Here is a 57,671-nt window from a genome sequence, read left to right as displayed (position 1 = left end):
TCGATGCGAGGAACGGCACAGTGAACGAGATGACGGTGTTCACCGTGGCATCCGTGACCTTCGACCGCACCCACAGGTTCAGGTGCCCGATGGCGAAGCCGAGCACGCCGGCCACGGCCACCGAGTAGGCGAAGTTGCCGAGCACGCCCCAGAACGAGATGGTGGCCGCGGTCCCCGCGATCGCGCTGCGCAGCAGCACCAGGGCGGTCGCGTCGTTGAGCAGGCTCTCGCCTTCGAGCACCGACACGACGCGGCCCGAGATCCCGACGCGCTTCACGATCGACGTCGCCACCGCATCCGTCGGGCTGACGATCGCGCCGAGGGCGATCCCCCACCAGATGCCGAGGCCCGGGATGATCCAGGCGAAGAAGAGCCCGAGCACGACGGACGAGAGCACCACGAGCACGACCGAGAGCCCGCCGATGGCGTTGAACTCGCGGCGGAAGTTCATGGCCGGCATCGAGACCGACGCCGAGTAGAGCAGGGGCGGCAGGATGCCGGCGAGGATCCATTCGCCCTCGACGTGCACGTCCGGCACGAACGGCAGCAGGCTGATCCCGATCCCGACCACGACCAGGATGAGCGGCGCGGCCACCCGGAGCTTCGGAGCGAACGCGGTCGCGGCGGCCACCACCAGCAGCCCGGCGACGGCGATGATCAGGGCTTCCATCGATGCTCCCCTCATCCGATCTGGTCAAATCTACCGAGGATGGCCGCGCGAGCGCGCCCGTGCGAGTGCTCCCGTGCGGACGTTCGTGCGTTCGTTCGCGCGCCCGTTCGTTCTGTTCCTCCCGTGGCGGACACCGGCGCACCGCGCTCGCCGACGTCCTAGGCTGAGAGCATGCACGGTGAATACAAGGTCCCCGGCGGAAAACTGGTGGTCGTCGACCTCGATGTCGTCGACGGCAGACTGGCCAACTTCCGGCTCGCAGGCGACTTCTTCCTCGAACCAGACAGCGCACTCGAAGCGATCGACAAGGCCGTCAATGGTCTGCCCGCCACGGCGGACGCCGCCACCATCGCCGCTGCCGTCAAGGGCGCGCTGCCGGAGGGTGCCACCCTGCTGGGGTTCTCGCCGGAGGCCGTCGCCGTCGCGATCCGGCGCTCGCTGGCGAAGGCCACGAGCTGGAAGGACTACGACTGGCAGATCGTGCATTCCAAGGCCGTGCCGCCGGTGATGCAGATGGCCCTGGACGAGGTGCTCGCCACCGAGGTCGGCGAGGGACGCCGGCAGCCCACCCTCCGCATCTGGGAGTGGGATGAGCCCGCCGTGGTGATCGGCAGCTTCCAGTCGCTCAAGAACGAGGTCGACGCCGAGAACGCGAAGAAGTACGGCTTCGACGTCGTGCGCCGCATCTCGGGTGGCGGCGCGATGTTCATGGAGGCCGGCTCGGTCGTCACGTACTCGATCTACGCGCCGGCGGACCTGGTGCAGGGGATGAGCTTCGCAGACAGCTACGCGTTCCTCGACGAGTGGGCGATCATCGCGCTCAAGTCGCTCGGCATCGATGCGTACTACCAGCCGCTCAACGACATCACGAGCCCGAAGGGCAAGATCGGCGGCGCCGCGCAGAAGCGGCTCGGGTCGGGCGCTGTGCTGCATCACGTGACGATGAGCTACGACATGGACGGCCAGAAGATGGTCGAGGTGCTCCGCATCGGCCGCGAGAAGATCAGCGACAAAGGCATCACGAGTGCGGCCAAGCGTGTCGACCCGCTCCGCTCGCAGACCGGCCTCTCCCGCGCCGAGGTGATCGACCGGATGAAGCAGACGTTCACGCAGCTCTACGGTGCGACCGAGGGCGACATCACGCCCGAGGAGTACGCCGAGGCCACGAGGCTGGTCGAAGAGAAGTTCGGCACCGAGGAGTGGCTCAACCGCGTGCCGTGAGGCGCCAGATCCGACCGTCGACGCGTTCGAACGCCGGACCCCGGATCGGGTCGTCGCTGAACGCCGGCGTGATCGTCTCGGTGACCGCATCCATGTCGGCGAGATCCGCGACCCTGCTCGCCATAGCGAAACTGTACGCTGTGGAGCACTGGCGGAATGAGGTGTTCCGGCAGACGCCGTGACCAGTGCAGCGACCGGGCCGACCGGCACGCGCCGGAGGCGGAGGAGGAACGATGAGCGAGGAAACACCGCCAGGGCATTCGGGCTCGACCGCGTGGGCCCGCAGCATCGCGTCGCAGTTCGGGCGGTACCTCAAGACGGAGACGGCCAGTTCGGGCATCCTGTTGGCCGCGATCGTCGTCGCCGTGCTGTGGGCGAGCGTCGCCGGCAGCTCGTACGAGGACTTCTGGTCGACGCGGTTCGTGGTGCAGCTCGGCACGTGGGGCATCGACCTCGACCTGCGCGAATGGGTCAGCCAGGGCCTCATGACCTTCTTCTTCCTCGTCGTCGGGCTCGAGGCGCGACGCGAGATCGACCTCGGCGACCTGCGCGACCGGAGCAAGCTGCTCATCCCGTTCGTCGCGGGGCTGGCCGGGATGCTCCTGCCGGTGCTGCTGTTCCTGGCGATCAACGCCGGCGGCGACGGCGCGGTCGGATGGGGTGTCGCGATGTCGACGGACACCGCCCTCGCACTCGGACTGGTCGCCATCCTGGGCAGGGGCCTGCCGGAGCGTCTGCGCGGCTTCATGGTCACCCTGTTCATCGTGGACGATCTGGTCGCCCTGCTGGTCATCGCGCTCGTCTACAGCACGGACATCCAGGTGGTGCCGCTGCTGATCGCCGTGGGGGCGTGGGCGCTCTTCCCGCTGATGATGCGGTACACGAAGGCGCCGACTTCGTTCTACGTCGCGGCCGGGTTCCTGTGTTGGGGCGCTCTGCTGTTCAGCGGCGTCGACCCGGTGGTGGCCGGTCTGGCGATCGGGCTCGTCGCACCCGCCTATTCGCCCGGGCGCAACAACCTGGAGGAGGCGAGCGGCCTGTTCCGCAGCTTCCGCGAGCAGCCGACCCCGCAGCTCGCACGCACGGCGAGTGCCGGGCTCATCAACGCGATCTCCCCGAATGAGCGGCTGCAGTCGCGTTACCTGCCCTGGACCAGCTACGTGATCGTGCCCCTCTTCGCCCTGGCGAACGCCGGCATCGCGATCGACCCCGCGTTCCTCGCGACCGCATACACGGCCCCCATCACGATCGGCATCATCGTCGGCTACGTGGTGGGCAAGCCGGTCGCGATCTTCGGCGTCGCGCGGCTGATCACGGCCCTGACCCGGGGCAAGGTCAAGCCGCCGGTCGGCTGGGCGGCCGTCGCGGGGAGCGGCACGATCGCGGGCGTCGGCTTCACCGTCGCGGTGCTGATCGCCAACCTCGCGTTCACCGGGGAGCAGCTCGACCAGGCCAAGCTCGGCATCCTGACGGCCGCACTGCTGTCGGCCGTCATCACCTTCGTGCTGTTCCGGATCACGAACGCGCTGTCTGTCGCGCGTCGTTCCCGTGCTCTGTTCGGCGAGACGGAGCAGCTGGTCGATCTGGCGGATGCGGTCGACGCTCGTCGCGACCACATCCGGGGTCCGGATGACGCACCGGTCACGATCGTCGAGTACGGCGACTTCCAGTGCCCGTACTGCGGGCGCGCGGAGCCCGAGGTGCGCATGCTGCTCTCGGACACCGAGGTGCGGTTCGTCTGGCGGCACCTGCCGCTGGTCGACGTGCATCCGGCAGCCCGGATGGCCGCGGAGGCCGCCGAGGCAGCGGGTGCCCAGGGCTCGTTCTGGGAGATGCACGACATCCTGCTGGCCAACCAGGACTGCCTCGAGCCGGAAGACCTCAACCGGTACGCGGCCGAGCTCGGCCTCGACGTGGAGCGCTTCGAGTCCGACATCACGAGCGGGCGGCACCTGGCCCGCGTGATGGAGGACACCGGATCGGCCGACCTGAGCGGGGTGTCGGGCACGCCGACGTTCTTCATCAACGGCCGCCGGCACTACGGCGCCTACGACGTGGAGTCGCTGCGCGCCGCCGTGCGCGCCGAGCGCGACCTGGCGTTCAGCGCGCGCTGAGCTCGCGCTGCCGGGCGCTGCGCTCCCGCGCGGGCTCGGCACTCAGAATCGAGTCGGGGATTAATCCCGTCTGAGGGCGATTCCCCGTGACTATTCCCCGACTCGATTCACGCCGTGGCGGACGCGAGCGCGGGCGGCGTTCAGGCGGCTCGGGTACCCTGTCCCGGTGAACTGGTGGATCGTCGGGGGAATCGTCGTCGCTGTCGTGCTGCTGTGGCTCGCCACGCGGCTCGGCTGGATCGACCTCTCCAACAAGTCCCAGCGCGGGTCGGGCGGCTGGGGCGGACTCGCCGGGCCGATCGACGAGGTCTTCGCGCCGAGCCGTCATGAGGCGCAGCAGGAGCAGGACCGTCAGACGCTCCTCCCCGCGCCGGCCCCGCTGCCTGGTGACGGCGCGAAAGACGTGTGGGACGGCGGCAAGATCACGCTCGACCTCGGAGCCGACGGACGCGGTCAGCGCGTCGAGGGGCGCGCGCCGACCGAGGGTGGGCGAGCCACCGACACCGGTCGCAGCACCCCGGCGCGGCGGGCTTCCGGCGCGGGCCGCACTACCGCTTCAGGAGGTCGCCGTACTCCGGATGCTCGGTGAGCCAGTGCCGGATGTACGGGCAGGCCACGACCACTCTGCGAGCTGAGTTCGCGCGGACGTCGTCGAGGGCCTCGGTCACGAGCTGACTCGCGAGCCCCTTCTCGCGGAGGGACTCGTCGACCTCGGTGTGCGTGAACACGATCGCGTCGTCGCGGAGTTCGTATTCGGCCACACCGATGAGGTCGCCGTCCTGGCGGAGGGCGTAGCGGGAGGCATCCGGTTCGTTGACGACGGTGAGGGTCATCCCGCCAGGCTAACCCGCGCGGTGCCGCCGTGGAGGCGACCGCGGTCGACCTGCGCGTCGCGGGGCCGCGCCGCTGCGAGAATGGTGACATGCTCGACGACGCCACCGCGGATGCGGACGCCCCCGCGGATGCGGACGCTCCCGCCGTTGCGGAACCCGCGCTCTGGCATCCGGATGCTCGGAGCGCCGTCGTGCACGCCGACAATCTCGAGGTCGTCACCGCCCTGCCGGACGGCGCCTTCACGCTCATCTATCTGGACCCGCCGTTCAACACCGGTCGATCGCAGGCCCGCCGCACCAGCACATCCGTGCGCTCGGCGGGCGGCCCGGGAAGCGTGACCGGTTTCAAGGGGCGCAGCTACGAGCGGATCAAGGGCGACCTGCTCAGCTACGACGATCGTTTCGACGACTACTGGGAGTTCCTCGAGCCGCGGCTGATCGAGGCGTGGCGGGTGCTCGCCGACGACGGGACGCTCTACCTGCATCTCGACTACCGCGAAGCGCACTACGCGAAGGTGCTGCTCGACGCCCTCTTCGGGCGCGAGAGCTTTCTCAACGAGATCATCTGGGCGTACGACTACGGTGCGAAGTCCAAGAACCGCTGGCCGACCAAGCACGACACGATCCTGGTCTACGTGAAGAATCCGTCGACCTATTACTTCGACTCGTCGGCGGTCGATCGGGAGCCGTACATGGCGCCCGGGCTCGTCACGGCCGAGAAGGCCGAACTCGGAAAGCTGCCGACGGATGTCTGGTGGCACACGATCGTCTCGCCGACCGGCCGCGAGAAGACCGGATACCCGACCCAGAAGCCGGAGGGCATCCTGCGCCGAATCGTGCAGGCGTCCAGCCGCGAGGGCGACTGGGTGCTCGACTTCTTCGCCGGGAGCGGCACGACGGGCGCGGTGGCAGGCGCGCTGGGGCGGCGGTTCCTGCTGGTGGACCGCAATCCGGAGGCGATCGCCGTGATGCGGTCCCGGTTCGCGCAGGCGCCGGTCTCGTTCCTGAGCCTGTGAGTCTCTGAGGGCTGGGCGCCGTTCGCCACAGCCGCATCCCGCGAGCAACCCTGCACAGGCCCCGCCCGGGTGCGGTCATTCCCAGGAACCGTGTGGTTGGCTTGAGGAATGCGAGCCGGACCCGCGATGCGCGCCCTTCCCTTCCTCTGGGGCGCTCTCGGAACGGCCATCGCATTCGTCGTGGTGTACCTCGTATTCGTGCGCAGCTACATGGGCCAGCTCATCGACGAGAAGGCCTTCGCCGGCGCGGATGTCTGGAAGGGCGACCTCATCGATTTCGCCCACGCGTTCCTCAACGCGCTCCCCGCTCTGTCGGTGATCCTGGGTGCGGTCGTGGCCATCGTCGTGGTTCTCGTCCGCCGCAACTGGCGGGTGTTCTTCGTGGCGGTGGTGGCCGCCGCGCTCGCGAATGCCAGCACGCAGGTGCTCAAGTACGCCATCCTGAGCCGGCCCGAGAAGGGGATCGACGCGGGGCTGAGCAACTCACTTCCGTCGGGTCACACGACGGTCGCCGCATCCGCAGCTCTCGTGGTGTTACTGGTCGCGGGCCCTCGTTTCCGCCCGCTCGCAGCGGTGGTCGGCTCCACCTTCTCCATCGCGGCCGGAGCCTCGACGCTCGTCGAGCAGTGGCACCGCCCGAGTGACGTGATCGCGGGACTCCTCGTCGTGGCCTTCTGGGGGTGCCTCGCCGGCGCCGTGCTCAGCTGGATGCACGCGGTGACGAACACCCCGGTGCGCACCAAGCTGTGGCCGCTGGTCTGGATCCTGTCGGTCTGCGGTGTCGGCGCGGTGGTCGCGCTGCTCGTCACCTACTTCTCCGCCCAGTCGGGAGCGTCGCACCTCTTCGTCGCGTACGCCGGTGGTGTGGCGGCGATCGTCGCGGTCGGCTACCTCCTCGCGGTGATCGGCAACCGACTCTTCCGCGCGCTCGCGTAGCGCTGTGCCGCGTTCCTCGGGGCGCGTGCCGCGCGACAGGCCATTCACCGAATGGTCGCCCAGCGGTGAGTGGTCACCAATTGTCGGCTGTCGGCCTCTGCGGCCGCGTTCCGCGACAATTGGTGACCGTTCACGCCCGCCGGAGATCCACCGCCTGTGGATAACCGCGGCGACGCGAGCGCCGACGCCCGAGCCGCAGCGCCCTACGTGCTCTGCCGCACCACGAGCTCTGTCGGCAGCAGTGTCACGCGCTCGACGGGCTCGCCCGCGATCCGCTTCACCAGCACCTGCGCCATCGTCTCGCCGAGACCGACCGACGGCTGGTGCACCGTCGTCAGCGGCGGCGTCGCCGTGAGGCCGAAGTAGTCGTCGTCGTACCCGACCACCGCGATGTCGCCCGGGATGCTGCGGCCCGACTCGAGGATCGCCGAGTACGCCCCGGCCGCCATCTGGTCGTTGGTCGCGAAGAGGCCGTCGATCGGCACGCCGCGTTCCAGCAGTCGGCGCATGGCCTTCATGCCGGAGAGCGGGGAGAAGTCGCCGTACTCGATCAGCGACGTGTCGAGCCCGTGCGCTTCGAGGGCCTGGCGCCACCCGACGAGACGGTCGACGCCGGCGGGCATGTCCTGCGGTCCGGTGATCAGCGCGATGTTGCGGCGTCCGCGAGCGATCAGGTGCTCGGTCGCCCCGCGCGAGCCGGAGACGTTGTCGACGTCGACGAAGAACGAGTTGTGCTCCGCGTCGCTGAGGGGGCGTCCGCCGAAGACGATCGGGAGGGAGCTGCCGAGCTGCGCGTACGAGTGGTCGCCGGAGTGGTGCGAGACCACCAGCGCGCCGTCGACGTTGCCGCCCATCAGATAGCGGCGCGTCTTGTCGGGGTTCAGCTCCGACGAGATCACCATGTTGAGCGTGTACTCCGTGTCGGCCAGGTGCAGGGCGACCCCCTGCACGATCGAGGCGAAGAACGGGTCGGCGAACACCTTGGCCGTGGACTCGGGAACCACCAGCGCGACGACCTGGGTCTTACGGGATGCGAGAGAGCGTGCCGCGCGATTGGGTACGTAATTGAGGTCGGCGATCGCCTTGTTGACCGTCTCCGTCACCTCGGCGGTGACTTTGGGAGAGCCGTTGACGACGCGCGACACCGTCGCGCGGGACACACCGGCGAGGGCGGCGACGGCTTCGAGCGTCGGCGCGTGCGCATCCGTGTGCTCCGACGTCATCGGCGACACCTCCTTATTGTGGTCCCATGCTAGACGCGCCGGAGCCGACCTCAGCACCGACTCCCGCGTCCACGAGCGCACCGTCACGAGCATCCACCGCCGCGCTGCGTGGCGCAGGCGCCCGCACGCCGGCCCGAGCATCCGCGATCACGCGGGCGAACGCGCGACCCGAGTCCTTCACGATGCGTTCCTGCGTCTCGTAGTCGACGCGGACGATCCCGAAGCGCTTCTCGTAGCCCCATGCCCACTCGAAGTTGTCGAGGAACGACCACACGAAGTATCCGCGCACGTCCGCGCCCTCGGCGATCGCACCGCGCACCGCATCCACATGCGACAGGATGTACGCCTCGCGCTCGGTGTCGCGCACGCGGCCGTCCGCATCCACCAGGTCGTCGTAGGCGGCGCCGTTCTCGGTGATGTACAGCGGCGGCAGCGACGGGTATTCGCGCCCGAGACGGACCAGCAGGGAACGGAGCCCTGCCGGGTTCACCTCCCAGCCCATCGCCGTGACCGGAAGGCGGCGCGACGGGAACGTGACGTACTCGCTGCCGACGAACGGGGATGCCTTGGGCCGGTCGGTCGGGACGAGTCCCGGTGCGGCGTCGGCCGGCAGCGGATGCCCGCTCACGTTGTCGTCGTGGTAGTGGTTGACGCCCAGGAAGTCGATCGGCTGCGCGATGGTCTGCAGGTCGCCGTCGTGCACGAGCGACTCGAAGTCGTACTCGCGCACGTCGTCGAGCACGTCGGCCGGGTAACTGCCGAGCAGGAGCGGTTCGACGAACATCCGGTTCCAGAGGCCGTCGATGCGTCGTGCGGCCTCGAGGTCGGCGGGATCCGACGGGTCGTTCGGCACGGCGTTGGTGAGGTTGAGGGTGATGCCGAGCTTCAGCGCCCCGGCCTCCTCCGACCGCGACCGCAGCGTCTGCACCGCGAGCCCGTGCGCCAGGTGCTGGTGGTGCAGCGCGGCCAGCGCGGCGCGCGGCTCACGGCGTCCCGGTGCGTGCTCGCCGGCGGCGTACGCGATCAGCGAGGAGCAGAGCGGCTCGTTGAACGTCGTCCAGTGGGTCACGCGATCGCCGAGCGCGTCGAACACGGTCGAGGCGTAGTCGCGGAACCGGTACGCCGTGTCGCGGTTCGCCCAGCCGCCGGCCTCCTCGAGCGCCTGCGGCAGGTCCCAGTGGTACAAGGTGAGCCAGGGCAGGATGCCCGCGCCGAGCAGCTCGTCGACCAGCCGGCTGTAGAAGTCCAGACCGGCGTGGTTGACGAAACGGTCACCGGGCTTGATGCGCGACCAGGAGGTGGAGAAGCGGTACGACTGGAGGCCGAGCTCCTTCATCAGGGCGACGTCGGCGGGCATCCGGTGGTAGTGGTCGACCGCGACCTCGGGGGTGTCGCCACCCGCGACCGCGCCGGGGACGCGCGCGAAGTGATCCCAGATGGAGTCCTCCTTGCCGTCCTCGTGGGCGGCGCCCTCGATCTGGGCCGCAGCGGTGGCCGACCCCCAGAGGAAGCCGTCGGGCCAGGGGGTGGGGGCGTCGGACATTCTCAACCTTTCACCGCGCCGGCCATGATTCCGGAGACCAGCTGCTTGCCGGCGAGCACGAAGAGGATGAGCAGGGGGATGGTCGCGAGCACGGCGCCGGCGAGCACGATGGAGTAGTCGACGTACTTGGCCGACTGCAGTTGGCTCAACGCGACCTGTAGCGTGGGGTTCTGCGGCACCACGAGCAGCGGCCACAGGTAGTCCGTCCACGCGGTCATGAAGGTGAACAGCCCCAGGATCGCCATCGCGGGACGCGCGGCCGGGACGCCGACATGCCAGAATGTGCGGATCATGTTGGCGCCGTCGACGCGGGCGGCCTCGATCAGCTCGTCCGGGATGACGTCCACCAGGTACTGGCGCATGAAGAACACGCCGAACGCCGTGACCAGGGTCGGGATGATGACCGCGCCGAGCGTCCCGGTCCAGCCGAACTGCTTCATCGCCATGAACAGCGGGATGATGCCGAGCTGAGTCGGGACGGCCAGTGTCGCGATGACGAAGACCATCAGGCCGCCGCGGCCGCGGAACCGCAGCTTGGCGAAGGCGTAGCCGGCGAGCGTCGAGAACGCGACGACGGACAGGGTGATCACGCTGGCGACGATGATCGAGTTGCCGAGGGCGAGCCAGAACGGCACCGTGTCGAGCACCTGGCTGACGTTCGTCCAGAACTGCCCACCGGGGAGCAGAGGCGGCCAGGTGGAGGTGAGCACCGTGCTCGGGCTGGAACCGGCGACGAACGACCACCACAGTGGATACGCGCCGCCGACGAACACGACGATCAACAGGCCGTAGGTGAGGAATCCGGGACGGCGGTCGATGCCGAGCGGGCGGCGCTTCCCGGTGCGCTGCTTGGGCGCCTTGGGTGCGGCGGAGGTCGCCGCGCGGGGTGCGGTGGCGGTCATGATCGCTTCTCCTCGGATGCTGCGGCGAGGGCCAGCCCGCCTTCTGTCTGCGGGTCGGTGCCGTTGGTGCCGATTCCGTCGCTGTCGTCGCTCTCGTCTCCGGAGTCGCCGGAGCCGGCCTTGTGGTTCGCGAGCGTTCGCGCGGTGCGCTTCTTGCGCATCCGGGTCTCGGTCGAGGCGATGCGCCGCGAGATCAAGAAGTTGAGCACGCCGAAGATCACGATGATCAGGAACAGCAGCCACGCGATCGCCGACGCCTTGCCGAAGTTCTGACGGTTGAACGCCATGTCCCACAGGTAGAGCACGGTGGTCTGGTATTGCCGTTGGGGACCCCCGGGGATCGCGCTCGACGGGTTGAACAGCTTCGGTTCGGTGAAGATCTGCAGCCCGCCGATGGTCGCGGTGATGATCACGAAGATCATCGTGGGCCGGATGCTCGGCAGCGTGATCGAGAAGAATCGGCGGAACGCGCCCGCGCCGTCGAGGGCGGCCGACTCGTGGATGTCGCGGGGGACGGCCTGCATGGCGGCCAGCAGGATGAGCGCGTTGTAGCCCGTCCAGCGCCAGTTCACCATCGACGCGATCGCGACGTGCGACGGGAAGGTCTCGGTCTTCCAGTTGATGGGGGAGAGGTGGAAGGTCTGAAGCAGGTTGTTGATGAGGCCGTACTTCTCGTCGAACGCGCTCGAGAAGATGAGGGTCACGGCGACCGGGGTGACGACGTAGGGGAGCAGAACGCTCATGCGCCAGAAGGTCTTGCCGCGGATGTTCTGGTCGAGGATCGCCGCGATGAACACGGCGCCGATCAGCTGCGGGATGGCCGACAGCAGGAAGATGCTGACCGTGTTGAAGAGCGAGTTCCAGAAGAACGGGTCGCTGAGTTCGGCGATGTAGTTGCCGAAGCCGATCCATTCACCGGGTCCGGTCAGGAGGTTCCACTTGTTCAGCGACACGACGAACGTGTACACGAGCGGGAACAGGCCGACGAGCCCGAACAGGATGAAGAACGGGGCGATGTAGATGTACGGCGAGGCCTTGACGTCTGCACGGCTGAGGCGCTGGCGGAACGTGAGGGTGCGGCTGGCTTCGCGGTCCTGACGGCGGCGTTGCTCGCGGTCGGGTCCCGGAGCGCGCTTCGGCGCGGCGTCCGCGCCGGCGGGTGGCGTTGTGACGGTGGTCATGATCTCCCCAAGGGTGAGGCTCCGGAGCCTGAACTCCAGGCTCCGGAGCCTCTGATGGATCTGATTGCTAGGTGGTTACTTGTTGACGACGAGCTGGTTGAGGAGCTTCATCGCGTCGGCCCAGGCCTCGTCGCCGTTCTTCTTCTTGGAGTCGAGCTCCTGAACGGACGGACCGAACACCTGGGACTGGATGACCGAGTCATCCGGGCCCTTGTACTGAGCGACGACGCCCTTAGCGCGGTTGGCGAGGATCTCACCGATGGGAGCACCGTTGAAGAACTTCGTCAGGTCGCTCTGGCCGGTGACGCCGGGGTCGCTCTGCGCGGCCGTGACCGACGGGAACGTGCCGGCTGCCTGGAACGTGGCGACCTGCGACTCGGCGGTGGTCAGCCAGGCAGCGAGGTCAGCCGCCTCCTTCGGGTGCTTCGACTGCTTGGGCACCGTCAGGAACGATCCACCCCAGTTGGCTGCGCCGCCGGGGAAGACGTCGGCGAAGTCCCAGCCGGTGGAAGCGTCGCCGCCGCCGGCCTTGACCTGACCCTGAACGACACCGAGCATCCAGCCCGGGCAGACGAAGGTCGCGAACGAGCCGTCGGTGAACGCCTTGCCCTTGCCCCAGTCCCACTGGGTCTGGTTCGAGGAGAGACCGGCAGCCGCGCCACCGGCGAGCTGGCTCCACAGCGCCTTCAGGTCGGCGTTGTCCTCGATGTTGAGCTTGCCGTCCTTGGTGTAGTAGCCCTCGGGCTGCTGGTTCACCATGGCGTTCCAGAGGAAGCCGGACTGGTCGTAGAACGCCTTGCCGGTCTTGGCCTTGTACTGCTCGCCGACCTTGAAGTAGTCCGCCCAGGTCGCGCTGTCGCCGCCGAACAGCTTGGCGACGCCGTCACGGTCGCTCGGCAGGCCCGCCGCGGCGAAGAGCTTGCTGTTGTAGCACAGGCCCTCCGGTCCGATGTCGGTGCCGTAGCCGATGACGCGACCGTCTTTGTCGGTGGCCTGCTTGAGCTTCCAGTCGACCCAGCGGCTGTCGATCTTCGACGCGCCGTAGTCCTTCAGGTCGTTGAACTGGTCGGAGACCTGCATGACCTTGCTGAGCCAGCCTTCTTCGACGGCCTGCACGTCGGGGAGACCGCTGCCGGCCGCCTGCTTCGTCTGCCAGTCGGTCAGGGCGTTGTCACCGGTGTCGATGTTGGTGGCCTTGATCTTGATGTTGGGGTGCTCTTTCTCGTACTGCGAGTAGAGCTTGTCGAATCCCATCGTTCCGAACGTCGTGACGGTCAGTGTGATCGGGTTCGAGCTGCTGCCGCCGTCTCCGCCGCTGGATGAACATCCGGCTGCGAGGAGGGCGAAGGATGCTGCGCCTGCTACGGCCGCAACGACCTTGGTGCGTCGTGAAAGCTTCACGGTCACTCCCTTGTGTGCGTGGTCTGGTGAGGAGGGCGTGAGAGCGCTCTCATTCAGAATCGTGAGAGCGCTCTCACGCGTTGGAACAGACCATAGGCATTCCGGATGCGCCGTGTCAAGTCAATCGCGTGCAACCGCTCTCATCGGCACCAGGACGCGGAAGTGCGAAGCGGAGGCCCGAATGTCCGCGAGCCCAGTGATGGCGCGGAAGACGCCGGGCGGAACGCCCGTTTCACCCGCCGCCTGACTTGTGCGTTTTCGTGACCCATTCGTGACCTACCGACGAGCTGCGCTCCGACCCGTTCGAAGTGGGCGAGGGGTGCGAAATGTCGCTCGTGCCACCTCGAGAACCGACATTCGGCACCTCTCGCCGCTCGGAGAACGAGGGCGAACGACAGCGGCCGCCGACCCGGAGAGGGTCGGCGGCCGCCGGGGTGGCATGCTCGCTAGTCGGTCGCGGGCTTCGGGCGCTGGGCCTGAACGGAGGCGGTGTTCGCCCCCGGCTCGATCAGCGCGCCGAAATCGTCGGCCGCCCGGTGGGCGAAGATGCCCGTGTCCAGCTCCGCGTCGTCGTCCTCGGCTGCCGAGCCGAGTACTGCCGCTACGCGGTCGCCAGCGGTGCGATCGGCCTCGGCCTTGTCGTCGGCCGCCTCCTGCAGCGCCGACTTCGCGCGCAGCGGCGGCGTCTTGAAGAACAGCGTGAGGACGAAAGCGATCAGCACCACGAACAGCGCGACCCAGTACACCGTCACCGCCGAGGCGTTGAAGGCGACGAGGAACGGCTTCGACAGGCGCGGGTCGGCGCCGTTCAGGAACGACGTGTCATTGAGGCCTGCGCCGCCTGCCGACGAACCGGCACCCTGGTCGAGCTGCTTCTGCAGTGCGGGCACCGCGCGGTCGACGACCGCCTTGCGCTGCTCGCTGTTGGAGAAGTCCACACCCTGGGCCTGTGCGGTCACGCCGGCGACGATCTTGTTGTAGACCGTATCCATGATCTGCTTGTTCTCGGGTGCGCTGGCGACCGACGGCGTGAGCGCGGCATCCAGCGCGCTGGTCAGCGTCGCCTTCTCGGTGAGCGAGTTCGTCAGGTTGGTCGGGAACACGGTGAAGAGCAGCGAGAGCAGCACGGCCGTGCCGAGCGTTCCACCGATCTGCCGGAAGAACGTCGAGGCGCTGGTGGCGACACCCATGTCCTGCAGGCCGACCGAGTTCTGGCTGGCGATTGTCAGCGTCTGCATCAGCTGGCCGAGGCCGAGGCCGATCAGCAGCATCGCGCCCGCGATGAACCAGTAGGAGCCGTCGAACTTGAGGAACGTCAGGTAGAAGAAGCCGCCGGCCAGGAACGCGGTTCCGATGATCGGGAACTGCCGGTACCGCCCGGTGCGGGCGATGATCTGGCCGCTGGCGATCGAGGAGATCATCAGTCCGAGGATCATCGGGAGCATCTGCAGGCCCGACTCCGTCGGGGTCGCGCCGAGCACCAGCTGCAGGTACAGCGGCAGGGTCAGCATGGCTCCGAACATCCCGAAGCCGACGAACACGCCGATGATGGTCGCCATCGAGAAGGTCGAGGAGCGGAACAGCTTGAGCGGGATCAGCGCGTCGTCCTTCATGGCCATCTCGATGAAGATGAAGGCCAGGATGCCGATGGCGCCGATCACATAGCAGGCGATGGCGCCGGCGCTGCCCCAGCCCCAGTCGCGGCCCTCTTCTGCCACGAGCAGCAGCGGGACGAGCGCGACGACGACCGCGGTCGCGCCCCACCAGTCGATGCGCACCGAGGCGGGTGTTCTCTTCGGGAGGTGCAGGAAACGCAGCACGACGAGCAGTGCGAGGACGCCGATCGGCACGTTGATGAGGAACACCCAGCGCCATCCGGCGATCCACAGGATCTGGTTCGCACCGGCAAACAGGCCGCCGACCAGCGGGCCGATGAGGCTCGAGATACCGAAGACGGCCAGGAAGTAGCCCTGGTATTTGGCGCGCTCGCGGGGTGCGAGCATGTCGCCCATGATCGCCAGCGGCATCGACATCAGACCACCGGCACCGAGGCCCTGGATGGCGCGGAACACGGCGAGCTCGATCATCGAGGTCGAGAAGGTCGCCAGGATGGAGCCGATGACGAAGATGACGATCGCGAAGATGAAGAGCGGTCGCCGCCCGAAGATATCGGAGAGCTTGCCGTAGATCGGCGTGGAGATCGTCGAGACGATCAGGTACGCGGTGGTCACCCACGCCTGCTGGCTCAGACCGTGGAGGTCGTCGCCGATCGTTCGGATGGCGGTTCCGACGACGGTCTGGTCGAGGGCGGACAGGAACATGCCGGCCATGAGGCCGAAGATGACGAACAGGATCTGCCGGTGCGACATGATCGGGTTCGACGGGGCGGCCGAGGCCGGCATTGCTTGGCTTGACATGAGTCTCCGAGTCGAGAGTCTGGTGGGGACGCCCGAGCCACGGGCGACACACCGGTGTGGGCACAAAGAAAATTGCGGAGGCTGCAAAGTTACACCCTCTGTGACCATTTCAGCAATGTGAACTATCTCCACGGACGAGCCGTTCGCCGAGGGCGAACCGATCCGCACGCCACACGTACATGCGTGTGTATAGACCCGCATGCTGGCACGTTGACCCTCGCACAGGTCACGCAAAGGTGTCGGGGGTACCGTGAGGCAAGACCCGATCTCTGCCCCCGCACTCTTCATGAAGGTCTCATGCGCCACTCTTCACAGTCATCCGCCCCTCGTCGACTCATCGCCGGGATCGGCATCGCAGCAGCGACCGCCCTGGTCCTCGTCGGATGCGCGGGTGAACCCTCTCCAGTGACCAAAGCCATCACCAAGGCAACCCCCGACACCAGCACGACCATCTCTGCGGTGACGCCGGCGGCCGGGAGCGTCTCCGGGGCGAACACCGTGACCATCACAGGCAATAACCTGAGCGACGTCACAACGGTCAAGATCGGCGATCAGCAGGCGACCGTGCAGAAGGCCACGGACTCGAAGGTCGTCGCCGTCGTGCCCGCCGCCCCGGACTTCAAGGCGGGAGCGGTCGACGTCTCCGTCACTGCTGAGAACGGCAAGCAGGCCGCGACGAGCGACGACGCGTTCTCGTACACCGTCGCGACACCGGTCGACCGCCAGCTCAGCTACGCGCTCACGTACTGGAAGAACTACAACAGCGCCGAGTGGGGCGACCTCAACTCGGTCGGCGGCGACTGCGCGAACTTCGTCAGCCAGACGCTCATCGCCCGCGGCTGGACGCAGAACGCCGACTGGTACAACAAGGGCGCCGCCGCAGACTGGGCGCCCGCCTGGGGCTACGTCCCCTCGATGGACGCGTACTTCCGGGCGCACCCGGAACTCGGGCTCACCGAGTACCCGCTCGACCAGCGCGACAAGATCAAGGTCGGCGACATCGTGATGTTCGACTGGAACGACAACGACTCGCTCGACCACGTCCAGATCGTCTCCGCGGTCGAGAAGGTGGGCGGACAGATCAAGATCAAGATGGTCGGCCACAACGAAGACAGCGACTACCGCGATCTCGACGAGACGATCACCACGGATCACCCGGGCGCCATCGGCCACTTCTGGAGCTTCTCCAAGTAGTCGGTAGCGGCTGAACACAGACGCTCGCGCGGCTCAGCCTTCCCTCGCCGGGCGGCGGTTATGCTCGACCCGTGATACACGGGGATGGCCGCGACCTGCGGCGGCGGAGGCCTGCGGATCGGCGTCCTCTGGCGCGCCGCTGGGGTGTTCGTCGTTCCCTGCTCGTCAGCGGTGCCGTTGTCGTCGCCATCGCGCTGGGGGCGTGCACGTCCGCCAGCGCCTGGACTCCGAACGCGGGCCGTCGACCGCAGCACTCGTCGCCCCGCCCGTCCACCCCGTCTCCGACACCCACGGGGAATGCGGCCCAGACCCCCGTGACGTCGCCGCCGACCCGCGGCGCGTCGTCGCCGGCCACACCTCCGTCGACACCCTCGACCTCCCCGACGCCCCCGCCGTTCAACAAGGCGGCCGCGTCGATCGACGATCCGGCCAGCCCGTGGGTCGTCGTGAACAAGTCCCGCGCGCTCCAGCCGCCGGCCTTCGTGCCGACGAGCCTGCGGTTCGCGAACGTGCCGTACGTGAACCGGCAGCCGTCGGTGCCCGCGGTCGCCACCGCCCTCGAGCAGATGTTCGCCGCCGGCAAGGCGGAGGCCGGACTCGATTTCTCGGTGCAGAGCGCCTACCGCTCATACGACTCGCAGGTGCGCGTCTACAACGACGACGTGGCGCAGAACGGGGTCGCGTACGCCGACACGGACACCGCTCGCCCGGGTCACAGCGAGCACCAGACCGGGCTGGCCGTCGACATCAGCGCCGTGCCGGCGCGCTGCTCACTCGACGCCTGCTTCGCGCAGACGCCTCAGGGCGTCTGGCTCGCCGCCAATGCCTACCGCTTCGGCTTCCTGCTGCGGTATCCCGCCGACAAGGTCGCCGTCACCGGCTTCACGTTCGAGCCGTGGCACTTCCGGTACATCGGCACGGCGCTCGCCGTCGAGCTGCGCGCCAAGCGGATCACGACGCTCGAGGAGTTCTTCGGCGTCCCCGGCGGCACTCAGTATCGCTGAGCGCCGCCCGGGAGCAACCGTGGCTGATCAGCCCTACGCCCCCGAGAGCGCGTCGCCCACGATGCGCTTCGCCTCTTCCTGCACCTCGCGCAGGTTGTCGGCGCCGGCGAACGACTCGGCGTAGATCTTGTAGACGTTTTCGGTGCCGCTGGGACGAGCCGCGAACCAGGCCGTCGCCGTCTCGACCTTGACGCCGCCGAGGGCCGCGTCGTTTCCGGGAGCGCGGCTCAGCTTGGCGGTGATGGGCTCCCCAGCCAGCTCGGTCGCTGAGATCGCGTCGCCGTCGAGCTTGGCCAGGGCCGACTTCTCGGCCGGGCTGGCCGGAGCGTCGACGCGCTCGTAGACTGGGTCTCCGAACTTCTCGGTGAGCTCGGCGTACAGCTGCGACGGGGTCTTGCCCGTGACGGCGAGGATCTCGCTCGCCAGCAGCGCGAGGAGGATGCCGTCTTTGTCGGTCGTCCACACCGAGCCGTCGAAGCGCAGGAAGCTCGCGCCGGCGCTCTCCTCGCCGCCGAATCCGACGGAACCGTCGATGAGACCGGGCACGAACCACTTGAAGCCGACCGGCACCTCCCAGAGGCGGCGGCCGAGCGACTCCGCGACCCGGTCGATGATCGACGACGACACCAGGGTCTTGCCGACGGCGGCGTCGCTGCGCCATCCGGTGCGGGTGCGGTAGAGGTAGTCGATCGCGACCGCCAGGTAGTGGTTGGGGTTCATCAGACCGCCGTCGGGCGTCACGATGCCGTGCCGGTCGGCGTCGGCGTCATTGCCCGTGAGGATGTCGTACTCGTCTTTGTGCGCCAGGACGGACGCCATCGCCGAGGGGCTCGACGGATCCATGCGGATCTTGCCGTCCCAGTCGAGCGTCATGAACCCCCAGGCTGGGTCGACCTCCGGGTTCACCACGGTGAGGTCGAGCTCGTAGCGTTCGGCGATCGCGGCCCAGTAGTGCACGCTCGCGCCGCCCAGCGGGTCGGCGCCGATGCGGATGCCGCTCTGCTTGATGGCCTTGACGTCGATGATGTTCTCGAGGTCGTCGACGTAGCGGCCGCGGAAGTCGTACGTCTCGACCGCGCTCGGCTCGCTCATGCGAACTCCGGTCATCCCCTCGGCGATGAGCTCGTTGGCCCGATTGGCGATCCAGCTCGTGGCGTCGGTGTCGGCCGGCCCGCCGTGCGGCGGGTTGTACTTGAAGCCGCCGTCGGACGGCGGATTGTGGCTCGGGGTGACGACGATGCCGTCGGCCTGGTCGGAGTGATCAGCACGGTTGTAGGCGATGATCGCGTGCGACACCGCAGGCGTCGGCACCCAGTCGTCGAACTCGTCGACGAGCACGCGCACCTCGTTGCCCACCAGCACGGCCAGCGCGGTCGTCATGGCGAACTCGCTGAGGGCGTGCGTGTCGGCGCCGATGAAGAGGGGGCCGTCGATGCCCTGGGAGGCGCGGTACTCCACGATCGCCTGCGTCGTGGCGGCGATGTGGTTCTCGTTGAAGGCGGTGTTGAGCGAGCTGCCGCGGTGGCCCGAGGTGCCGAAGACCACCCTCTGCTCCGGGATGCTCACATCGGGCTTGAGGTCGTAGTACGCGCGCCGCAGGGCGTCGACGTCGACCAGATCGGAGGCCTGTGCGGGGGTTCCAGCTCGTTCGTCCATGGCACCATCCTTCCACTCGACTCCACGCAGGCCAGGGGGCACCTTCAGGTTGTGGATAACTTTTTCAGCCGTGCATCCGCTTGGCTATGCTGACGCCATGCCTGAAAGCTCCGAGCCAACCGCCGACCTCCCGTCCTCCGTCGACGAGGTCTACAGCTTCCTCGGTCCGTCGGGGACGTTCACGGAGGCGGCCCTCCGTCAGGTTCCGGAGGCAGCAGGCAAGAACTGGCGCTCGGTCAACAACGTGGGTGAGGCGCTCGCCGACGTGGTCGCCGGTCGCAGCGTCGCCGCGATGATCGCCATCGAGAACTCCATCGAGGGCGGCGTCTCCGTCGCCCAGGATGCGCTCGCGACGGTTCCCGGGCTGCGCATCATCGGAGAATACCTGGTGCCCGTCAACTTCGTGCTGGTCGCGCGGCCGGGCACGACGCTCGCCGACGTGAAGACCGTCAACGCGCATCCGGTGGCGTACGGCCAGTGCCACCTGTGGCTCGACGCCCACCTGCCCGCGCACGGTCACCTGCCAGCCTCGAGCAATGTGGCCGCAGCCGCGTCGCTGTTCGAGGGCAGCACAGCGGATGCGGCGATCGCGCCTCCCGGCATCGTCGACCACCACGACGTGGTCGTGCTCGCCACTGAGATCGGCGACAATCCGAATGCCGTCACGCGGTTCGTGCTGGTCAGCCGCGACCGCGGCGTGCCGGAGCCGACCGGCGCCGACAAGACGAGCCTCATCGCCGAACTGCCGGATGATCGCCCGGGAAGCCTGCTCGACCTGCTCGAGCAGTTCTCCACCAGGGGGGTCAACCTGAGCCTGATCGAGTCGCGGCCGATCGGCGACGCCCTCGGCCGCTACCGGTTCGTGATCGACGCCGACGGACACATCCACGACGAGCGCGTCGCGGATGCGCTGCTCGGCCTGCGCCGGTTCAGCCCGGCCGTCATCTTCCTCGGCTCGTATCCCCGTGCCGACAAGCAGAAGGTCGAGTTCGACCCCCGGTACCGCGACGCCGTCTTCACCGAAGCGCGCGACTGGCTCGCGTCGCTCACCGCACCCGAGGGCGCTGTTCCGGCGACCCCGGCCGCCGCGGCGGCACAGGGGTAGGCTGCGAGCCAGGAGCAAGGAGGCGCCATGATCCTGGACGACACAGGTCGCGACGCGGGCGAATCCGCGCCCGGCGGCCCTCCGCCCGAAGCATCCGGCGCCGACGGCGAGCAGGCGGAGACCGAATTCGACCCGCGCTTCGATCCGGCGTTCCAGCGCGGCTACCAGCCCGCCCCGGGTGAACGCACGCGCACACGGGTGCGCTCGCAGGCCGATGCGGACGCGCCCTTCCGTCGTCCATCGCCCGGAACCGCTCCCGCGGCGCCTCGCGTTGCGGATGCCTCCCGCGCTGACGCCTCCCGCGCCGACGCCTCCCGCGATTCGCGCTTCGCCGACGACCTGCGCACGCTCGACCAGCGTCTCGCGCCCGATCCGGTGAACGCGGCCTACGGCACCGGCGTCACCCCCGGTGCCGAGGTCGACGCCGACGTTCCCGGTCCCGACGCTCCGGCGGTAATCGTCGAGCCGGTCGTCGTCCGCGGCTCCTTCCTCGACGGCCTCGACGTCTCCCCGCGACGCAACCCCTACTTCCTCGCACTCTGGATCATCGGCGGCGGCTTCGTGATCCTGGGCGTCGTGCTCTACATCGTGTCGGTGTTCACGTCGTACACGTCGAGCCCCACGTCGTCGCAAGACGTGACGACACTCGTGTTCAGCCAGGTCGGCTGGATGCTCGCCGGTCCTCTGATCGAGGTCGGGCTCGCGACCATCGTCGCGCTCGTCATCCTGTCCGCCCTGACGGCACGGCGCGCAGGGTCGTCAGGGCAGCCCGACGACGAATCCAGCCGGGCGGACTGAATGCGCGGGGCATACCGCACGCTGGTGATCCTCGCGATCGTCTTCGGAGCGGTCGCCGTGCTCTGCATGGTCGCGCCGACGATCGCCCCCACGACGTACGGGCAGGCGGACCTGATGCGCCCGGAGATCCTGACCGCAGGGCTGGCCCAATTGGTGCGCGCACCGGCGACGGTGTTCGCCCTGATCTTCGCGACCGCCGCGGTCTTCGTGCGCGCCGTCGCCTGGCGGCCACGGCCGGGAACGCGCGGCTTCAGCGCCCGGCGGGAACCTTGACCATCAGCGCCCGCTGATCGACGCTGAGGTCGACGGCGCGGATCTTGCCGAACTCGTCGCCGTCGAGCTCGAACGGCTCGGCATCCTCGACCGTCAGCCGCACCGTCGCGCCACGCAGGTAGGTGAGCTCGGTGCGCGACGGCCGCTCCGTCATCCGGATGATCCGTTGCCCGAGCGCGCTCTTGCGCAGCACCCGGTTCTCCCAGGTGACGCGGCGCCAGATCATGAGCCAGCCGAAGATCGTCTTGGGCTGCAGCACGGCGATGTCGAGCAGCCCGTCGTCGATGAGGGCGTCGGGGATGAGCTCGATGTTGCCGGGGAGGTTGCCGCAGTTGGCGACCAGGATGGTGCTCACGTGCGCCGTGTTGCCCTCGCCGCCGTCGAGGGCGTAGCCGACGCGCACCTTCTTGGCGCGGGGGAGCGCCCGGAAGCCGGCATCCACATAGGCGAGCCAGCCGAGCCGGCGCTTCAGCACCGGTCGGGTGTTCGCGATCATCGCCGCGTCGATGCCCAGCCCGGCCATCACCAGGAAGGCATGCTCGCGAAGGTCGCCGTCGGCGGCTGTGACGCGGGCGAGCCCGATGTCGATCGCGCGGGTGTCCCCGCTGAAGGCGATGCTGCACGCCTCGTCGAGGCTCGTGTGCGTGACGCCGAGGTTGCGGGCCAGCAGGTTGCCGGTGCCCGACGGGATGAGCGCGAGTTCCGCATCCTGACCGCGCAGGGCCTCGGCGACCGCGCGCACCGTGCCGTCGCCGCCCGCGGCGATCACGAGCGTCGCACCGGCTTCGAGCGCGTGCCGCGTCTGGCCCTGGCCCTCGTCGTCGACGCGGGTCTCGAGCCAGAGCAGCTCGATGTCGCCTGCGCGAGCGGCGGCATCCTGAACCGCGATCCTGACCCGGTCGATGTCGACCTTGATGGGGTTGTAGACGATGGCGGCCAGAGCCGGGGTGGTGCTCGCCCGATCGATCACCTGCTCAGGCTAGCCGCTGGGTTGCCGGCGGATGACCAGCCGGTTGCCGCCTGACGGCCGTGCGCGGCCGCTGCGCACTGCTGGGGCCGCTCGTCGCTGGTGCTCGATAAGCTGAGCGGGTGATCGATCCAGTCCTCCTCCGCGAAAACCCCGACCTCATCAAGCGATCGCAAGAGGCCAGGGGTGACTCCGCCGAACTCGTCGACGAGGCGCTGCAGGCCGACCGTGAGCGGCGGGCGGCGATCACCGCCTTCGAAGAGCTGCGCGCTGAGCAGAACGCCTTCGGCAAGAAGGTCGCCGCCGCTCCCAAAGACGAGAAGAAGGAGTTGGTGGCGCAGGCGCAGAGCCTGGCGGGCCGCGTGAAGGAGGCGCAGCACGCCGCCAACGCGGCCGAGGCCCGCTTCACCGAGGTGCTCCGCAGCATCGGCAACCCGATCATCGACGGGGTTCCTGCCGGAGGCGAAGACGACTTCATCACGCTCAAGACCGTCGGCGAGAAGCCCACGTTCGATTTCGAGCCGCGCGATCACCTCGAGATCGGCGAACTGCTCGGCGCCATCGACATGGCCCGCGGCGCCAAGGTCTCCGGAGCGCGCTTCTACTACCTGCGCGGCATCGGTGCACGCCTCGAGCTCGCCCTCATGAACATGGCGCTCGACCGCGCACTGGCGGCCGGATTCGTGCCGCTCATCACTCCCACGCTGGTGAAGCCCGAGATCATGCAGGGAACCGGATTCCTCGGCGCGCACGCCGACGAGATCTACTACCTGCCCGCCGACGACCTCTACCTCACCGGCACGAGCGAGGTCGCGCTCGCCGGATATCACGCCGACGAGATCATCGACGTGAACAAGCCCCTCCGCTACGCCGGGTGGTCGACCTGCTATCGCCGCGAGGCGGGCTCGGGCGGCAAGGACACCCGCGGCATCATCCGGGTGCATCAGTTCAACAAGCTCGAGATGTTCGTCTATACGCTTCCCGAGGAGGCCGAGGCGGAGCACGCGCGTTTGCTGTCGTATCAGGAGGACATGCTGCAGGCCCTCGGGCTCAGCTACCGCGTGATCGACACCGCGGCCGGCGACCTCGGTTCGAGCGCCGCCCGCAAGTACGACGTCGAAGCGTGGGTCCCCACCCAGGATGCGTACCGCGAGCTCACCTCGACGTCGAACTGCACGACGTTCCAGGCCCGGCGCCTCGACATCCGGTATCGCACCGAGAGCGGCAAGACCAGCCCGGTCGCGACGCTGAACGGAACTCTGGCCACCACCCGCTGGCTGGTCGCCATCCTCGAAACCCACCAGCAGGCCGACGGATCGGTGATCGTTCCCGAGCCGCTTCGCCCTTATCTCGGTGGCCTCGAGGTGCTGGAGCCGATCGCGAAGTGACCGCTGACGACCGCCTGCTGATCGCGCTCGACGTCGACGGCACGCTCATCCACGAGGACGAGACCGTCGGACCCGCCGTCCTCCAGGCGGTCGGCCGGATGCGCGATGCGGGTCACGAGGTCATGCTCGCCACCGGCCGCAGCTGGGAGACGGCTCGGCCCATCCACGAGCGCTTCGGCCTGACCAGCGAGTTCGTCGTGTGCGCCAACGGCGCCCTCACGATGCAGCGCGATGAAACCGTCGAGGGTGGTTACCGGCGCGAGTTCGTGGAGGTGTTCGATCCGACCGAGGTGCTGGAGACCATCCGGCCGTTCCTGCCGCGCGGCAGCTTCATGGTCGAGGACGCGACCGGTTTCCGCCGGTACACCGAGGGAATGACCGACTGGGAGCTCGTCAACGCGACGCAGGTGTCGTTCGAGGAGCTCGCCGCTCAGCCGGCGACGCGCGTCGTGGTGGTCTCTCCGCAGCACGACGAGGAGCAGTTCCTCTCGATCGTGGAGCAGATGGGGCTGCACAAGGTCAGCTACGCGATCGGCTGGACGGCGTGGCTCGACATCGCGCCCGACGGCGTGAACAAGGCGACGGCGATGGAGCGCGTCCGGCAGCAGCTGGGCATCCCGTTCGATCGCCTGGTCGCGGTCGGCGACGGACGCAACGACATCGATCTGCTGCAGTGGGCGGGCGCCGAGGGGCGTGCCGTCGCGATGGGGCAGGCCCCGGATGAAGTCAAGGCGGCGGCGACGGTCGTCACCCTTCCCGTGGACGAAGACGGTCTGGCGGCGTTCCTCGACACCCTGTGATCAGCACTTCTTGCGCCTCCGTCCAGAGGTTTGCCAGGGTGTTCTGGGAGCCTGGAAGCCCGTGTACATCCACGTGCGCAGTACTCTGACCCCCGATCCATCGCCTCCGGCGACGGGAGTGCGCCGCGAAAGGGAGTGAATGAACGAGTTGCCCACGCGCGCCTCTGCGCGCGCACAAGAGAAGTCTGCCGGCCCCAGCATCGCCCGGCACGGACGCCTCAAGCGGCACCATCCCGTTCAGTTCCTCCTCAAGCTCATCGCTGCGATCGTCGGCGTGGCCCTGGTCAGTGGCGTGTCCGTCGCCGCCTATGCGGTCTGGAACGTGGCCTCGGAGGTCAAGTCCACCGTCAAGCTGGTCGACGCGAAGGGCAACCCGATCCCGCAGGTCGGTGCGATCAGTGGCGGCTTCAACGTGCTGCTCGCCGGTAGCGACAGCGGTGGCGGCAACAAGGCCTACGGCTCGCGCGGCGAGGTCCTGAACGACGTGACGATGCTCTTGCACGTTTCGGCGGACCACAAGAACGCGACCGTCGTCAGCTTCCCCCGGGACATGTTCGTCTCGATCCCGTCATGCCCGACCGAAGACGGTAAGGGCAGCTTCGACGCGATGAGCCGGCAGAAGATCAACACGACGCTGAGCTACGGCGGCCTCGCCTGCACCGTTCTGACGGTCGAGCAGCTGACCGGATTGACCATCCCGTACGCCGGCGTGATCGAGTTCGACGGTGTCATCGAGATGTCGAACGCGGTGGGCGGCGTTCCCGTCTGCGTCGCCGGCAACATCACCGACCCGTATACGGGACTCGATGTGAAGGCCGGCCAGAACACCCTTGAGGGTTCGCAGGCGCTGGCGTTCCTCCGCACGCGGCACGGTGTCGGCGACGGTTCCGACCTCGGCCGCATCAGCAACCAGCAGGTCTTCCTCTCGTCGCTCGTGCGCACCATCAAGAGCGCGGACACGCTGTCTAACCCGGTGAAGGTCTACGGGATCGCGCGCGCGGCGGTGAAGAACATCAAGCTCTCCGAAAGCCTCAGCAACATGACGACGATCGCCTCGATGGCGGCCGCGCTCAAGAACATCGATCTGAACAAGGTCGTCTTCGTGCAGTATCCGAACCACTACACGTCGGATGGCGGCGTCGAGCCGACCGAGGATGCGGCGGACACGCTGATGACGGCGCTCAAGTCGGACAAGTCGATCACGCTCACGGGCGACACCGGCGTGGGCTCCGAGGCCGCGGCGGGCGGGACGTCGACGACGGCTCCGTCGACCGAGGCTCCGGCGACGCAGGCGCCCGCGACGCAGGCCCCGCCGTCGTCGACGCCCTCGAACAGTGCGACTTCGACGCCGGCTCCCAGCACGGGTGCCGACAGCTCGGTTGACCTGCCGTCGGATGTGCACGGGCAGACGGCCGGTCAGGTCACCTGTTCGAAGCCGTTCAGCGAGTAGGCCCTTCGCGCCGTCCGTTAGAATCGGTCGACGCCGGTTCGCCGGCGCCAGGAGGGCTGTCCGAGCGGCCGATGGAGCCAGTCTTGAAAACTGGTGGGCAGAAATGTCTCGTGGGTTCGAATCCCACGCCCTCCGCACCTTCACATGGCCCGACAGGCCGGTTATTTACTGGGTGTCGGGCCATCGCCGTTCCTTGGGAATCGCGTTTTGCGCGCGAACTCAGCGAGAAACCGCCGAGTACGCGGATTGTCCGCGTACTCGGCGGTTTGCTTTCGGTACTACGAAGGCGAGGCCGGCGACAAAGGCGACCGCGCCGACGGCGGCGACCCACCAGGGGGTCTCGGCCGGGATCCCGAGATAGACGCTGATGCCGAGGATGCGGGACAGGCCCCAGGGCAGCAGCGCCAACTGGTCGTTCCACAAGGTCAGCGCCTGTTCCAGCCCGATCGCCCCCACGAGCGTCGCGAGGAGTGCGACCGCCGCGCCGGATGCCGCCATGACCATCCCGACCGCCCGCCGACGGCCCCATGAAGGCACGAGCGACCACGCCGCAGCGACGATCACCCACGCGAACAGGGCGAACGCCGCGATCGTGTACAGCGACCGGGACACCGGGTCGGTCCAGAACCCGAACCAGTAGCCTCCGGGCCCGGTCGGCAGGAGGATCGCCGAGAGCAGTACGACCCGCAGCAGGCCGGCTCCGCCGACCGCGGCGAGCACGGGCAGTGCGCGGCCGCCGAGCAGGCGGGTCGCTGCGATGAGAGCGGCGGCGAACACGGCCCACGCGCCGAGCGTCACGACCAGGTGCGCGGGCGCTGCGAACCAGGTGAGGATGGCGCGGCTGAGCACCAGGGCGACAGCGGGCGTCGCCAGGAGCAGCACACGGTCAGCGACGCCCAGACCGGCCACGGCCTCCGCCGCGCGCCAGGGACGGGTGCCCGCGATCACGAGTGCACGGGCGGCACGGGCGCCGGGCCAGCGGGAGACCCGCGACGCGAACCTCCCTTGCACCGACCCGACGCCTCCCGCGACGGCGCCGTAGGCCAGCCAAAGCACCACCAGTGCCAGCAGAATGCCGGACGCCCACGCCATCGGGAGGTCGCGGTCCGCGCGGTCGAGGCCGAGGTGCGCCGCGGTGAGGTTGTACGCCGGGTAGTACGGGTCGCCGCCGTATTGCGACTCGTGGGCTGACGAGCTGGCGAGGAATGCCGTGCGCGCCGTCTGCCACTCGGCGTAGGCGGTGGGATCGCCGGTGTCGTTCCACTCCGCCTTGCGGAGGACCATCGCACGATAGTCCCCGAGCATCCGCAGAGTGCTCGCCTCGTACGCGAGTGTCTTCGTGAACATGCTCCGGAGCGACGGATCCTTCCAGGTCGACGGGTCCGTCGCGCCGACGAGAGCCTGCATTCGGGCGACGGCCGCGTTCGCGACCGCGCCGCCGTCGATGGCCTCATCGAGGTGGTCGCGGGAGATCGCGTAGATGACGTCGAGTGCCGCGCTGTCGCCTGTCACGATGTCCCACTCGAAGATCCACATCATGGGCGGCGGTTCGAGCCCGATCGCGAACACCCTCTTGTCGGCGTATGGACCGATGTACAGGCCCTGCGTGATGGCCTCCCGAGAGCTCGCCATGGCCTCTGTGATGGCATGGAGGGTGCCGGGGTCGTCCGAGAACCAGCGCCGAGCCCAGCCGGCCGTCACCTCGGCGGGATCGGTGGACGGGTCCCGGGCGAGTCGCACGGCGAGGACGGTGTCGAGTTCGGCGAGCTGCCAGAACCCGGTCTTGAGCTCGAGCGAGAGCGGGCCCGCCCGCCATGGACCGCCGTCCTGCGTCCAGGTCCAGATGCCCTCGATGTGCGGGTTCGCGGCGAGCAGCTCCTGGAACGCGGTGGCGTAGAGCGGGCCGAGGTCGTTCGGGAAGCTGCCGAAGTTCTCGAACTCGCGTCGGCTCTGGTACTCGATGATGCGTCGCTGGTCGCCGGTCTCGAGTGTCGTGTTGAGAGGGAGATGGCTGTAGAAGTCGCCGAGGGTGTACTTGGTCGAGACGATCAGGTGCGGGGAGTCGATCCCGTCGAGCACCGCGTGATACGAAGCGGGGTTCGTGTGCATGTCGCCGACCGCTCCGACCCCGACGCTCCAGCTGCGGAAGATCACCTCCCGGTCGACGTGCTCGGCCTGGGCGAGCAGCGTCGTCAGCATCGTGCGCACGGAAGCGACGGTCGTCACCGCGAGCTCCGACGTGTAATCCCAGCCCGGCAGGTCGTACACCGACCCGGCCTCTCCGATCCGGATCAGCACGCCCTCCACGTAGGGCATCGTGCGGTAGAGCTCGTCCAGCCCTTTCGCGTACACCGACCAGAGGTCGGGGTTCTCGGTGTCGAGGCCGCCGAAGTGCTCGGTCAGGTACGCACGCAACGGCGGGGTGAGGGTGAGCATGTCGGTGCGGAAGTAGACCTTCAGCCCGGCGTCGTGCGCCGACTCCCACATCGCCCCGAACTCCTGGCGCATCGCCAGCGCCCGGGCGACATGCTCGTCACCCTCGTGGTAGACCTGCCGGCCGTCGCCGACGTCGGAGAACGTCAGGTACTCCAGCAGCCCCGGGATGGCGATGGCCGTGTAGCCCTCGGCGAGCAGGTGCCGTACGTACGTGTCGAACTCGGTGCGTGCCGCGGCCAGCGCCACCGTGTCGACGTACGGCGCGTGCGGCAGGATGGCGTTCTCGAACGCTTTGGAGTTGTGCGAGTAGTCGTCGCCCTTCGACCATTCCTCTTCGTCGGGAACCACCCCGACGGCTCCGAGGTCGGCCATGCGGAACGGGAGTCGCGACGTGACGGTCTGCCCGAGCCGGGCGGACACCGACGTGCCGTCGCGCACCGCCGAGGCCAGGTCGTAGACGCCGCGCGCCGCTCCCGCCTCCGTGGCGGCGGAGACGCGGAGGGCGGAGGCCGTGCCGCTCAAGGTGTAGGTGTCGTCGTCCGCAGCGACGCCGGGAGCTGCGGCTCCGGTCACGTCGACCGAGAGGGTCGCAGTTCCGGAGGTCGTCGCCGCTGAGCCGACGGCGTCGTCGAGCTCGGCGAGGGCGGTGGCGACTCTGGTGCTGCCGGTCGCCGCCGGGTGCAGGACCCGGGGAGGCGCGAGCGTTGCGGTGGCAGGTGCGACTGAGGGGGTCTCGGCGGGCACGTCGGACGCTTCGGACCGGATGCCGAGCGCGTCGGTGAGGACGAAGGCGATCCCCGCCCCGAGGGCCAGCAGGATCGCGAAGGCGACCACGGCGAGGAGGGGACGCCGTGCCGGGTGGGGGTCGCCGGCTGTCCGACGTCGTCGTCGGGGGTGCATCATCACGCGCCGGAGTGTAGCAAGAAATGGGACGGTCGTCCCAGTTCGGCGCGAAGCGCTATTCGGTGTCCCGCCGCCTGCTGATCTCCGACTCCCCGGGCACCCTCCTGGCCGAATATCCACAGCCCGCGCCCGGCACCAAATGCGTCGGCAGCGGCACCCCAGAGGACCAGTTCGAATCCCACGCCCTCCGCTTGGCGGAACAAACTCCGGGATGGCCGAGCCTATGAGCAAATGCAGCGACTCCGTCTAGAGGCCGATACTGGCCCCCTCTGAAGTCGGTCGAAGTCCGTTCGGTGAGGGTTCGGACGAGGGCGGCGACGCTGCAGTCGTCGCCCTCGCCTGGGCTCAGTGCCTGGTTGTGTTGTCGATCGAGAACGAGTCGAACTGGTTGATCGCCGACTGTGCGACATCGTGCGAGGTCGAGAAGATTCCCGCATCCTGCGTCGCGGCAGCGGACGCCAGCGTCACCGGCGTCCCGACGGACACGAAGTTCGCGCCATCGTACGAGTACGCAGCCGAGAACGACGTGCCTGCGCGGGTCAACTGCACCCAGATCGGCCGATAGATGTCGATGTTCGCCTGGACTTGGGCATCGATGTAGCCATCACCGTTCGAATCCCATGCGAACACCACACCGTTCCTGGCGGTGACGGCGACCACGGCGTATCCGGCAGACGCCCCCGCCTTCGTCATGTCGTTGCGCACCATGACCCCGGACTTCGCCCAGGCATTGGCATCGTTGACCGATACCACGCGTGTAGTGACGGTCGAGCCGTCAGCGAAGGAGCCCGCACGGTAGATCGCACCGAACTGGTCGTCGTGCTGGCCGCCGGCTCCCCAGATGTCCGCGCCCCGTGCGGCAACCCCGAAGGCGCCGCCGTGCTGGCCGAACACTGAGGAAGCCGCCGACGCGCCCGCGGTGCTCAGCCCGGAGTCAACCGGAGCGGTCGCCGGGCAGCCGGTGAAGCCGAACAGGTTCGCGTTGAGCGACGTGCGGTACTGGGCAGCGACTCCAGCGCCACAGATCACCGCCTGCGCGTCCGCCGGCCAGTTGGCGCCCGTCACCTTCACGTTGTTGGTCAGCGTGTTGTTGTGGGCGGCTGCGTTCGGAGCGGAAGCACCGCCGCTGTTGTACCAGTTGTTCCGGATGACGTTGTTGCTGGTGTTGTTGCGAAGGCTGTATGCGTTGGTGAATACGAATGATCCGCCTTGCACAACATTGTTCTCGTAGGTCAGCGAGTTGGATCCTTCGTCGAGATACAGACCGACGCCTGAGATGTTGAACAGGTAGTTCTTGTCGACGACCGAGCCCGGACTCGCAGACAGGTTGTACACGGATCCGCCGTCAGCGAAGCGCGCCTTGGTATTGTGCACGAGGTTGCCTTCGACCCGGTTGTTCTTCAGAGTGGTCGGCGTCGTGTAGAGCGGGTTCCACTTGTAGTAGCCGCGGTCCACATAGTCGTTCGAGCCTCCGGCGTCGTTGATTCCCCAGCCGAAGCCGGTGTCGATGCCGTCGTACGGCACGTTCGAGACCTCGTTGTGGAGGATCTGCGCGTTGGTGACGTAGGTGCTGAGGATGCCGCTGTTGTCCTTGTAATCGACGGACACGTGATCGATCGTGTTGTCCTGGATCAGGATGTCCTTGTTCGTCATCCGGACGTCGCTCGGGTGGTGCGCATCGGGGAGGACGCCGCCGACGGAGACGCCGTGACCGCCGTCCTCGGTGAACCGGTTGCCCACCACGTCGATGTTGCTGGCGCCGAGGCCCACTCCGGAGAGCGTTGCGTTGGCGTCGTTGCCGATGCCGAGCGCTGACTGGCCGAGGTTGGTGAACGTGTTGCCGGTGAACGAGACCCGGTTGGCGGCGGACACCTGAACAGCGGCCGGCTCCTGGTACCAGTTCGTCCGGGCTCGTTCGAACATCTCGCAGCCACGCGAGCAGCTCGTGAATGCGTCGGTGGGGCGGTAGTCGTAGGTGCCCTTGATGTACGTTCCGTTCTGCTGGTCGGCGTACCCGTCGGTCGACGGGCCGAGCCAGGAAGTGCCCGAGAACTGGATGCCGGCGAAGGCGAGACCCGTGACCGGCTTGTCATATGTGCCGCTCACGCTGATGAGGGACTGCAGGTGCGGAAGCTCCACGTCCAGCGTGTTGGGGTCGACCCCCGGGGCCGGCTTGTAGTACAGCTTTCCCGCTGCCGGGTCGATGTACCACTGCCCGGTGGAGGTGAGGAATCGCAGCGAGTTGTCCAGGTACCAGCTCGGTCCGGCGAGGAACGAGTTCTGGACGGTGTCCCAGCCCCACGTGTTGTTGTCCCAGGCCGGTTGCTTCATCGTGATCTGGGTGGGGCTGATGCTCTGCACAGGAGAGTAGCGGTTGGTGAAGTCGCCCAGCGACTCGAACTCGATGCGCCCCTGGCCGGGGAGAGTGGCGAGGTAGCTGAGCGCCGGGTTCTTGATGGTGAGACCGGTCGCGGTCGGCGTGACATCGGAATTGGCGAGCTTGATTGCGGCGCGTGGAGCGGTCACACCGTTCACATAGAGCTGGCGGGTGTCGAGTCCCGCGGGGGTGTCGGTTTCCCAGATGCCGGTGCCCGCGTCGGACTTGGACCATCCGGTTACCTGGGATGCGCCGGTGATCACCGGGTGCGCGCCGGGTGCCGCGGTCCAGGTGACGGTGTTGTCCCCGCCGCCGTCACCAGCGTCGAAGGTCAGGGGCTGCGAGAGCCGGTAGGTGCCGTCGGCCAGCTGTACGGTCACGTCGCCGTGCTTCACGGCCGGGCGCAGCACGTGCTGGGCGCGTTCGAGAGAGCAGGGCATGGATGCGCTGCAATGCCCAGCGTTCTTGCCATCGGGTGCCGCGTAGTAGATGGACGACGGTGCCGCCTGCGCTTCAAGCGGTATCAACGCAGATGCGATGACGACGCCGGCCCCGAGGAGCGCGAGCATGGCCGACCTGCGTCCCCTTTGCCGTTTCGTCGATCGGTGCGTGTCTGACATCAATGTCATGTTCGATCGCTTCCTGTGATGGAGGGCGTCGGTGCCCCCGCAACAGGGTTATCATACGTATGATGTTTCTCGCAAGGGACGTGTGATGTTTGCGAAGTCAGAGTCTCGCGGTGAGGCGAGCCGGATCGGGAGCAAGTCCCGTCGCGTCGAGTTCCTCCCAGAGCGACTCGGGAATGGCCAGGTTGTATCGCGCAACCGTGCTGCGCACATGCTCGTCGGTGCGCATGCCCGTGACGACCGAGACCACGGCGGGGTGGCGCAGCGGGTACTGGATCGCGGCCGCCGGAAGCGTGGCGCCGTGCCGGGCGCAGACCTCCATGATCCGAGCGGCGCGCTCGATGACATCCTCCGGGGCTCGACCATAGTCGTAATGGGCTGCGCGGTCGACGGTCTCGCTGCTGAGCAGTCCCGAGTTGTACACGGCCGCGGCCACGACGCCGACGCCGCGCTCGTGGGCCATCGGGAGCAGATCGTCTGATGCCGATTGGTCGAGCAGGGTGAAGCGGCCGGCGACCATGACGATGTCCACATCGGTGCGCCGCACGAACTCGGTCAGCATCGGCGACTGGTTCATGCCGGCCCCGATGGCGCCGACGACGCCCTGGTCGCGCAGCTCGATCAGGGCGTCGATACCCGAGGACGACGCGCTCGCCCACTTGTCGTCGGGATCGTGCAGGTAGGCGATGTCGAGTCGGTCGGTCCCCAGCCGTGTGAGGGACTCCTCCACCGAGCGGAGGATCCCGTCATGGCTGAAATCCCAGACGCGGCGCGTGGTGGCGGGAACGACGAAGCCGTCGTCATCGAGACGGCCGGCGGTCTCCGGGCTGTCGACGAGAAGGCGGCCGACCTTCGAGGAGATCACGACGTCGTCCCTAGGCGTGTCGTGCAGTGCGCGGCCGAGCCTGCGTTCGGAGAGGCCGAGGCCGTAGTGCGGCGCGGTGTCGAAATAGTTCATACCCGCGACCCGGGCGGCGGTGACGGCTCGCTGCGCGCTCTCGTCGGTGGTCTCCACGAAGAGATTGCCGAGCTGGGCCGCGCCGAACCCGAGTTCGGTGAGCTGGTGTCCGGTGCGGATGCTCCTGGTGGGCAGTGTGTGTGTCATCGCCTGATACGCCTTCGTTCGAGTGGAGTTGCCATCGAGAGTCTAATCTCGGAGAGCATACGTATTATGTTTGCGGTGTCGGTTGGATAGGCTGACGCCCGCCGTCGGCCGTTCGGCCTCGGCGCATGCGAGAGAGGAGCGTCCGGCGATGCTGGCGGCGAACTATAGAGGTGACCGGACCATCACGGTCGACGAACGCGAGCCGGACGGACTGCGTCCGGGGGAGGTGCGCATCGGCGTGGCCTTTGTCGGCATCTGCGGAACCGATCTCCATGTATTCCACGGCGACATGGATACCCGGGTGACGCGGCCTGCGACCATCGGGCACGAGATGTCGGGCACGATCCTCGAGGTCGCACCGGACGTCGACGGCTGGTCCATCGGCGATGCCGTGACCGTCATGCCGCTCGCCTGGGACGGAACCTGTCCGGCCTGCCTCGCCGGCAACGAGCACATCTGCCAGAACCTCGACTTCATCGGCATCGACAGCCCTGGAGCCCTGCAAGAGCAGTGGAACGTTCCGGCCTCGACCCTGGTGCGGCTTCCGGCGGAACTGTCGTTGCGCGACGCGGCCCTCGTCGAGCCGGTGGCCGTGGCGGTGCACGATGTCCGTCGCTCCGAGCTCGGCCCCGGCGACAAGGCCGTCGTCATCGGTGCCGGGCCCATCGGGGTGCTGATCGCCACCGTCGCTGCTGCGTTCGGGGCGGATGTCGTGATCTCGGAGCTCGACCCGAATCGGCGGGCCGCCGCCGCGGAGATGGGACTTCAGACGCTGGACCCCTCATCGGTCGACCAGGTCGCCTGGGTGGAGCGGTGGACGGGCGGAGCCGGCGCCGACGTCGTGTTCGAGGTCTCGGGCTCGGCGGCCGCTGTCCTCAGTGCGACGAGCCTCGCCAAGGTGCGGGGCACTCTCGTGGTCGTCGCCATTCACTCGCAGCCGCGGCCCATCGATCTGCACCGCGTCTTCTGGCGGGAGCTGCGCATCCTGGGAGCGAGGGTCTATCAGCGCCGCGACTTCGAACGAGCGGTCGAACTGGTCGCACAGGGCGCGATCCCTGCCGACAAGCTGATCACGCGGGTCGTCCCCCTGACCGGGGTGGCCTCTGCTTTCGAGGCGCTGGAGGCCGGTCAGGCCATGAAGCTGCTCGTCGAGGTGCCGCAGTGACTCCCTTCGATCTGACCGGCAGGCTCGCCGTCGTGACCGGAGCCAAACGCGGGATCGGGTTCGCGATCGCGGACGCTCTTGCCGCCGCCGGCGCCGACATCATCGGCGTATCCGCCACACTTGACCCCCACTCCTCACGCATCGGCGACCGGGTCCGCGAACTGGGCCGGCATTTCGAGGGACACCGTGTCGACTTCGCCGACCGCGGGCAGGTTGTGGAATTCGGCGCGCGTCTCGCCTCGCAGGAGCGTGCGGTGGACATCCTGGTGAACAACGCCGGGACCATCCGCCGGGCTCCCGCTGCGGATCATCCGCTGGAATGGTTCGACGAGGTTCTCGAGGTCGACCTGACCAGCGGCTTCGTGCTAAGTCAGGCACTCGGGCGGCGGATGCTCGACGTCGGTCGCGGCCGCATCATCTTCACTGCGTCGCTGCTGTCGTTCCAGGGGGGTATCAGCGTGCCCGGATACGCGGCGGCCAAGTCCGGGGTGGCCGGCCTGGTACGCGCCCTGTCGAACGAGTGGGCCGGCGGGGGCGTGACCGTGAACGGTATTGCGCCCGGCTACATCGCCACTGACAACACGCAGGCGTTGCAGGACGACCCGGACCGATCCCGTTCGATCCTCGAGCGCATTCCGGCTGGCCGGTGGGGCGACGCGGAGGACCTTGGAGGTGCCGCGGTGTTTCTCGCGTCGGATGCCGCGCGCTATGTCTCGGGGGCGATCCTCCCCGTCGATGGCGGCTGGCTTGGGCGGTGACCGCCTGCCGTCAGGCGACGGAAGTAACGATCCGGTCTCGCGTGAGAAAACTGTAGTAAACATCATACGTATGTTCTATAGTCAATCACACGCCTCCTCGGAGTCGTCAACGAAGTCGACAAGACAAGGACATCTCATGGTCGGAATCCACACTGTGGTGCATTCACGTCGTCGCTCGGCGCTGACTGTAGCCGCACTTGGCGCCGCGACGGCGCTCCTGGCTCTCACCGGTTGCAGTACCGGTGGGAGCTCGGCGAACGGGTCGTACGGCTTTCCCGAAGCCAAGCAGGACACCTCCTCGACGATTACCGTCTGGGTGGATGCGGACCGTCAGGCCGCAGCGAAGGCTTTCGAGAAAGCGAACCCGGACACAAAAATCAAGGTCGTGACCTACGACGGTTCGGCCAACGGCTCGAACTCGTTCCGTACGAAGATGCAGCTCTTCGACCGCGCGGGCAGCGGCTGGCCCGATGTGGTCTTCTCCTCGCAGAACACGGATGCCTCGTGGGCGAGCCAGAAAAGCAACGGAAAACAAGCCTTCGCCGCGGTTCTCGACAAGGGACTGGTGAGCAAAGACACCCTCGACGGGTTCGCCGAGGGGGCGCTGAACCCGTGCACGGTGGAGGGGCACGTCTACTGCCTCCGCAACGACCTGGCCCAGGCGGTTCTCTGGTACAACAAGTCGCTCATGGATCAGTTCGGTTACAGCGTTCCGAAGACCTGGGAAGAGTTCCAGGAACTGGGAACGAAGGTCGCCAGCGAGCACCCCGGCTACATCGTCGGAACCGCCGGAGACGCCTGGACCCCCGAGGTGTACATGTGGGCCAGCAAATGCGAGGCCAACAATGTGACCGGGCCGAAAGCCGTCACGGTGAAGACCGACACGACTGAGTGCAAGCGCGCTGCCGCGCTGCTCGACACGCTGCGTAAGAACGGAACGGTTCCCGCCGTTAGCGTGTTCACGCCGGAGTTCGTGAAGAACTACAGCGGCAAAGTGCTGATGATGCCTGGTCCCGCATGGTACGCAGGTGCCATCTTCAACAACCCGCAGTCGCTGAACGTCCCGGCTGGACAGCTCGGCGTCGCAGCCCCGCTGCCCTGGAAGGGTGAGGACAAAGCGGTCACCGGCAATGTCGGCGGCGGAACCTGGTTCATCTCGAGCCACTCGAAGAACCTCAAGGCCGCCGAGAAGTTCACGCAGTTCGTCACGACGTCGCCCGATTATCAGGTGGATGTCGCCCCCGGCTATCCGGCGTATGCGGATGCCGCGACGAAGTGGATCGCCAAGCAGGAGTCCAGCAAGTACTTCGCCACCTCGCTGGAGCCGATCACCACCGCCGGATCGCAGATCTGGGATGGATGGGGCTACGGCCTCTTCAGCCAGGAAGCCATCTGGGCGAAGACGATCACTCCGGCCGTTGCCGGCGGCAAAACGATCGAGGAACTGCTGCCCACCTGGCAGCAGGCGATCGAGAACCAGGCAAAAGTCGACGGATACAAGGTGAACTGATATGACCCTCGCTCCACCGAGCGATCAGCTGACCGCCGACGCGAAATCGCGTCGGCGGTCAGCCCGGCCCGAAGGCCGAGCTCCCGGGCGCACCCCGATCGGGTACGTCTTCGTCTCGCTCTACACGCTCCTCGCACTCGCATTCGGGATCCTCCCGGCTCTGTACGCCGTGCTCCTGGCGTTTACGAACACCGACGGCGGCTTCGCCGGCATTGACAACTTCGTCAAGGTCGTCACCGACTTCCGGTTCTGGCCCGCTGTACTCCACGTCACGCTCTACCTGGTGATCTGGCTGATCATGCTCGTGATCTTCGTGGTTGCACTGGCTTTGATCGTCCACGCGGTGAGGCTGCGCTGGGCCGGCACCACACTGCGCTTCATCTACTATCTTCCCGGCGCTCTCGCCGGCGCCTCGAGTGTGCTCCTCTGGCTGTTCGTGCTGGACCCGACGGCCAGTCCGGTCAGCGGTCTGCTGCATCTCATGGGCATGAACAGCTTCGTGCAGGTGATCCAGCCGGGAAACCTCCCCCTCATCTTCGCGATCATCGCATTCTGGACCGGGGCCGGCGGTTGGATCGTCATCATGTACGGCGCACTGAACAACATCAGTACCGACGTGCTCGAAGCGGCCCGCATCGACGGTGCCAACGCTGTGCAGATCGCGATCCGGATCCAGCTCCCGATGCTCCGCAAGTGGATCGCCTACATGGGAGTCATGTCTCTCGCGGCGGGCACGCAGTTGTTCGTCGAGCCTCAGCTGCTCAGTCAGGCGAGCAACGCGGTGGTTCCCAACGACTATTCGCTCAACCAGCTCGCCTACCAGTACGCGTTCCAGCAGAACGACTTCAACGGCGCGGCAGCGATCTCGCTCATCCTGCTGGTCGTGGCACTACTGCTGTCGTGGGTCTTCGTGACGCGCGGTGGCCTCTTTGAGAAGGAATGACGATGACCGCACTTTCCGCCGAACGGCAGCACAGCAGACGGCTTGGAACCTGGAGCGGGCGCTCGGTCGCCGGCCTCGTCCTCGTTCTTTTCGTGCTGTTCTTCATCATCCCGATCGTCTGGCTGCTCTTCGCCGTCACGAAGTCGTCGCACGCGCTGACCGTGGCGAACCCCTTCTCCATCGGATCCTGGGCGGATTTCGTAGCCAACTGGAATCAGCTGTTCGGCTTCCAGGATGGCGCGGTCACCGTATGGATCGGCAACTCGGCCCTGTACACGATCGGCGCGCTCGTGATCACGCTCGTGGTGAGTGTGCCCGCCGGGTATGCGCTGGCGCTCACCGAGTTCAGGTTGCGCAAGGCGCTTCTTGTCCTCACTCTCGTGGTGATGCTCATCCCGAGCACCGCTCTCGTGCTGCCCATCTTCCTGGAACTGAATACCGTGGGACTGATCGGAACACCGCTCTCCGTCATCCTGCCGATGTCGTTCTTCCCGTTCGGGGTGTACCTCACCTACATCTACTTCTCGACGAGCATCCCGCGTGATCTCCTAGCCGCGGCCCGAATCGACGGATGCAGTGAGACACAGGTGTTCACCCGCATCGCGCTGCCGCTCGCTGCCCCGATCGTGGCGCTCGTCGCGTTCTTCAGCTTCGTTCAGAATTGGAACAACTTCTTCCTGCCGTTCGTCATGCTGCCGTCGAGCGACGGCTATCCGGTGCAGGTGGGGTTGACGTCGCTGCTCGCGGCGACTCCCGCCTTCAATCCGAGCTCGGCGGGATCAGACTCCGTTCAGTTGCCGACCCTGGCCCTGGCGACAATCGTCTCGATTCTGCCGGTGCTCGTCGTGTTCCTGTTCTCGCAGAGATTCCTCGTTTCCGGCATGACGGCGGGAGGGACGAAGGAATGATCATCCCCGCCCATCAGGAGAGCGCACTATGAAGATCACCGGCTATCGCAGTCTGAGCACCGTACACGATTGGGGCCGAATCACCGGTGACGTGAACGGTGTGATGAACGGAAACACCACGACCGTGCCCGTCCTCATCATCGAAACTGACGAAGGACTCGAAGGCGTCGGTCTCGGGGCGCACGTCGACATCGCACGCGTCTTTCCGGCTATCGAGGGCGAAGACCCGCGGTCGGTGGTGGCACTGTACGACCGGATGCTCGATTGGGTGTTCAAAGCCGGTCACTCCGGCGCGACCTTCGGCACGATCGGCGCCGTGGACATGGCCCTCTGGGACCTCAAGGCGAAGGCCGCGGGGGAGCCGCTGTGGCGCATGCTGGGTGCGAGGGAGCGGTTCGTGCCCGGGTACGCATCGGGGCTCGAGTTCGGCCTCGCGGACGACGAGCTGGCTGGACTCTACGAGCGATTCGCCGATCGCGGGTTCAAGGCAGGCAAGCTCAAAGGCGGCCGGGACCTCGACAGGGACCTGCCTCGACTGGAAATCATGAGAGACGTCTTCAGCCGAAATTCGAAGCGCCCTGCCATCATGTTCGACGTCAACGAGTCGTGGAACCACGCGCAGGCGACCCGCTTCGTCTCCGCGATCGAGGAGCACATGGACCTCACCTGGGTCGAGGAGCCGCTGCGCCGTTGGGACGCCGCCGGCATGGCCGCGATGCGCGGAAAGGTCCGGGCGGCGATCGCCAGCGGGGAGAACCTGACGGGGCTCGAGCAATACCGTCCGCTTCTCGACGCTCGCGCACTGGATATCGTCCAGGTCGGCAATGTGTGGGGTGTCACCCACTTCCTCCGGGTCGCCGCCGTCGCCCACTCGCACGACCTGCCCGTGAGTCCGGTCGCGTACAACTGCAATCCTGTCGCCCATGCAGCCGCAGCGGTCCCCAACCTTCTCACGCACGAAGTGCAGGACTTGAACTTCCCGGTCGGACTGGACGTCGACCAGCAGTTCGAAGACGGAGGCATCGTGTTGGGCGATCGACCGGGCCTCGGCATCGTTGTCGACGAGTCGAAGATGGTCCCGTTCGACACAGCGCCCATCAACCTTCCCGCCACCGGCCCCCACATCAGACCAGAACGGGCAGCGTTGCGTCTTGTCGCGGAGCCCGACGTCATCGACGACTCCCTGGCTGCGATGCTGAGGCCGGCACTGTGACGGAGAAGGCGCCGGAGCGGCACGCACTCGTGGTCGGGGTGCGCCCGGAGAAGCGAGAAGAATACCTTCGGCTTCATAGTGCCGTCTGGCCGGGAGTCGAGGCCACGCTGAGCGAATGCAACATCCGCAACTACAGCATCCACATCTTCGGTGATGTGCTGTTCGCCTACTACGAATACGTGGGCGACGACCACGACGCCGACATGGCGCGCATCGCGGCCGACCCGGTGTCGCAGGAGTGGTGGACGCACACGGACCCGTGCCAGGTGAGGATCGCCGACGAGCGGGATCCGGGTTCGCTCTGGCAGCCCATCGACGAAGTGTGGCATCTGGCATGACGGTGCGCGTCGACTCGCATGTGCACCTCTGGAACCGTGCCACCGACCCGCAGGACTGGGTAGACCCGCAAAGCATGGCGCCGATCGATCGCGATTTCGGGCAAGCTGACCTGCGTTCGATGCTGGACGAAACGCACGTCGACCGCGCGGTCGTCGTGCACGCGTCGAACAGTGTGGAAGAGAGTGTGCGGCTTTCGCGTCTCGATCCGGAGGTCGTAGCGGGTCTGGTGGCGTGGGTCGATCTGACGGGGGATGTCGTCGCGCAACTCGATCTCATCCGCGCTACGGCAACGGTGCCTGTTGTCGGAACGCGGCATCTTGTCCAGATCGACCCCGATCCCGAGTGGCTCCTGCGCGAGGATGTCGGTCGTGGACTTTCCGCACTGGCGGACGAGGGGATGCGTTTCGACCTCGTCGTGCGTGACTGGCAGTTGCCGCAGGCCCGCACGGTCGCGTCGCGGCACAGCGACCTCATCTTCGTGCTCGATCATTTGGGCGGCCCTCCAGCTCCTGGTGAAGACCTCAGCGAGTGGGAAATCGGCCTCCGGAACCTGGCGAGTCGCCCGAACGTAGTAGCGAAGCTCTCCGGTCTGATCTCCGGCCTCGCTCCCGGCTCGTGGCAGGTGGACGACCTGCGACGGGTGGTGGAGATCGCACTGACCGCCTTCGGCGCGGAACGGCTGCTGTACGGGTCCGACTGGCCGCTGGCCGAATTGGGCGGAGGCGCCGCAGGATGGCGCGCTGCCGCCGAGCACCTCCTCGCCGAACTCACGGACGAAGAACGCCGACGCGTCTTCGGGCTGAACGCTGTAGCGGTCTATTCGCTCGACTGATCGCCGTCTGCGAGTGCGCGAACCCGCGGAGAGTGGTCCGGCAGCCGCCGGCGCTCCCACGACACGTGGATGTGGTCGTGCATTGCCTGCTGAGCGGCCCCAACATCGTTGCGAGCGATGGCGTCGACGATTGCGCCGTGCTCGTCCAAGGTCAGAGCGACGGCGTCGGGCGGATTGATCCCCTGGTACCGGTTGGACTCGACCGCTCGCTTGTAGAGGTGCTTCGCGATGTTCTCCGCCAGGCGATTGCGCGAGATCTCCATCAGGGCGTAGTGGAACACTACGTCAGCCTGCCGGAACGAATCCGTCTCGAATTCGCTCTCCCGCATGGCGGTGAGGGCGTTCTCGAGGCGGCGGAGCTCATCGGGATTGTGAGACTCGGCTACCGCGCCTGCCATCGCCGATTCGAGACTCGCCCGCACCACTGTCAGCTCGTCGAGGACACCAAGGCTCTCGTCGTTGTCGATCAGGGCGGAGAGCACGATCGGATCAAGCATGTTCCAGTATCCGGGTGCCCGGACCTGCGTGCCTCGACCCTGCGAGACGATCACGAGGCCCTTCTCCTCCAGCCGTTTGACCGACTCGCGGAGCACCGTTCGACTCACGCCGAAATGCTCACTGAGCGGGCCCTCCGGAGGCAGGAGGTCGCCCTCTTTCAACTGACCGGTCACGATCAGGTCCACCAGCTCGGCGACCACAGCCACCCCGAGGCGCCCCACGGGCAGCCTTTGAGGGATCAAGCGGGAGGTGTCCGTCGACTCGGTCGCCATACATATGACCTTACCGCGCTAGCCGCCACCGGCTCGGCAATACGTACAGGAGTTTCGCGGCCGACCGAAGGCGATGGGACAGGATGCGCACAGCACGCTGATCGGATCAAAGCGGCCGGTCGCCGTCACAGCGTCGAGAACGCACAGAACGCGGACGGGGTCTAACGAGCCCGCCCGCGTTCTGTGCTACTGCTCGACTATTTGACGACCGTGATCGTCATGGTCTTGCTGCTGGTCGTGCCGGCGGCGTTGATGAAGTCGACGCGGTACACGTAGGTGCCTTTGTCCTTCCCCTCCACCTTGAGCGTGGCGCTCTGCGCGTTCGGCGTCGCTGCGGTCAGGTCGCCCTGACCGGCGAGCGTGCCGTTCTCGTAGAACTTGTACGAGGTGGCATTGGTGCCCCACCACATGTTCGCCGTGACGGTGTATGTGCCGCCCCCGCTCCAGTTGTCATTGCTGAGCACCGGTGTCCCGGGATTCGCCTGCGTCACCGAGACCGTGGTCGCGGTGGTCGCCGTCGCGCCCTTGCTGTTGACGAGTTCGCCCGTGTAGACGTACTTGCCGTTGAGCTTGCCCTGTACGGGGATGGAGACGGACTGAGCGCCGACACCACCGAACGTGAGCTGCTTGGTTGCGATGAGCTTGCCGTTCTCGTAGAGGCGGTAGATCGATCCTTCTTCACCCCACCAGAGGTTCATGACGATGTTGTAGTCACCATCCTGAAGCCCCGTGTCCCAGCCGTTGTCGTTCGACAGCGCGGCCTGAGCCGGTTTGCCGGTCGCGCCATCGGGGACTGTGACCGGCGCACTCCAGCCCGAGGTCGCGCTCTCGCCCGCAGCGTTCACGGCGGAGACCGCGAACGTCGCCGTGTCGCCCGGCCAGACACCGGTGATCGACGCGGACGTGGCATCGCCGGAGACCGTCGCCACCGGGTCGGTGGCTCCCTGCCGGTAGATGCGATACCCGGTGATCGGAGTGCCGCCGTTGTCGGCTGACGGGGTCCAGCTGACCGTCACCGCGGAGGAGCTGCTGGTTGCGCTGACTCCCGTCGGCACCCCCGGTGCGCTCACGGAGTGGAGCGTCCAGAAGTGGTCGGCGGTTGCCGCATCCGTGGCGGATGTGTTCGTCGTGGCGGATGTGCCCGCGACCACGGCGCCGTTGCGACCGTTGCCCGACGAGTCGACGAGAGTCGTTCCGCCGGCCTCGTCGAACGCGTAGTGCACCACGTCGCCGCTTCCCGCCTGGCCGGACGCAAGCGTCGCGACCTCGGTGGCGCTGAGTGCCCGGCTGTACACGTTGAAATCGTCGACCGTCGCGTTGAGCGCGGGATCTCCGCCGTACTGCGACTTGCCGATGTAGTTCTTCGTGCTCTGGCCGAAGGCCGACGGGTGGATCGTCATGTTGGTGTTTGTCGCCACCACCTGACCGTTGACGTACAGCGTGCCGGTCGTGCCGGCCACCGTCACCGTGACGAGAGACCATTGGTTGAGCGGGAGAGTCTTCGCGCTGCTGTTCAGCCGCTGTTCCCCTCCGCCACCGGTTGTCGTGATCGCGTAGCGCAGTTCGGTTCCGTCGTTCAACGTGAGGAACATGCTCGCGTTGCTGCTGGAACCGATGTCGAACAGGCGCTGCCAGGTGGCGTTGCTCGCCGGGTTCACCCAGGTGGAGACGGTGTAGTCGGCGGTGAGGCTGCTGACCGCTCCGGTCGGCAGGGTCGCGTACGCGGTGCTGTTGCAGAACGACAGCGCCGCTCCGATCTTGCCGGTCTGACGCGGTCCGGTCGCGGTGCATCCCGAGGTCGACGAGCCGTCGGCCCACTGCACGACCCCGGCACCGGACGCCTTGCTCATCCCGTCGACCGCGAGCACCAGGCCGGTGCCGTAGTCCGCCAGTCGGTAGTTTCCCTTGCCGTCGGGGATGACCTGCCACAAATGATCGTCATCGCCGTTGTCCGTCCACACCACTGCGGGTGCGCCCGTCGAGGTCGACGCGCCCTGGATGCCCAGGACGAGGCCCGTCGCCGGGTTGACGACCTTGTAGAGACCCGAACCTGCGGCGACCAGCTTCCAGGTCTGGCTGCTGCTGCCGCCTGCAGCAGGCGTGCTCTGAACGGCGACTGTGCCGGATGCGGTGCCCGACGTCTTCGTGTCGAGTGCCAGACCGCTGTTGACGTTCGTGATCGTGTACGTGCCCGACAGATCGGTCGCATCCCCGGCCGGGGTGACAACCACGTGATAGCCGTAGGCCGGGTTCATGACGATCGGAACCGTGATCGACCCGTCCGCGCCCACCTGGTAGTCGGTGCTCGAGATCGTGGTGGGCGCTGCGACGGCTGTCGTGCGGCCGTACGACGGGGTGAACTCCACCTTGACGTTGACCTTGGCACCGAGGGCGAGCTTGTCCAGACCGGCGACGCGGATGCCCGCGGCTCCGGAGGTGCCGCCCGTGATCACGTCCACTTCCTTTTTATCGGCGGTCACACTGGCGGCCGCGTCGAAGTTGTTGTTGCCCGGTGGGGTGGTCGTGACCATGTCGCCGTTCATGTCGGCGTACCACTTGTAGAGCCAGTAAGCGCCGTTCGGGCTGCCACCCTGACCTGTCAGCAGATCGCCGAGCGCACCGGACTGGTTCCAGAACGCGAGTTCTGCGTTGTGGATGCCGAGTCGCTCGAACTTGGCGATATAGCCCACCAGCGAGCCGGGGATCCCGACCTCGGCGGGAGCCGCGTACTCCTCGATGTCGATGGGGCGACGGGCGATGCCGAGCGCATCCTCCATGGCCTCGACTTTGGCGACGTCGCCGGCGATCTTCGACGAGCTGATCAGCTCGTGCCACGCGAGAATGTCCGGAACGGTGTTGGTCGCGACCGCGTTGTTGAGGAAGTTCTGCATGTCGTTGATGTTGTCCGAGAAGCTCGGCCCCTGGATCGGGGTGGTCGCATCCTGGCTTCTGATCAGCCGGTAGGTGTGCGTCCAGAAGTCCTCGAACGTGCCGTTCGCGGCCAGCCAGGTGTTGTCCGACTCGTTCCAGGGCGCGTAGGCGGTCAGGTTCGTCATTCCTGACGCCTTGACCTGTTGGATCTGGTCGGTGACGACCTGATCCCAGGTGCTCCAGCTGAACTGATACGGCCAGCCCGCGTAGTAGTCGGACAGGCGGTCGACGACCTTGGCTCCGGCTGCCGCCGCCTTCTGCCAGGTCTTGCCGATGTCGCCGGAGCCCTGCTGATGCCCGCCGATGGGCATCATCACGAACGTGTTCGGCTTGATGGCCTGCACAAGACTGTCGGATGGTGTGGTGGCGTTCGCGAGCCCGTACAACGATCCTGTTGCGACATGGCTGACGGGCCGGAACGGCTGGTCGGCGTTGACGACGAGGGTGGATGCGGCCGACGGGGCCGCCTGGGCCGGCAACGCGCTCAGCACACCGCCCGCGGCGAGCATCGTCGTGCCGGCGATCCCTGCCGTGAGCCGGAGCATCGTGCTCCGTCGTCGCTGTGCGCGGACCTCTTCCGCTGGGCGGATCGGCGCTGCGCGCCGTGCCGCTGGTGAGATGGACATGCGTGGTCTCCGTCTTTCAGAGGATGGAACAGGCAGCGCATCGGATGCGCGTGCGAGAGTCGGCGGCGTGTGCCAGGGGACATGCAGCGGATGGAGCAGCCTTCGCCATCGAGGAGGTGCTTCACCAGAGATGCTCCCTTGCATCGCGTCGGCGGCGGTCGGTGCCTGCCGAGAGGATCAAATGTCGAACCGGTTCGACATGTGATGTTTGCAAATTAGACCCGTCCGAACGAATTCGTCAAGAGCAGTTGGCGAACCGATTCGACAGGCGGTTCGAAGCGCGGCGGCGAGCGATGCGAACCGTCGCGGCACCGCTCCCGGCCGGTGAGCACGCACCGTGGGACAATCGTGAGGATGTTCGAGGAGGAAGATGGCGGCCACGATCGGCGACGTCGCACGTGCGGCCGGTGTTTCACGAAGCACCGTCTCCTACGCGCTGTCGGGTAAGCGCGCGATCTCCGAGGAGACGCGGGATCGCATCCAGGCGGCCATCGCCGAACTCGGCTTCACGCCCAATGCCGGCGCCCGCGCTCTCGCTACGTCGCAGACGAAGGTGCTCGGACTGTATCTGCAGTTCCAGGAGGACGAGTTCGCGCCGGCGATGCTGCAGTACGTGCTTCCGGTCTCGACCGCGGCCCGCGAGAACGGGTTCGATTTGCTCATGGTCACCGACAGCGACGTGGCCGGTGCGGTGAAACGCACCACGTCGTCCGCGATGGTCGACGGCGTCGTCCTGCTCGACGTGACCTACGACGACGTGCGTCTCGAGGCTCTGCGTGAAGCGGTCCAGCCCGCCGTTCTCATCGGATACGCCCGCAACGGCGAGGGATTCGACAGCTACGACCTCGACTTCGGTGAAGCGGCCCGACTCGTCGTCGACCATCTGGCCGAGCTAGGGCATCGGGATGTGGTGCTGATCACGCCGCCACGCCACGTCTATGATCGCGGAGGCTCGTATGCCTGGCGATTCCGCGACGCGGCGATCGAGCGCGCTGCCCGCTACGGCATCCGGGTCTCGTCTCACTACGGCGATTCGCGCCAGCCGGCCATCGTCGAGGCGCTGGATGCGGCGCTCGCCTCCTCGCCGGAAGCCACTGCGCTCATCATCCACAACGACGCGACCATCGCAGCTCTGCCGTCGTACCTGCACGAACGGGGGCTCCACGCGCCGGAGGATCTCTCGGTCGTCGGCGTGTTCTCGCGCGAGTTCGGGCAAGCGTTCTCGCTGCCGTTCACCTCGGTGGAGACGTCGCCCGACCGGCTCGGGCAGGAGGCCGTGAGGCGGCTGATCCGGCGGATCGCGGGGGACCCGGACGTCGGGGCGCCCCTCGTGCGTTTCGTGGAGCCGGTGCTTGTCGACCGGGGGAGCACCCGCACGCTCGCCTGATCCGGCCGCATCTTGATGGCCCTCGCATGGTCGCATCGAAATTGTCGAACCGCTTCGACTTGTTTCCGTGCCCGGCGGGCGCTACATTGATCGAACCGGTTCGACGATGAGGAGGTGGAGTGTGGCGATCACGATCATGGACGTGGCGCGGCATGCGGGCGTATCGCCCAGCACCGTCTCGTACGCCATCTCGGGCAAGCGGCCCATCTCCCCCTCGACCCGCGCCCGCATCGACAAGGCGATCGTCGCCCTCGGATTCACGGCCAACGCGGGAGCGCGGGCGCTCGCGACATCCCAGACCATGGTCATCGGACTGCTCACGCAGTTCCACCAGGACGAGTTCGCGCCCGCGATGCTCCAGTACGTGCTCCCGGTCTCGGATACGGCGCGGGAACTGGGCTACGACATCCTGCTCGTGACCGAGACGGATGCGACCGGAGCGCTGCGCCGGGTGACCGGAACAGGCATGGTCGACGGCGTCGTGCTGCTCGACGTCGTGCACGAGGATCCCCGCCTCGACACGCTGCGTGCGGCGCCGCAGCCCGGCGCCCTGGTCGGGCTCCCTAAACGCACCGAGGGTCTCGACGTCTTCGACCTCGATTTCGGTGAGTCGGCGCGAATTCTCGTCGACCACCTGCACGCGCTCGGACACCGGGAGATCATCGTTGTCTCGCCGCCTCGGCACGTCTTCGACCGTGGAGGTGCATACGGCTGGCGGTTCCGGGACGCTGCGCTCGAGCGCGGCGCGCGTTACGGACTCCAGATCCATCCCTATTACGGAGAGGCTCAGCAGCCGGCAATCGGTTTGAGCATCAACGCCATCCTGGATGCACGACCCACGGCGACCGCGCTGATCGTGCACAACGACGCGACCATCGCGGCCCTGCCGTCGGTGCTCGCTACACGCGGAACCCGCGTGCCCGACGACCTTTCGGTCGTCAGCCTCTATTCGAAGGACTTCGGTCGAGCGTTCTCCCTGCCGTACACGGCGGTGGAGAGCTCGCCCGATCAGCTGGGCCAGCAAGCGGTCCGGCAACTGGTGCGGAGGATCGCCGAACCGGAGCTCGCAGGAGCACCGGTCACCCGGTTCATCGCACCCGATCTCACCGTTCGCGGAAGCACCCGATAGACCCGTGACCATGACAGCACATTCAGCTTCCCGAGCCACACAATGCACAATTCAAGGAGGAATACTGTGATCGCACACAAGCGCGCGCGCCTCATCGGCGCGGTGGTGCTCGCCGCCGCCGTCGTCGGTGGCGTCGCAGCCTGCTCGAGCTCCGGCTCGGGGTCCAGCGGCAGCGCTGGAGGCTCGTACACATTCTGGGATCCGTACCCCCAGTTCGACGCGTCGTCCGACTGGACGAAGCTGGTCGAGCAGTGCGGCACGGATGCGGGAGTCACCGTCAAGCGCACCGGTTACGACACCAGCGATCTGACCAACAAGGCCCTGCTCGCCGGTCAGCAGGGGAGCTCGCCCGATCTGCTGCTCGTCGACAACCCGGTCGTCTCCACCCTGGCGGATGCGGGCATCCTGACCAGCACCTCGGAGAACAAGCTCGACACCGCCGACATCCAGAAGAACATCCTGGCTGCCGGTGTGCTGGACGGGAAGACCTACGGAGTTCCGATCGGCGCCAACACCCTGGCCCTGTACTACAACAAGACTGTTCTGAAGGCAGCCGGCGTCGACATCGCCACTGTCAAGGACTGGAGCAGTCTCACGGATGCTCTCGGCAAGGTCACCGCCGCGGGCAAGAAGGGCATCACCTTCTCCGCGATCGGCACCGAAGAGGGCAGCTTCCAGTTCCTGCCGTGGTTCTGGGGTTCCGGCGCGAACCTCAAGCAGCTCGACTCCGACAAGGCCGTCCAGTCCCTCGCACTGTGGACCGACTGGGTCAAGAAGGGGTACGCACCCAACTCGGTGATCAACAACACGCAGACCACCAGCTGGCAGGAGTTCGCCACGGGTGACTTCGCGTTCGGTGAGAACGGCACGTGGCAGCTCGGCAACGTCAAGAAGGCGGGCATCGACTACGGCATCCTCACCGTCCCCGGCATCGACGGCGGAGCCGCTGCTGCACCGACCGGTGGCGAATTCATGACGCTTCCCGTCCAGAAGGACACCGCGCGGTATGCGACGTCGAAGAAGATCGCCGAATGTCTGACGAGCACGAAGAACTTCGTCAAGACCGACACGACCCTCTCGTACATCGCTCCGACAGAGGCTGCTCAGAAGGAGCAGGTCGCAGCCAACCCCGAGCTGAAGCCCTGGGTGGATGCGGTGGCCGCAGCCAAGGGCCGCACCAGCGACGACCTCGGCACCGACTATCCGAAGATCTCGCAGCAGCTGTGGGGTGCGGTACAGAATGCGCTGAGCGGTTCCCAGACGCCGCAGGCCGCACTCAAGGCAGCCCAATCCGCGGCCGAAGCGGCGACCAAGTAATCGAAACAACGCACCAAAGGTAAACCGATGACAACCACTCAGACAGTTCCTCCCGGTTCTGTCGCACACCCCGGTGGGGTGGCGGCCTCCGCCACCCCACCGCGGCCTCGACCCCGGCGCCGGCGATCCCCGCAGTGGGCCGCCTGGGCGTTCCTCGCTCCGGTAGTGATCTACCTGGCGGTGTTCTACGCCTACCCCCTGTATCGCAACATCGAGCTGAGCCTGCGCGACTACACGGTGCGCTCGTTCGTTCAGGGGGGTGCGCCGTTCGTCGGATTCGACAACTACATCAAGATCTTCCAGAACCCGACCTTCGGGCCGGCCTTCCTGCACACGGCTCTCTTCACCATCGTGTCGATCATTTTCCAGTTCACGATCGGCATGGCGCTGGCCGTGTTCTTCTACCAGAACTTCCGTCTGTCGGCGACTCTTCGCGCGCTGTTCCTCGTTCCGTGGCTCCTGCCGCTCATCGTCTCGGCGTCCACCTGGTCGTGGATGCTGAACAGCGACTCCGGCGTCGTGAACTCGGTGCTCAACGCATTCGGGCTGCACGGCATCAACTGGCTGACGTCGCCGGACTGGGCGCTCACGAGCGTCATCATCGCGAACATCTGGATCGGCATCCCGTTCAATCTGGTGATCATCTACTCGGGTCTTCAGAACATCCCCACCGACCTCTACGAAGCGGCGTCGCTCGACGGCGCCAACGGGTGGCAGAAGTTCTGGCGCATCACCTTCCCGCTGTTGAAGCCGGTCTCGGCGATCACGATCCTGCTCGGCCTCATCTACACCCTCAAGGTGTTCGACATCATCTGGATCATGACCAGGGGAGGTCCCGGCACATCGTCGACGACCTTCGCGACGTGGTCGTATCAGCTCGGGTTCGCATCGACCCTGCCCGACTTCAGCCCGGCGGCCGCGGTCGGCAACGTGCTGATCGTCATCGCCCTGATCTTCGGATTCATCTATATCCGCACCCAGCGAAAGCAGGACATCGCATGAACGGGAAGCGTCCTTGGTGGAAGACGATCGTCGGGCTCGTTCTGACGCTCATCATGCTCTTCCCGGTCTACTGGATGATCAACGTCTCGCTCACGCCGACGACCGAGATGCGCAAGAGCCCGCCGAACCTGTTCCCCATCCATGCGACATTCGAGGGCTATCAGGCGGTGCTGAGCGACCAGCTCCCGTACCTCGGAACCAGCCTGCTGATCGGACTCGGAACGGTCGTGCTGACCGTCGCCATCTCGGCACCGGCCGCGTACTCCCTGGCGAAGCTGCGCCCGAAGGGTCGCGGAGCGATGAACTTCGTGCTGCTGATCGCCCAGATGATCCCGGGCATCATCATGGCGATGGGCTTCTACGCCATCTACCTGAACCTCGGCATCCTGAACACGCTCTGGGGACTCATCATCGCCGACTCCACGCTCGCCGTCCCGTTCGGCGTGCTGATCTTCAGCGCCTTCATGTCGGGCATCCCCGACGAGCTGATGAGCGCCGCGAAGATCGACGGCGCAGGCACGTGGCGCACGTTCCGCTCGATCGTGCTACCCGTCAGCCGCAACTCGATCGTCACGGTGTCGTTGTTCGCGTTCCTGTGGGCGTGGTCCGACTTCATCTTCTCGTCCACGCTCAACAGCGGCGGCACGATGCAGACGATCACACTCGGCATCTACAAGTACATCGGCAACAACAACCAGGAATGGAATGCCATCATGGCCACCGCGGTCGTCGCATCCATACCCGCCGCGCTGCTGCTCGTCATCGCCCAGAAGTACGTCGCAGCCGGCGTGACCGCCGGTGCGGTCAAGGACTGAGCCCGTGCTGCAGACCACAGACCTCGCACTCGACATCGACGAGGTGCCGTTCTCCACTCGCGGCGCCTGGATCGACCTCTCCCGAGTCGTGGGACTCCACCGGCGCTCCGACGATGTGCATCTGGTCACCCACCAGACGGGAATGCATCCGATTCTCGGGTTGATCCCGGTGGTGGGCGACGAACAGGTCTCCGCGGACACGGTCATGATGCCGCACGTGCTCGCCTGGCGTTCGTCCGCCGGATCCATCGAGGCCGTCTTCGACGGACCGAGCGCGATCCGCCTGCGCGGCACCGGGCTCGGGATGCGGTTCGTCGCGTCGTCGGAGCTCACGCCGTTCACCGGCGGCTACCTCTTCATCGACCCGTTCGACGGTTCGACAGTTCTCACGAGCTACGAGTCCGGGCGGCGCTACCGTCTCACGGTCGTGACCGGCGATTCCCGCGTAACCGGGGCCGGTGTCGTCGGAGCGGCGGAGCGGGACATCACCCTCGACTCGGCCGTTCCGTGGGAGATCGCGCTCGAGGAGTTCGAGACGGCCGCTTCTCCGTACGATCGCCGCTCGACCTTCGACGAGCTTCTCTCCCGGCAGCGGCTCGAGTTCCAGAAGTACGCCCGCGGAGTACTCGGCGACCCCGGGGAAAGCGCTGCACAGGTGAAGGCGGCGTACGTGCTCTGGTCGGCCACTGTCTCTCCGTCGGGTTTCGTCGGTAGAGAAGCGATCCTGATGTCGAAGCACTGGATGGACAAGGTGTGGAGCTGGGATCACTGCTTCAACGCCATCGCTCTGGCCGATGCCGATCCGGATGCTGCTCTCGCCCAGTTCCTGCTGCCCTTCGACCACCAGGACGCATCGGGCGCACTGCCGGATTCCATCACTCACTCCGAGGTGCTCTACAACTTCGTCAAACCCCCGATCCACGGCTGGGCCTTCGCCCAGCTGAGGGCGCGATCCGCACGACCGTTCACCGCCGAGGAGCTGAAGCTGGTCTACGGACGATTGGCCGACTGGTCCCGCTTCTGGCTGAACTACCGTCGGGCGCCAGGAGCACCACTTCCCTACTATCAGCACGGGAACGACAGCGGCTGGGACAACTCGACCACGTTCGACGCGTCTCGGGTGATCGTCTCGCCCGATCTCGCCGCGTTCCTCCTTCTGCAGCTCCGCGAACTCAGCACCCTGGCAGCCGTTCTCGATGAATCGGGCGACGAGTGGGACTCGGCCGCTGCGGCGATCGAGTCAGCCCTGTTCTCGGAGTTGTGGACCGGCTCCGGCTTCATCGCCAAGGATGCGGTCAGCGGTGCGACGGCACCGGCGACGAGCCTGCTGAACTCGCTGCCGATCGTTCTCGGTGATCAACTGCCGCACGACGTCGCCGCTGTTCTCGCGGCGACGATCGGAGAGCACCTGACGGAGTGGGGACCGGCGACCGAGCCGGTCGCCTCCGACCTCTATGAGAGCGACGGCTATTGGCGCGGTCCGATCTGGGCACCGTCGACCTTCCTCATCGAGGACGGATTGCGGCGCGCGGGTCACACCGACCTCGCCGACCGGGTGAGCAGCAGCTTCCGTGCAGCGTGCGAGCGCTCGGGATTCGCGGAGAACTTCGACGCGGTGACCGGCGAAGGCCTCCGTGATCGCGCGTACACCTGGACCGCGAGCTGCTACCTCACTTTGACGACCGATGCGGCACGCCGCAACCGTGCCAAGACTTCAGGAGAACGATGACCGACACCCTCGACGCGACCACGGCCGGTGGTCCGGTCAGCCCGTCCCGATCGGTCTTCCGGCCGCTCGGATCGGAGGAAGCGCGCATCGTCGGCGGCTTCTGGGCGCACAAGCAGGACCTCAACGCGACCACGATCATCGACCACTGCCTCACCTGGATGGAGCGCATCGGCTGGATCGGAAACTTCGACCGTGCCGCAGACGGCACCGTCGCCGATCATCACGACGGAATCGAGTTCGTCGACTCGGAGGTCTATAAGCTGCTCGAAGCGATGGCGTGGGAACTGGGCCGAAGCAACAATTCCGAACTCGACCGGACCTACCGCTCCCTCGTCTCCCGTGTCGCGGCAGCGCAGGAGCCGGACGGCTATCTACACACCTCGTTCGGGCGTGAAGGCCAGAGGCCGAGGTTCTCCGACCTCGAATGGGGTCACGAGCTCTACTGCTTCGGGCACCTGTTCCAGGCAGCGGTCGCCCGGCTTCGAACGGGGCACGACGACCTCATCGTCGACGTCGCCCGGCGTCTCGCTGACCACGTGTACATCGAGTTCGGGCCGAACGGCCGCGACGCGATCTGCGGGCATCCCGAGATCGAACCGGCGCTCGCCGAACTAGGACGAGCACTGTCGGAACCCCGGTATCTGGAGCTCGCCCGTATCTTCATCGAGCGCCGCGGCCGCGGCCGGCTCAAGACCACACTCTTCCAATCGAGCGAGTACTTCCTCGACGACATCCCCGTGCGAGACGCGAACGTTCTGAGAGGTCACGCCGTGCGAGCGGAGTACCTCGCGGCCGGTGCCGTCGACGTTGCGACCGAGTTCGGTGACGCCGAGCTGCTCGACGCCGTGAAACGTCAGTGGACGAACACGCTGGCTGCGCGGACGTATCTCACCGGCGGAGTCGGGTCGCATCACCAGAACGAGGAGTTCGGAAGCGACTTCGAGCTGCCCGCCGATCGGGCTTACGCGGAGACCTGCGCTGCGATCGGATCGGTGATGCTCAGCTGGCGGCTGCTCCTCGCCACCGGCGAGGCCAAGTATTCGGACCTGATCGAGCGCACCCTGCTCAACGCCGTACTCGTATCACCGAGGGAGGACGGGAAAGCCTTCTACTACACGAACACCCTGCACCAGCGAACCCTCGGGTCCGAACCCGTGGAGGACGAGCTGAGCGAGCGTGCCGAAGCGAGTCTCCGGGCGCCCTGGTTCGAGGTCTCGTGCTGTCCGACCAACGTCGCCCGCACCCTGGCGAGCGTCGCGTCCTACTTCGCGACGGCGTCGTCCGATGGCCTGCAGCTCCACCAGTTCGGCGACCTCGATGTCGCGACGTCCGTCAACGGCTCGCCGGTCCGGCTGCAGATGCGAACACTCGGCTACCCCTTCGATGGACGCGTCTCGATCACTGTGGAGGCGGACGACGAGCTCGAGTTGAGCGTGCGCATCCCGTCGTGGGCTCGGGATGCTGCCATCACGATCGGCGGGGGAACGCTCGCCGCCGCTGACGGGTACGTGCGCCTGCGGAGGCGCTTCGACCCGAACGAGCCGCTGCTGCTCGACCTTCCGCTGGCCCCGCGATTGACATATCCCGATCCCCGCATCGATGCACTGCGTGGCACCGCCGCCGTCGAACGCGGCCCGCTGGTGCTGTGCGTCGAATCGACCGACCTCCCCGCGGCGCTGCAGGTGGACTCCGTCAGCCTGAGAACCGGCAGCCCGCTGCGGGAGACGCCGGACGGCGCCTCGGTGTCGATCGCGATCACCGAGCCTGGCTCCGCGGTGTGGCCGTACGGCTCATCCCCGTCCGCCGACGGACGATCCGAGACGACCGTCGAACTTCGCCCCTACTTCCAGTGGGCGAACCGCGGACCGAGCACGATGAGAGTCTTCCTGCCGCTTGCCGGCGAATAGCTCCTGTTGCCGGCGAATAGCTCCTGGCCGCCATCGAAGTCATCGGCGATGGCGGCCAGGTCCCTAGCGGCAACGTCGGCGCGCCGGTCACGACAGCGCGCGATGATGATGGCGATGGCTCACAGTAGGACCCGTTGCTTCGTCGAAGAAGTGGAGGACATCGTGAACGACAGACAAGGACGTACAGACGAGGACGTGCCCAGGGAACACTCCGTCCTCGCCGAGCAGCGGTCATTGCTGAATCTGGCTTACCGGATGCTCGGCTCCCTTGCCGACGCGCAGGATGCCGTTCAAGAGGGATACGCCCGGTGGTACGGCCTTTCCGCTGAACAGCAGGAGGCGATCACATCGCCGGGCGCCTGGCTGAACACCGTCGTCAGTCGCGTATGCCTCGATCTGCTCGGCTCGGCGCGCGCCCGACGGGAGCGCTATGTCGGCGAATGGCTCCCGGAACCCGTGCCTGATGCGGTCGAGTGGCACGGCGGCGGGGCAGGGGACCCTCGTGATCCGGCGGACCGGATCACGCTCGACGAGTCTGTCGACATGGCCTTCCTGGTGATACTCGACTCGATGACTCCCGCCGAACGCGTAGCGTTTCTCCTCCACGATGTCTTCCGGTTCCCGTTCCCCGAGATCGCCGAGATCGTGGGGCGCACACCGGCGGCCTGCCGCCAACTGGCGTCTTCGGCCAGGCGTCGGATCAAAGATGCCAGGCCGGCTGCGGTTCCCGCGGCTGAACGGGCAGGAGTCGTCCGGGAGTTCAAGCGAGCATGGGAGTTGAAGGACATCGGTGCGCTGATCGAAGTCCTCGACCCGTCGGCTACAGCCGTGGCGGACGGCGGCGGCCGTGCCACTGCGTCGGTAATCCCTATCGAGGGTGGCGAGCAGATCGCCCGCTACCTCGTCGCCCTCGCACAGCGAGCCGGTGCGTTGGCGCTGCTCGAACGTACGGTCAACGGCCAGCCGGGCCTCGTCGCGATCGACGAGGGCGTCACGGTCGCCGTGTACGCATTCGACATCGCGGAGCACCGTGTCCAACGGCTCTGGGTCATCAGGAACCCCGAGAAGCTGCGCAACTGGGCCTAGGCCGGGAACCGTCCCTCACATTCCGCAGGCTGCGTCGTCGTACTGATGAAACGACTTGTTCACGACCCCCGGAGGAAGATATGGATCCGTCGACCACGACAACACCTCACTTCGCATTGCATCTGATCGTCGACGACATCGAGCGCAGCATCGCATGGTACGAGCAGGCTCTGGGCGCGACGGTGACCCGGATCCTTCGCCTGCCGGATGGGTCCATCGCGCCTGCTGACCTGCGCGTGCACGGTCTGCAGCTCGCTCTGGCTGAGCCGGTTCCGGGCACGACGCTGGCCGCTCCCTCCTCGACCGGGGTCTCCGTGGCTGCCTACCGGCTCGGTGTCGACGATGCCGACGCGGCGATGCAGCAGGCGGTGGCGGGCGGGGCGGTGGTGAGCGCTGACGTTCATGACGCGTTCTGGGGTGTCCGGACGGGTGAGGTTCTCGACCCTTCCGGGCATCGCTGGGCGTTCGATCAGCACCTGCGGGAGGTGCCGGACGAGGAGATCGAGAATCGCCTGGCCGAGCTTCAGCAGCGGAAGCCGTCATGACCGGCGTGACGCCGGCCGCACTCTTCACCGAACCGGCATCCGCGTCTCGGTTGGAACGGGTCGCCGATGCCCTGAGTGCTCGGGGGTTCGCCGCTGAAGTGCTCGATGGTCCGGATGCGGCGCGAGTTCGCGTTCGGCAACTGATTCCCGAAAGCGCCAGTGTGTTCACCAGCGCGAGCGAGACGCTTCGTCTCTCCGGCATCGAAGGCGATATCAATGCCAGCGGCCGCTACAACGCGCTGAAGCCCCTCGCGGTGAGCATGGACCGTGCCACCCAGCTGAACGACATCCGACAGCTGCTCGCCGCGCCCGACGTCGTCGTCGGCAGTGTCGCAGCCGTCACGGAAGCGGGCTCGCTAGTCATCGCTTCCGCAACCGGAAGTCAGCTGCCCTCATACTCCGGAGGCGCTGCCAACCGGATCTGGGTCGTGGGAGCGCAGAAGATCGTTCCCGACCTGAGCACTGCGTTGGAGCGCATCGAGCAACACTGCCTCCCGCTGGAGAGCGGTCGTGCCCAGGCCCTTTATGGCGCGCCGAGTGCAGTGAACCACGTCCTCGTCCTGAACGCAGAGCCGCAACCCGGTCGCAGCACAGTACTACTGCTGCGCGCTGCCATCGGATTCTGATCCGGCCGGCATGACAAGCACGATGACACACGAATGAGCGGGAGGAGTGGAGCAATGCCGACACAACACGAGGTGGACGAAGCCGCGATCCGACGCCAGGTCGACAGGCTCGCATACTGCCTGCATGCGAAGGATGTCGAAGGCTTACGCCGGCTGTACACAACGGACGTCGTGTCCTTCGACATCGACCCGCCGCTGCAGCATGTCGGGCTCGACGCGAAAATGAAGAACTGGGAGAACGCGTTCGCGTTCTTCGACGAGCTCGCATACGAGATCCGCGATTTCACGGTGGTGGCGAGTGACGATGTCGCATTCGGGCACGGCTTCGGCCGGTTGAGTGGGACGCTGAAGAACGGGGTGGCGACAAGCGGGATGTGGGTTCGCGCCACATTCGGCTTTCGGAGACTCGGAGACGGGTGGGTGATCGCCCACGACCAGGTCTCTGTCCCGCTCGACATCGCAACCGGCAACGGCGTCACCGATCTGGAGCCTGCGACCAGGAGCACCGACGAGCCGGAGTGAGTCCGCACAATGTTGGACCGAGTCGGTCATGGGGTCAGGACGATGCGGCCGAAGACGGTGCCCTCGTCCATG

The 57,671-nt window shown here is 67.0% G+C and carries 49 protein-coding genes and 1 tRNA gene (2 of these 50 cut by a window edge); 33 read left to right on the top strand and 17 right to left on the bottom strand.

The window, feature by feature from the left end; all coding sequences use genetic code 11:
• On the bottom strand, positions 1 to 670 hold the start of the coding sequence (locus AC1DB1_RS03220; RefSeq protein WP_477199763.1) for a cation:proton antiporter. It extends 1,097 nt beyond the left edge of the window; only the first 670 of its 1,767 coding nucleotides appear in the window; it begins with the start codon at positions 668 to 670; its stop codon lies beyond the left edge, outside the window.
• A gap of 171 nt (positions 671 to 841) precedes the next feature.
• Between AC1DB1_RS03220 and AC1DB1_RS03215 the strand changes: the two genes are divergently transcribed.
• Positions 842 to 1,891 (top strand): lipoate--protein ligase family protein, encoded by a 1,050-nt coding sequence (locus AC1DB1_RS03215; protein WP_271176755.1) that lies wholly within the window; start codon positions 842 to 844, stop codon positions 1,889 to 1,891.
• Here AC1DB1_RS03215 and AC1DB1_RS03210 read toward each other — a convergent pair.
• Positions 1,875 to 2,015, bottom strand: coding sequence for a hypothetical protein (locus AC1DB1_RS03210; RefSeq protein WP_477199762.1), 141 nt, complete (start codon positions 2,013 to 2,015; stop codon positions 1,875 to 1,877). The genes AC1DB1_RS03215 and AC1DB1_RS03210 overlap by 17 nt on opposite strands.
• A 109-nt stretch (positions 2,016 to 2,124) precedes the next feature.
• On the opposite strand from AC1DB1_RS03210, the gene AC1DB1_RS03205 reads away from it, so the two are divergent.
• Together AC1DB1_RS03205 and AC1DB1_RS03200 are read left to right on the top strand one after the other, a co-directional pair.
• The gene (locus tag AC1DB1_RS03205) at positions 2,125 to 4,005 is read left to right on the top strand and encodes a Na+/H+ antiporter NhaA (protein WP_477199761.1); all 1,881 of its coding nucleotides are present in this window, start codon (positions 2,125 to 2,127) and stop codon (positions 4,003 to 4,005) included.
• A 166-nt stretch (positions 4,006 to 4,171) separates the two neighbouring features.
• Positions 4,172 to 4,594, top strand: a complete 423-nt coding sequence (locus AC1DB1_RS03200) for a hypothetical protein (RefSeq protein WP_477199760.1) — start codon at positions 4,172 to 4,174, stop codon at positions 4,592 to 4,594.
• On the opposite strand, the gene AC1DB1_RS03195 is transcribed toward AC1DB1_RS03200, so the two are convergent.
• Positions 4,554 to 4,838: a GNAT family N-acetyltransferase gene (locus AC1DB1_RS03195; protein WP_477199759.1), complete on the bottom strand. Its 285-nt coding sequence runs from the start codon at positions 4,836 to 4,838 to the stop codon at positions 4,554 to 4,556. The two genes, AC1DB1_RS03200 and AC1DB1_RS03195, sit on opposite strands and share 41 nt — an antisense overlap.
• Before the next feature lie 89 nt (positions 4,839 to 4,927).
• Here AC1DB1_RS03195 and AC1DB1_RS03190 point away from each other — a divergent pair, with 89 nt between their 5' ends.
• Both AC1DB1_RS03190 and AC1DB1_RS03185 read left to right on the top strand, forming a co-directional pair.
• Positions 4,928 to 5,854: a DNA-methyltransferase gene (locus AC1DB1_RS03190; RefSeq protein WP_477199758.1), complete on the top strand. Its 927-nt coding sequence runs from the start codon at positions 4,928 to 4,930 to the stop codon at positions 5,852 to 5,854.
• A 108-nt stretch (positions 5,855 to 5,962) separates the two neighbouring features.
• Positions 5,963 to 6,790 carry a phosphatase PAP2 family protein gene (locus tag AC1DB1_RS03185; RefSeq protein WP_477199757.1) on the top strand — a complete coding sequence of 276 codons (828 nt, stop codon included), beginning with the start codon at positions 5,963 to 5,965 and terminating at the stop codon, positions 6,788 to 6,790.
• A gap of 203 nt (positions 6,791 to 6,993) precedes the next feature.
• Here the strand turns inward: AC1DB1_RS03185 and AC1DB1_RS03180 are convergent, their stop codons facing one another.
• From AC1DB1_RS03180 to AC1DB1_RS03155, 6 genes are all read right to left on the bottom strand, one after another.
• Entirely contained in the window at positions 6,994 to 8,013 is a 1,020-nt protein-coding gene (locus AC1DB1_RS03180) for a LacI family DNA-binding transcriptional regulator (protein ID WP_271176762.1), read from the bottom strand.
• 13 nt (positions 8,014 to 8,026) lie between these two features.
• Entirely contained in the window at positions 8,027 to 9,556 is a 1,530-nt protein-coding gene (locus AC1DB1_RS03175) for a GH1 family beta-glucosidase (protein ID WP_477199756.1), read from the bottom strand.
• Positions 9,557 to 9,558: 2 nt separating this feature from the next.
• A complete protein-coding gene (locus tag AC1DB1_RS03170; protein ID WP_477199755.1) occupies positions 9,559 to 10,458 on the bottom strand; it encodes a carbohydrate ABC transporter permease in 900 nt (299 codons plus the stop codon).
• Positions 10,455 to 11,639: a carbohydrate ABC transporter permease gene (locus AC1DB1_RS03165; RefSeq protein ID WP_477199754.1), complete on the bottom strand. Its 1,185-nt coding sequence runs from the start codon at positions 11,637 to 11,639 to the stop codon at positions 10,455 to 10,457. The genes AC1DB1_RS03170 and AC1DB1_RS03165 overlap by 4 nt, the downstream gene beginning before the upstream one ends.
• A 75-nt stretch (positions 11,640 to 11,714) precedes the next feature.
• Complete coding sequence (locus tag AC1DB1_RS03160; protein WP_271176766.1) at positions 11,715 to 13,040, bottom strand: ABC transporter substrate-binding protein; 1,326 nt, start codon at positions 13,038 to 13,040, stop codon at positions 11,715 to 11,717.
• Between the two features lie 446 nt (positions 13,041 to 13,486).
• Positions 13,487 to 15,457, bottom strand: a complete 1,971-nt coding sequence (locus tag AC1DB1_RS03155; protein WP_271176767.1) for an MDR family MFS transporter — start codon at positions 15,455 to 15,457, stop codon at positions 13,487 to 13,489.
• A 405-nt stretch (positions 15,458 to 15,862) separates the two neighbouring features.
• Between AC1DB1_RS03155 and AC1DB1_RS03150 the strand changes: the two genes are divergently transcribed.
• Together AC1DB1_RS03150 and AC1DB1_RS03145 are read left to right on the top strand one after the other, a co-directional pair.
• A complete protein-coding gene (locus AC1DB1_RS03150; protein ID WP_271176768.1) occupies positions 15,863 to 16,651 on the top strand; it encodes an amidase domain-containing protein in 789 nt (262 codons plus the stop codon).
• 314 nt (positions 16,652 to 16,965) lie between these two features.
• Positions 16,966 to 17,655, top strand: a complete 690-nt coding sequence (locus AC1DB1_RS03145; protein ID WP_477199753.1) for a M15 family metallopeptidase — start codon at positions 16,966 to 16,968, stop codon at positions 17,653 to 17,655.
• 33 nt (positions 17,656 to 17,688) lie between these two features.
• Here the strand turns inward: AC1DB1_RS03145 and pgm are convergent, their stop codons facing one another.
• Entirely contained in the window at positions 17,689 to 19,311 is a 1,623-nt protein-coding gene (pgm, locus tag AC1DB1_RS03140) for a phosphoglucomutase (alpha-D-glucose-1,6-bisphosphate-dependent) (RefSeq protein WP_477199752.1), read from the bottom strand.
• A 97-nt stretch (positions 19,312 to 19,408) separates the two neighbouring features.
• Between pgm and pheA the strand changes: the two genes are divergently transcribed.
• Genes pheA through AC1DB1_RS03125 form a run of 3 tightly spaced genes read left to right on the top strand, consistent with a single transcriptional unit; the run spans position 19,409 to position 21,487 of the window.
• Positions 19,409 to 20,416, top strand: coding sequence for a prephenate dehydratase (pheA, locus tag AC1DB1_RS03135; RefSeq protein ID WP_477199751.1), 1,008 nt, complete (start codon positions 19,409 to 19,411; stop codon positions 20,414 to 20,416).
• A gap of 27 nt (positions 20,417 to 20,443) precedes the next feature.
• Positions 20,444 to 21,214, top strand: a complete 771-nt coding sequence (locus AC1DB1_RS03130) for a hypothetical protein (protein WP_477199750.1) — start codon at positions 20,444 to 20,446, stop codon at positions 21,212 to 21,214.
• On the top strand, positions 21,215 to 21,487 hold the full coding sequence (locus AC1DB1_RS03125) for a hypothetical protein (RefSeq protein WP_477199749.1): 273 nt from the start codon (positions 21,215 to 21,217) through the stop codon (positions 21,485 to 21,487). It begins immediately after the preceding gene.
• On the opposite strand, the gene AC1DB1_RS03120 is transcribed toward AC1DB1_RS03125, so the two are convergent.
• Positions 21,465 to 22,457, bottom strand: coding sequence for a diacylglycerol/lipid kinase family protein (locus AC1DB1_RS03120; RefSeq protein WP_477199748.1), 993 nt, complete (start codon positions 22,455 to 22,457; stop codon positions 21,465 to 21,467). The two genes, AC1DB1_RS03125 and AC1DB1_RS03120, sit on opposite strands and share 23 nt — an antisense overlap.
• Before the next feature lie 119 nt (positions 22,458 to 22,576).
• On the opposite strand from AC1DB1_RS03120, the gene serS reads away from it, so the two are divergent.
• From serS to AC1DB1_RS03100, 4 genes are all read left to right on the top strand, one after another.
• Positions 22,577 to 23,842 (top strand): serine--tRNA ligase, encoded by a 1,266-nt coding sequence (gene serS / locus AC1DB1_RS03115; RefSeq protein WP_477199747.1) that lies wholly within the window; start codon positions 22,577 to 22,579, stop codon positions 23,840 to 23,842.
• Positions 23,839 to 24,642 (top strand): HAD family hydrolase, encoded by an 804-nt coding sequence (locus AC1DB1_RS03110; protein ID WP_271176776.1) that lies wholly within the window; start codon positions 23,839 to 23,841, stop codon positions 24,640 to 24,642. Before serS ends, AC1DB1_RS03110 begins: the two co-directional genes overlap by 4 nt.
• Positions 24,643 to 24,781: 139 nt before the next feature.
• The gene (locus AC1DB1_RS03105; RefSeq protein WP_477199746.1) at positions 24,782 to 26,092 is read left to right on the top strand and encodes an LCP family protein; all 1,311 of its coding nucleotides are present in this window, start codon (positions 24,782 to 24,784) and stop codon (positions 26,090 to 26,092) included.
• A 50-nt stretch (positions 26,093 to 26,142) separates the two neighbouring features.
• Positions 26,143 to 26,227, top strand: a tRNA-Ser gene (locus tag AC1DB1_RS03100).
• Between the two features lie 84 nt (positions 26,228 to 26,311).
• On the opposite strand, the gene AC1DB1_RS03095 is transcribed toward AC1DB1_RS03100, so the two are convergent.
• The 3 genes from AC1DB1_RS03095 to AC1DB1_RS03085 all read right to left on the bottom strand — a co-directional run bounded on the left by AC1DB1_RS03095 (position 26,312) and on the right by AC1DB1_RS03085 (position 33,539).
• Positions 26,312 to 29,431, bottom strand: a complete 3,120-nt coding sequence (locus AC1DB1_RS03095) for a hypothetical protein (protein WP_477200076.1) — start codon at positions 29,429 to 29,431, stop codon at positions 26,312 to 26,314.
• Between the two features lie 345 nt (positions 29,432 to 29,776).
• A complete protein-coding gene (locus tag AC1DB1_RS03090) occupies positions 29,777 to 32,377 on the bottom strand; it encodes a right-handed parallel beta-helix repeat-containing protein (RefSeq protein WP_271176778.1) in 2,601 nt (866 codons plus the stop codon).
• Between the two features lie 157 nt (positions 32,378 to 32,534).
• Complete coding sequence (locus tag AC1DB1_RS03085) at positions 32,535 to 33,539, bottom strand: aldo/keto reductase (RefSeq protein WP_271176779.1); 1,005 nt, start codon at positions 33,537 to 33,539, stop codon at positions 32,535 to 32,537.
• Positions 33,540 to 33,687: 148 nt separating this feature from the next.
• Between AC1DB1_RS03085 and AC1DB1_RS03080 the strand changes: the two genes are divergently transcribed.
• The 8 genes from AC1DB1_RS03080 to AC1DB1_RS03045 are packed head-to-tail and all read left to right on the top strand — an operon-like array spanning position 33,688 to position 41,207.
• Complete coding sequence (locus AC1DB1_RS03080; protein ID WP_271176780.1) at positions 33,688 to 34,704, top strand: zinc-dependent alcohol dehydrogenase; 1,017 nt, start codon at positions 33,688 to 33,690, stop codon at positions 34,702 to 34,704.
• Entirely contained in the window at positions 34,701 to 35,462 is a 762-nt protein-coding gene (locus tag AC1DB1_RS03075; protein ID WP_271176781.1) for an SDR family oxidoreductase, read from the top strand. Before AC1DB1_RS03080 ends, AC1DB1_RS03075 begins: the two co-directional genes overlap by 4 nt.
• The gene (locus AC1DB1_RS03070; RefSeq protein WP_477199745.1) at positions 35,440 to 36,972 is read left to right on the top strand and encodes an ABC transporter substrate-binding protein; all 1,533 of its coding nucleotides are present in this window, start codon (positions 35,440 to 35,442) and stop codon (positions 36,970 to 36,972) included. Before AC1DB1_RS03075 ends, AC1DB1_RS03070 begins: the two co-directional genes overlap by 23 nt.
• A 1-nt stretch (position 36,973) precedes the next feature.
• The gene (locus AC1DB1_RS03065; RefSeq protein WP_271176783.1) at positions 36,974 to 37,915 is read left to right on the top strand and encodes a carbohydrate ABC transporter permease; all 942 of its coding nucleotides are present in this window, start codon (positions 36,974 to 36,976) and stop codon (positions 37,913 to 37,915) included.
• 2 nt (positions 37,916 to 37,917) lie between these two features.
• A complete protein-coding gene (locus tag AC1DB1_RS03060; protein WP_477199744.1) occupies positions 37,918 to 38,823 on the top strand; it encodes a carbohydrate ABC transporter permease in 906 nt (301 codons plus the stop codon).
• A gap of 28 nt (positions 38,824 to 38,851) precedes the next feature.
• Positions 38,852 to 40,036 carry a mandelate racemase/muconate lactonizing enzyme family protein gene (locus AC1DB1_RS03055; protein ID WP_477199743.1) on the top strand — a complete coding sequence of 395 codons (1,185 nt, stop codon included), beginning with the start codon at positions 38,852 to 38,854 and terminating at the stop codon, positions 40,034 to 40,036.
• Complete coding sequence (locus AC1DB1_RS03050) at positions 40,033 to 40,374, top strand: L-rhamnose mutarotase (protein WP_477199742.1); 342 nt, start codon at positions 40,033 to 40,035, stop codon at positions 40,372 to 40,374. The genes AC1DB1_RS03055 and AC1DB1_RS03050 overlap by 4 nt, the downstream gene beginning before the upstream one ends.
• Positions 40,371 to 41,207 (top strand): amidohydrolase family protein, encoded by an 837-nt coding sequence (locus AC1DB1_RS03045; RefSeq protein ID WP_477199741.1) that lies wholly within the window; start codon positions 40,371 to 40,373, stop codon positions 41,205 to 41,207. The genes AC1DB1_RS03050 and AC1DB1_RS03045 overlap by 4 nt, the downstream gene beginning before the upstream one ends.
• Here AC1DB1_RS03045 and AC1DB1_RS03040 read toward each other — a convergent pair.
• Together AC1DB1_RS03040 and AC1DB1_RS03035 are read right to left on the bottom strand one after the other, a co-directional pair.
• Positions 41,192 to 41,926: a FadR/GntR family transcriptional regulator gene (locus AC1DB1_RS03040; protein ID WP_477199740.1), complete on the bottom strand. Its 735-nt coding sequence runs from the start codon at positions 41,924 to 41,926 to the stop codon at positions 41,192 to 41,194. The two genes, AC1DB1_RS03045 and AC1DB1_RS03040, sit on opposite strands and share 16 nt — an antisense overlap.
• Before the next feature lie 248 nt (positions 41,927 to 42,174).
• Positions 42,175 to 45,534 (bottom strand): LamG-like jellyroll fold domain-containing protein, encoded by a 3,360-nt coding sequence (locus AC1DB1_RS03035; RefSeq protein ID WP_477199739.1) that lies wholly within the window; start codon positions 45,532 to 45,534, stop codon positions 42,175 to 42,177.
• A 370-nt stretch (positions 45,535 to 45,904) separates the two neighbouring features.
• Between AC1DB1_RS03035 and AC1DB1_RS03030 the strand changes: the two genes are divergently transcribed.
• The 11 genes from AC1DB1_RS03030 to AC1DB1_RS02980 all read left to right on the top strand — a co-directional run bounded on the left by AC1DB1_RS03030 (position 45,905) and on the right by AC1DB1_RS02980 (position 57,599).
• Positions 45,905 to 46,921 (top strand): LacI family DNA-binding transcriptional regulator, encoded by a 1,017-nt coding sequence (locus AC1DB1_RS03030; RefSeq protein WP_271176790.1) that lies wholly within the window; start codon positions 45,905 to 45,907, stop codon positions 46,919 to 46,921.
• Positions 46,922 to 47,042: 121 nt separating this feature from the next.
• Positions 47,043 to 48,050, top strand: a complete 1,008-nt coding sequence (locus tag AC1DB1_RS03025) for a LacI family DNA-binding transcriptional regulator (protein WP_271176791.1) — start codon at positions 47,043 to 47,045, stop codon at positions 48,048 to 48,050.
• Positions 48,051 to 48,116: 66 nt separating this feature from the next.
• Complete coding sequence (locus AC1DB1_RS03020; protein WP_477199738.1) at positions 48,117 to 49,367, top strand: sugar ABC transporter substrate-binding protein; 1,251 nt, start codon at positions 48,117 to 48,119, stop codon at positions 49,365 to 49,367.
• Positions 49,368 to 49,532: 165 nt separating this feature from the next.
• A complete protein-coding gene (locus AC1DB1_RS03015; protein WP_271176793.1) occupies positions 49,533 to 50,369 on the top strand; it encodes a carbohydrate ABC transporter permease in 837 nt (278 codons plus the stop codon).
• Positions 50,366 to 51,184, top strand: coding sequence for a carbohydrate ABC transporter permease (locus tag AC1DB1_RS03010; RefSeq protein ID WP_271176794.1), 819 nt, complete (start codon positions 50,366 to 50,368; stop codon positions 51,182 to 51,184). Before AC1DB1_RS03015 ends, AC1DB1_RS03010 begins: the two co-directional genes overlap by 4 nt.
• Before the next feature lie 4 nt (positions 51,185 to 51,188).
• Positions 51,189 to 52,913 (top strand): amylo-alpha-1,6-glucosidase, encoded by a 1,725-nt coding sequence (locus AC1DB1_RS03005; RefSeq protein WP_477199737.1) that lies wholly within the window; start codon positions 51,189 to 51,191, stop codon positions 52,911 to 52,913.
• A complete protein-coding gene (locus AC1DB1_RS03000) occupies positions 52,910 to 54,820 on the top strand; it encodes a glycoside hydrolase family 127 protein (protein WP_477199736.1) in 1,911 nt (636 codons plus the stop codon). Before AC1DB1_RS03005 ends, AC1DB1_RS03000 begins: the two co-directional genes overlap by 4 nt.
• A gap of 150 nt (positions 54,821 to 54,970) precedes the next feature.
• Positions 54,971 to 55,906, top strand: a complete 936-nt coding sequence (sigJ, locus tag AC1DB1_RS02995) for an RNA polymerase sigma factor SigJ (protein WP_271176797.1) — start codon at positions 54,971 to 54,973, stop codon at positions 55,904 to 55,906.
• Between the two features lie 80 nt (positions 55,907 to 55,986).
• Positions 55,987 to 56,451 carry a VOC family protein gene (locus tag AC1DB1_RS02990; RefSeq protein WP_477199735.1) on the top strand — a complete coding sequence of 155 codons (465 nt, stop codon included), beginning with the start codon at positions 55,987 to 55,989 and terminating at the stop codon, positions 56,449 to 56,451.
• Complete coding sequence (locus AC1DB1_RS02985) at positions 56,448 to 57,077, top strand: LUD domain-containing protein (RefSeq protein ID WP_271176799.1); 630 nt, start codon at positions 56,448 to 56,450, stop codon at positions 57,075 to 57,077. Before AC1DB1_RS02990 ends, AC1DB1_RS02985 begins: the two co-directional genes overlap by 4 nt.
• A gap of 72 nt (positions 57,078 to 57,149) precedes the next feature.
• On the top strand, positions 57,150 to 57,599 hold the full coding sequence (locus AC1DB1_RS02980; protein WP_477199734.1) for a YybH family protein: 450 nt from the start codon (positions 57,150 to 57,152) through the stop codon (positions 57,597 to 57,599).
• A 26-nt stretch (positions 57,600 to 57,625) separates the two neighbouring features.
• On the opposite strand, the gene AC1DB1_RS02975 is transcribed toward AC1DB1_RS02980, so the two are convergent.
• A protein-coding gene (locus AC1DB1_RS02975) for a zinc-binding dehydrogenase (protein WP_271176801.1) crosses the window boundary here: on the bottom strand, positions 57,626 to 57,671 show its 3' end. Its footprint extends 914 nt past the window's final position; the window shows 46 of its 960 coding nt (coding positions 915-960); the start codon falls outside the window, past its right edge; it ends in the stop codon at positions 57,626 to 57,628.

The organism is Leifsonia sp. 10N434, assembly GCF_056394405.1.
The sequence above is the reverse complement of the archived record's forward strand: the minus strand, read 5'-3'. Positions and strand labels throughout refer to the sequence as shown.

Excerpts from the sequence above, each read along its gene's own strand:
- AC1DB1_RS03190 (WP_477199758.1), top strand. The coding sequence starts at position 4,928 with ATGCTCGACGACGCCACCGCGGATGCGGACGCCCCCGCGGATGCGGAC.
- AC1DB1_RS03130 (WP_477199750.1), top strand. The coding sequence starts at position 20,444 with ATGATCCTGGACGACACAGGTCGCGACGCGGGCGAATCCGCGCCCGGC.
- AC1DB1_RS03185 (WP_477199757.1), top strand. The coding sequence starts at position 5,963 with ATGCGAGCCGGACCCGCGATGCGCGCCCTTCCCTTCCTCTGGGGCGCT.
- AC1DB1_RS03125 (WP_477199749.1), top strand. The coding sequence starts at position 21,215 with ATGCGCGGGGCATACCGCACGCTGGTGATCCTCGCGATCGTCTTCGGA.
- AC1DB1_RS03105 (WP_477199746.1), top strand. The coding sequence starts at position 24,782 with ATGAACGAGTTGCCCACGCGCGCCTCTGCGCGCGCACAAGAGAAGTCT.
- AC1DB1_RS02985 (WP_271176799.1), top strand. The coding sequence starts at position 56,448 with ATGACCGGCGTGACGCCGGCCGCACTCTTCACCGAACCGGCATCCGCG.
- AC1DB1_RS03045 (WP_477199741.1), top strand. The coding sequence starts at position 40,371 with ATGACGGTGCGCGTCGACTCGCATGTGCACCTCTGGAACCGTGCCACC.
- AC1DB1_RS03195 (WP_477199759.1), bottom strand. The coding sequence starts at position 4,838 with ATGACCCTCACCGTCGTCAACGAACCGGATGCCTCCCGCTACGCCCTC.
- AC1DB1_RS03085 (WP_271176779.1), bottom strand. The coding sequence starts at position 33,539 with ATGACACACACACTGCCCACCAGGAGCATCCGCACCGGACACCAGCTC.
- pgm (WP_477199752.1), bottom strand. The coding sequence starts at position 19,311 with ATGGACGAACGAGCTGGAACCCCCGCACAGGCCTCCGATCTGGTCGAC.
- AC1DB1_RS03210 (WP_477199762.1), bottom strand. The coding sequence starts at position 2,015 with ATGGCGAGCAGGGTCGCGGATCTCGCCGACATGGATGCGGTCACCGAG.
- AC1DB1_RS03215 (WP_271176755.1), top strand. The coding sequence starts at position 842 with ATGCACGGTGAATACAAGGTCCCCGGCGGAAAACTGGTGGTCGTCGAC.
- AC1DB1_RS03180 (WP_271176762.1), bottom strand. The coding sequence starts at position 8,013 with ATGACGTCGGAGCACACGGATGCGCACGCGCCGACGCTCGAAGCCGTC.
- AC1DB1_RS03055 (WP_477199743.1), top strand. The coding sequence starts at position 38,852 with ATGAAGATCACCGGCTATCGCAGTCTGAGCACCGTACACGATTGGGGC.
- AC1DB1_RS03070 (WP_477199745.1), top strand. The coding sequence starts at position 35,440 with ATGGCGGCTGGCTTGGGCGGTGACCGCCTGCCGTCAGGCGACGGAAGT.
- AC1DB1_RS03175 (WP_477199756.1), bottom strand. The coding sequence starts at position 9,556 with ATGTCCGACGCCCCCACCCCCTGGCCCGACGGCTTCCTCTGGGGGTCG.
- AC1DB1_RS03170 (WP_477199755.1), bottom strand. The coding sequence starts at position 10,458 with ATGACCGCCACCGCACCCCGCGCGGCGACCTCCGCCGCACCCAAGGCG.
- AC1DB1_RS03155 (WP_271176767.1), bottom strand. The coding sequence starts at position 15,457 with ATGTCAAGCCAAGCAATGCCGGCCTCGGCCGCCCCGTCGAACCCGATC.
- AC1DB1_RS03080 (WP_271176780.1), top strand. The coding sequence starts at position 33,688 with ATGCTGGCGGCGAACTATAGAGGTGACCGGACCATCACGGTCGACGAA.
- AC1DB1_RS03095 (WP_477200076.1), bottom strand. The coding sequence starts at position 29,431 with ATGATGCACCCCCGACGACGACGTCGGACAGCCGGCGACCCCCACCCG.
- AC1DB1_RS03030 (WP_271176790.1), top strand. The coding sequence starts at position 45,905 with ATGGCGGCCACGATCGGCGACGTCGCACGTGCGGCCGGTGTTTCACGA.
- AC1DB1_RS03000 (WP_477199736.1), top strand. The coding sequence starts at position 52,910 with ATGACCGACACCCTCGACGCGACCACGGCCGGTGGTCCGGTCAGCCCG.
- AC1DB1_RS03010 (WP_271176794.1), top strand. The coding sequence starts at position 50,366 with ATGAACGGGAAGCGTCCTTGGTGGAAGACGATCGTCGGGCTCGTTCTG.
- AC1DB1_RS03065 (WP_271176783.1), top strand. The coding sequence starts at position 36,974 with ATGACCCTCGCTCCACCGAGCGATCAGCTGACCGCCGACGCGAAATCG.
- AC1DB1_RS03165 (WP_477199754.1), bottom strand. The coding sequence starts at position 11,639 with ATGACCACCGTCACAACGCCACCCGCCGGCGCGGACGCCGCGCCGAAG.
- AC1DB1_RS03060 (WP_477199744.1), top strand. The coding sequence starts at position 37,918 with ATGACCGCACTTTCCGCCGAACGGCAGCACAGCAGACGGCTTGGAACC.
- AC1DB1_RS03090 (WP_271176778.1), bottom strand. The coding sequence starts at position 32,377 with ATGCTCGCGCTCCTCGGGGCCGGCGTCGTCATCGCATCTGCGTTGATA.
- AC1DB1_RS03205 (WP_477199761.1), top strand. The coding sequence starts at position 2,125 with ATGAGCGAGGAAACACCGCCAGGGCATTCGGGCTCGACCGCGTGGGCC.
- AC1DB1_RS03035 (WP_477199739.1), bottom strand. The coding sequence starts at position 45,534 with ATGTCCATCTCACCAGCGGCACGGCGCGCAGCGCCGATCCGCCCAGCG.
- pheA (WP_477199751.1), top strand. The coding sequence starts at position 19,409 with ATGCCTGAAAGCTCCGAGCCAACCGCCGACCTCCCGTCCTCCGTCGAC.
- AC1DB1_RS02990 (WP_477199735.1), top strand. The coding sequence starts at position 55,987 with ATGGATCCGTCGACCACGACAACACCTCACTTCGCATTGCATCTGATC.